The organism is Tatumella terrea, from assembly GCF_039523755.1.
GTDB lineage: Bacteria > Pseudomonadota > Gammaproteobacteria > Enterobacterales > Enterobacteriaceae > Tatumella > Tatumella terrea.
The window spans coordinates 1-57,671 of the sequence record NZ_BAAAFX010000015.1; the positions used below are offsets into that span (position 1 = coordinate 1).

49 protein-coding genes, 4 tRNA genes and 2 other RNA genes (1 of these 55 running past the window's edge) are annotated in these 57,671 nt (G+C 53.2%); 19 read left to right on the top strand and 36 right to left on the bottom strand.

Annotated features, from left to right (window positions below; genetic code table 11):
* A partial coding sequence (locus tag ABD035_RS11585; RefSeq protein WP_343870326.1) for an Ig-like domain-containing protein occupies positions 1-1,226 on the bottom strand: 1,226 nt, incomplete at its 3' end.
* A gap of 573 nt (positions 1,227-1,799) precedes the next feature.
* Here ABD035_RS11585 and ABD035_RS11590 point away from each other — a divergent pair.
* The 4 genes from ABD035_RS11590 (at position 1,800) to rluF (ending at position 5,819) form a co-directional block, all read left to right on the top strand.
* Positions 1,800-3,179, top strand: a complete 1,380-nt coding sequence (locus ABD035_RS11590) for a TolC family outer membrane protein (protein WP_343870328.1) — start codon at positions 1,800-1,802, stop codon at positions 3,177-3,179.
* A 122-nt stretch (positions 3,180-3,301) separates the two neighbouring features.
* Complete coding sequence (locus ABD035_RS11595; RefSeq protein WP_343870330.1) at positions 3,302-4,066, top strand: dienelactone hydrolase family protein; 765 nt, start codon at positions 3,302-3,304, stop codon at positions 4,064-4,066.
* Positions 4,067-4,207: 141 nt separating this feature from the next.
* Positions 4,208-4,759, top strand: coding sequence for a tetratricopeptide repeat protein (locus ABD035_RS11600; RefSeq protein ID WP_343870332.1), 552 nt, complete (start codon positions 4,208-4,210; stop codon positions 4,757-4,759).
* A 148-nt stretch (positions 4,760-4,907) separates the two neighbouring features.
* Positions 4,908-5,819, top strand: a complete 912-nt coding sequence (gene rluF / locus ABD035_RS11605; protein ID WP_343870334.1) for a 23S rRNA pseudouridine(2604) synthase RluF — start codon at positions 4,908-4,910, stop codon at positions 5,817-5,819.
* Between the two features lie 462 nt (positions 5,820-6,281).
* Here the strand turns inward: rluF and metE are convergent, their stop codons facing one another.
* Positions 6,282-8,552, bottom strand: coding sequence for a 5-methyltetrahydropteroyltriglutamate--homocysteine S-methyltransferase (gene metE, locus ABD035_RS11610; protein ID WP_343870336.1), 2,271 nt, complete (start codon positions 8,550-8,552; stop codon positions 6,282-6,284).
* Positions 8,553-8,763: 211 nt separating this feature from the next.
* Here metE and metR point away from each other — a divergent pair, with 211 nt between their 5' ends.
* A complete protein-coding gene (gene metR, locus ABD035_RS11615; protein ID WP_343870338.1) occupies positions 8,764-9,699 on the top strand; it encodes an HTH-type transcriptional regulator MetR in 936 nt (311 codons plus the stop codon).
* A gap of 337 nt (positions 9,700-10,036) precedes the next feature.
* Here the strand turns inward: metR and yigL are convergent, their stop codons facing one another.
* Both yigL and pldB read right to left on the bottom strand, forming a co-directional pair.
* A complete protein-coding gene (yigL, locus tag ABD035_RS11620; RefSeq protein WP_343870401.1) occupies positions 10,037-10,837 on the bottom strand; it encodes a sugar/pyridoxal phosphate phosphatase YigL in 801 nt (266 codons plus the stop codon).
* A gap of 20 nt (positions 10,838-10,857) precedes the next feature.
* Entirely contained in the window at positions 10,858-11,898 is a 1,041-nt protein-coding gene (gene pldB, locus ABD035_RS11625; protein WP_343870340.1) for a lysophospholipase L2, read from the bottom strand.
* Positions 11,899-12,009: 111 nt separating this feature from the next.
* Here pldB and rhtB point away from each other — a divergent pair, with 111 nt between their 5' ends.
* Positions 12,010-12,633, top strand: a complete 624-nt coding sequence (gene rhtB, locus ABD035_RS11630) for a homoserine/homoserine lactone efflux protein (RefSeq protein WP_343870342.1) — start codon at positions 12,010-12,012, stop codon at positions 12,631-12,633.
* Positions 12,634-12,673: 40 nt separating this feature from the next.
* On the opposite strand, the gene rhtC is transcribed toward rhtB, so the two are convergent.
* The 3 genes from rhtC to pldA are packed head-to-tail and all read right to left on the bottom strand — an operon-like array spanning position 12,674 to position 16,065.
* A complete protein-coding gene (gene rhtC, locus ABD035_RS11635) occupies positions 12,674-13,303 on the bottom strand; it encodes a threonine export protein RhtC (protein ID WP_343870344.1) in 630 nt (209 codons plus the stop codon).
* 39 nt (positions 13,304-13,342) lie between these two features.
* Positions 13,343-15,166, bottom strand: coding sequence for an ATP-dependent DNA helicase RecQ (recQ, locus tag ABD035_RS11640; protein ID WP_212715076.1), 1,824 nt, complete (start codon positions 15,164-15,166; stop codon positions 13,343-13,345).
* Positions 15,167-15,186: 20 nt separating this feature from the next.
* Complete coding sequence (pldA, locus tag ABD035_RS11645) at positions 15,187-16,065, bottom strand: phospholipase A (RefSeq protein ID WP_343870347.1); 879 nt, start codon at positions 16,063-16,065, stop codon at positions 15,187-15,189.
* A 159-nt stretch (positions 16,066-16,224) separates the two neighbouring features.
* Here pldA and ABD035_RS11650 point away from each other — a divergent pair, with 159 nt between their 5' ends.
* The 6 genes from ABD035_RS11650 (at position 16,225) to dsdA (ending at position 23,028) form a co-directional block, all read left to right on the top strand.
* Positions 16,225-16,695 carry a thioesterase family protein gene (locus ABD035_RS11650; protein ID WP_212715078.1) on the top strand — a complete coding sequence of 157 codons (471 nt, stop codon included), beginning with the start codon at positions 16,225-16,227 and terminating at the stop codon, positions 16,693-16,695.
* Between the two features lie 125 nt (positions 16,696-16,820).
* Positions 16,821-17,537 (top strand): acid phosphatase AphA, encoded by a 717-nt coding sequence (gene aphA, locus ABD035_RS11655; RefSeq protein ID WP_343870350.1) that lies wholly within the window; start codon positions 16,821-16,823, stop codon positions 17,535-17,537.
* Between the two features lie 274 nt (positions 17,538-17,811).
* A complete protein-coding gene (locus ABD035_RS11660; RefSeq protein WP_249213666.1) occupies positions 17,812-19,077 on the top strand; it encodes an MFS transporter in 1,266 nt (421 codons plus the stop codon).
* Positions 19,078-19,162: 85 nt separating this feature from the next.
* Entirely contained in the window at positions 19,163-20,077 is a 915-nt protein-coding gene (locus ABD035_RS11665; protein WP_343870353.1) for a LysR substrate-binding domain-containing protein, read from the top strand.
* Between the two features lie 78 nt (positions 20,078-20,155).
* The gene (locus ABD035_RS11670) at positions 20,156-21,688 is read left to right on the top strand and encodes an amidase (protein ID WP_212715081.1); all 1,533 of its coding nucleotides are present in this window, start codon (positions 20,156-20,158) and stop codon (positions 21,686-21,688) included.
* Positions 21,689-21,717: 29 nt separating this feature from the next.
* Positions 21,718-23,028, top strand: coding sequence for a D-serine ammonia-lyase (dsdA, locus tag ABD035_RS11675; RefSeq protein ID WP_343870357.1), 1,311 nt, complete (start codon positions 21,718-21,720; stop codon positions 23,026-23,028).
* Positions 23,029-23,079: 51 nt separating this feature from the next.
* Here the strand turns inward: dsdA and corA are convergent, their stop codons facing one another.
* The 7 genes from corA to lptM form a co-directional block, all read right to left on the bottom strand.
* A complete protein-coding gene (gene corA / locus ABD035_RS11680; RefSeq protein ID WP_212715083.1) occupies positions 23,080-24,033 on the bottom strand; it encodes a magnesium/cobalt transporter CorA in 954 nt (317 codons plus the stop codon).
* A 316-nt stretch (positions 24,034-24,349) separates the two neighbouring features.
* The gene (gene uvrD, locus ABD035_RS11685) at positions 24,350-26,512 is read right to left on the bottom strand and encodes a DNA helicase II (RefSeq protein ID WP_343870359.1); all 2,163 of its coding nucleotides are present in this window, start codon (positions 26,510-26,512) and stop codon (positions 24,350-24,352) included.
* 46 nt (positions 26,513-26,558) lie between these two features.
* Positions 26,559-27,275, bottom strand: coding sequence for a 5-amino-6-(5-phospho-D-ribitylamino)uracil phosphatase YigB (gene yigB, locus ABD035_RS11690; protein WP_343870361.1), 717 nt, complete (start codon positions 27,273-27,275; stop codon positions 26,559-26,561).
* Complete coding sequence (gene xerC, locus ABD035_RS11695; RefSeq protein ID WP_212715086.1) at positions 27,275-28,192, bottom strand: tyrosine recombinase XerC; 918 nt, start codon at positions 28,190-28,192, stop codon at positions 27,275-27,277. The genes yigB and xerC overlap by 1 nt, the downstream gene beginning before the upstream one ends.
* A complete protein-coding gene (locus ABD035_RS11700; protein WP_343870364.1) occupies positions 28,189-28,896 on the bottom strand; it encodes a DUF484 domain-containing protein in 708 nt (235 codons plus the stop codon). Before ABD035_RS11700 ends, xerC begins: the two co-directional genes overlap by 4 nt.
* Positions 28,893-29,717: a diaminopimelate epimerase gene (dapF, locus tag ABD035_RS11705; protein ID WP_212715088.1), complete on the bottom strand. Its 825-nt coding sequence runs from the start codon at positions 29,715-29,717 to the stop codon at positions 28,893-28,895. Before dapF ends, ABD035_RS11700 begins: the two co-directional genes overlap by 4 nt.
* A 27-nt stretch (positions 29,718-29,744) precedes the next feature.
* Entirely contained in the window at positions 29,745-29,918 is a 174-nt protein-coding gene (gene lptM, locus ABD035_RS17675; protein WP_212715089.1) for an LPS translocon maturation chaperone LptM, read from the bottom strand.
* A gap of 178 nt (positions 29,919-30,096) precedes the next feature.
* Here lptM and cyaY point away from each other — a divergent pair, with 178 nt between their 5' ends.
* Positions 30,097-30,414, top strand: coding sequence for an iron donor protein CyaY (gene cyaY / locus ABD035_RS11710; protein WP_212715090.1), 318 nt, complete (start codon positions 30,097-30,099; stop codon positions 30,412-30,414).
* Positions 30,415-30,454: 40 nt separating this feature from the next.
* Here cyaY and ABD035_RS11715 read toward each other — a convergent pair whose 3' ends face one another.
* Positions 30,455-33,013, bottom strand: coding sequence for a class I adenylate cyclase (locus tag ABD035_RS11715; RefSeq protein WP_343870367.1), 2,559 nt, complete (start codon positions 33,011-33,013; stop codon positions 30,455-30,457).
* 300 nt (positions 33,014-33,313) lie between these two features.
* Here ABD035_RS11715 and hemC point away from each other — a divergent pair, with 300 nt between their 5' ends.
* The 4 genes from hemC to hemY are packed head-to-tail and all read left to right on the top strand — an operon-like array spanning position 33,314 to position 37,348.
* Positions 33,314-34,258, top strand: a complete 945-nt coding sequence (gene hemC, locus ABD035_RS11720) for a hydroxymethylbilane synthase (protein ID WP_343870369.1) — start codon at positions 33,314-33,316, stop codon at positions 34,256-34,258.
* Complete coding sequence (gene hemD, locus ABD035_RS11725) at positions 34,255-34,995, top strand: uroporphyrinogen-III synthase (RefSeq protein ID WP_212715093.1); 741 nt, start codon at positions 34,255-34,257, stop codon at positions 34,993-34,995. Before hemC ends, hemD begins: the two co-directional genes overlap by 4 nt.
* Positions 34,996-35,021: 26 nt before the next feature.
* Positions 35,022-36,149, top strand: coding sequence for a uroporphyrinogen-III C-methyltransferase (gene hemX, locus ABD035_RS11730; protein WP_212715094.1), 1,128 nt, complete (start codon positions 35,022-35,024; stop codon positions 36,147-36,149).
* Positions 36,150-36,151: 2 nt separating this feature from the next.
* Complete coding sequence (gene hemY / locus ABD035_RS11735; protein ID WP_212715095.1) at positions 36,152-37,348, top strand: protoheme IX biogenesis protein HemY; 1,197 nt, start codon at positions 36,152-36,154, stop codon at positions 37,346-37,348.
* A gap of 1,042 nt (positions 37,349-38,390) precedes the next feature.
* Here hemY and ABD035_RS11740 read toward each other — a convergent pair.
* From ABD035_RS11740 to trxA, 20 genes are all read right to left on the bottom strand, one after another.
* Positions 38,391-38,645, bottom strand: a complete 255-nt coding sequence (locus tag ABD035_RS11740; protein ID WP_343870372.1) for a Txe/YoeB family addiction module toxin — start codon at positions 38,643-38,645, stop codon at positions 38,391-38,393.
* Positions 38,642-38,893 carry a YoeB-YefM toxin-antitoxin system antitoxin YefM gene (gene yefM, locus ABD035_RS11745; RefSeq protein WP_343870374.1) on the bottom strand — a complete coding sequence of 84 codons (252 nt, stop codon included), beginning with the start codon at positions 38,891-38,893 and terminating at the stop codon, positions 38,642-38,644. Before yefM ends, ABD035_RS11740 begins: the two co-directional genes overlap by 4 nt.
* Positions 38,894-39,435: 542 nt before the next feature.
* Positions 39,436-39,548, bottom strand: a non-coding RNA gene (locus tag ABD035_RS11750) — RtT sRNA.
* 30 nt (positions 39,549-39,578) lie between these two features.
* Positions 39,579-39,691, bottom strand: a non-coding RNA gene (locus ABD035_RS11755) — RtT sRNA.
* A gap of 30 nt (positions 39,692-39,721) precedes the next feature.
* Positions 39,722-39,798: transfer RNA gene (locus ABD035_RS11760), tRNA-Pro, on the bottom strand.
* A gap of 29 nt (positions 39,799-39,827) precedes the next feature.
* Positions 39,828-39,914: transfer RNA gene (locus tag ABD035_RS11765), tRNA-Leu, on the bottom strand.
* Positions 39,915-39,929: 15 nt separating this feature from the next.
* Positions 39,930-40,005, bottom strand: a tRNA-His gene (locus ABD035_RS11770).
* A gap of 83 nt (positions 40,006-40,088) precedes the next feature.
* Positions 40,089-40,165 (bottom strand) — tRNA-Arg (locus ABD035_RS11775).
* Positions 40,166-40,314: 149 nt separating this feature from the next.
* Positions 40,315-41,055 (bottom strand): lipopolysaccharide N-acetylmannosaminouronosyltransferase, encoded by a 741-nt coding sequence (gene wecG, locus ABD035_RS11780; protein ID WP_212714224.1) that lies wholly within the window; start codon positions 41,053-41,055, stop codon positions 40,315-40,317.
* 18 nt (positions 41,056-41,073) lie between these two features.
* Positions 41,074-42,432, bottom strand: coding sequence for an ECA oligosaccharide polymerase (gene wzyE, locus ABD035_RS11785; protein ID WP_343870377.1), 1,359 nt, complete (start codon positions 42,430-42,432; stop codon positions 41,074-41,076).
* Positions 42,429-43,511, bottom strand: coding sequence for a TDP-N-acetylfucosamine:lipid II N-acetylfucosaminyltransferase (gene wecF, locus ABD035_RS11790; protein ID WP_343870379.1), 1,083 nt, complete (start codon positions 43,509-43,511; stop codon positions 42,429-42,431). The genes wzyE and wecF overlap by 4 nt, the downstream gene beginning before the upstream one ends.
* Positions 43,508-44,755, bottom strand: a complete 1,248-nt coding sequence (wzxE, locus tag ABD035_RS11795) for a lipid III flippase WzxE (protein WP_343870381.1) — start codon at positions 44,753-44,755, stop codon at positions 43,508-43,510. The genes wecF and wzxE overlap by 4 nt, the downstream gene beginning before the upstream one ends.
* The gene (gene rffA / locus ABD035_RS11800) at positions 44,755-45,885 is read right to left on the bottom strand and encodes a dTDP-4-amino-4,6-dideoxygalactose transaminase (RefSeq protein ID WP_343870383.1); all 1,131 of its coding nucleotides are present in this window, start codon (positions 45,883-45,885) and stop codon (positions 44,755-44,757) included. Before rffA ends, wzxE begins: the two co-directional genes overlap by 1 nt.
* Complete coding sequence (rffC, locus tag ABD035_RS11805) at positions 45,872-46,579, bottom strand: dTDP-4-amino-4,6-dideoxy-D-galactose acyltransferase (protein WP_343870385.1); 708 nt, start codon at positions 46,577-46,579, stop codon at positions 45,872-45,874. Before rffC ends, rffA begins: the two co-directional genes overlap by 14 nt.
* Positions 46,580-46,608: 29 nt before the next feature.
* Positions 46,609-47,868 (bottom strand): UDP-N-acetyl-D-mannosamine dehydrogenase, encoded by a 1,260-nt coding sequence (gene wecC, locus ABD035_RS11810; RefSeq protein ID WP_343870387.1) that lies wholly within the window; start codon positions 47,866-47,868, stop codon positions 46,609-46,611.
* Positions 47,865-48,995: a non-hydrolyzing UDP-N-acetylglucosamine 2-epimerase gene (gene wecB, locus ABD035_RS11815; protein ID WP_343870403.1), complete on the bottom strand. Its 1,131-nt coding sequence runs from the start codon at positions 48,993-48,995 to the stop codon at positions 47,865-47,867. Before wecB ends, wecC begins: the two co-directional genes overlap by 4 nt.
* Positions 48,996-49,033: 38 nt before the next feature.
* Positions 49,034-49,873 (bottom strand): Wzz/FepE/Etk N-terminal domain-containing protein, encoded by an 840-nt coding sequence (locus ABD035_RS11820; protein WP_343870389.1) that lies wholly within the window; start codon positions 49,871-49,873, stop codon positions 49,034-49,036.
* 33 nt (positions 49,874-49,906) lie between these two features.
* On the bottom strand, positions 49,907-50,989 hold the full coding sequence (wecA, locus tag ABD035_RS11825) for a UDP-N-acetylglucosamine--undecaprenyl-phosphate N-acetylglucosaminephosphotransferase (RefSeq protein ID WP_343870391.1): 1,083 nt from the start codon (positions 50,987-50,989) through the stop codon (positions 49,907-49,909).
* 255 nt (positions 50,990-51,244) lie between these two features.
* On the bottom strand, positions 51,245-52,504 hold the full coding sequence (gene rho, locus ABD035_RS11830; protein WP_212714234.1) for a transcription termination factor Rho: 1,260 nt from the start codon (positions 52,502-52,504) through the stop codon (positions 51,245-51,247).
* Positions 52,505-52,851: 347 nt separating this feature from the next.
* Positions 52,852-53,184 carry a thioredoxin TrxA gene (trxA, locus tag ABD035_RS11835; protein WP_025904146.1) on the bottom strand — a complete coding sequence of 111 codons (333 nt, stop codon included), beginning with the start codon at positions 53,182-53,184 and terminating at the stop codon, positions 52,852-52,854.
* A 117-nt stretch (positions 53,185-53,301) separates the two neighbouring features.
* Between trxA and rhlB the strand changes: the two genes are divergently transcribed.
* Together rhlB and gppA are read left to right on the top strand one after the other, a co-directional pair.
* Entirely contained in the window at positions 53,302-54,591 is a 1,290-nt protein-coding gene (gene rhlB, locus ABD035_RS11840) for an ATP-dependent RNA helicase RhlB (protein ID WP_212714235.1), read from the top strand.
* 7 nt (positions 54,592-54,598) lie between these two features.
* Positions 54,599-56,083 (top strand): guanosine-5'-triphosphate,3'-diphosphate diphosphatase, encoded by a 1,485-nt coding sequence (gppA, locus tag ABD035_RS11845; protein ID WP_343870395.1) that lies wholly within the window; start codon positions 54,599-54,601, stop codon positions 56,081-56,083.
* Between the two features lie 32 nt (positions 56,084-56,115).
* On the opposite strand, the gene rep is transcribed toward gppA, so the two are convergent.
* On the bottom strand, positions 56,116-57,671 hold the 3' portion of the coding sequence (gene rep / locus ABD035_RS11850) for a DNA helicase Rep (protein WP_212714237.1). Its footprint extends 472 nt past the window's final position; the window shows 1,556 of its 2,028 coding nt (coding positions 473-2,028); its start codon lies off the right edge, out of view — the gene reads right to left on this strand; its stop codon occupies positions 56,116-56,118.

Consider the following 57,671-nt stretch of genomic DNA (forward strand, 5'->3'; position numbering starts at 1 on the left):
AAGGTGTACGCCCCGTCGCTGCCGATGGTCAGGGTACCGACACCGCTGATCGTGGCGGTCTGCCCCGCGGTCACCGTCTGCCCGTCGACCGTGAACTGCGTCACCGTGAGGGTGTCGCCGTCTTTATCGGTGTCGTTGGTCAGCACATTACCGCTGACCGGGGTATTTTCCTGCGCGGTTGCCGTGTCATTACTGGCCACCGGCGGGGTGTTGATGGCACTGAAACTCAGGGTGGCTGAAGAGGAAGTATGTCCGTCGGTAATGGTATAGGTCGCGGACGGTACCGCCCCGGTATAGCCGCTCACTGGGGTAAAAGTGTACGCCCCGTCACTGCCGATGGTCAGGGTGCCGACACCGCTGATCGTGGCGGTTTCACCGGCTTTCAGTGTCTGCCTGTCGACCGTGAACTGCGTTACCTTCACCGGATCACTTTCTTTATCCGTGTCATTACTCAGCACATTACCGCTCACCGGGGTGTTCTCTTTTACGACAGCCATATCATCAACGGCACCGACATTTACGGTAACCGGAATATTGACAGGGACGGTCGCACCATTAGCATCCCGGACTAAAACGGTAAAAGAGTCCTGCCCCGAGAAACCTGAAGCCGGTGTAAAGGTGTAGCTGCCATCGTTATGCAGTTCAACCGTGCCGTGAGAAGGCTTAATGTCCAGCGTATATCTAATCGCATCAGTGTCGGGATCCTGAACCGTAATTTTCCCTCCAACAGCGGTGCCTTTATTCGTTGATAGCGGTTGTGCAGTGGCAGTCAGGGGCGCTGAGGAATGCCCGCTCTCTGCCCCTCCGTGATCACTGTGTCCATGACCCCCTGCAAGCAATGCAGCAAGGCCCAGCAAACCTGCCCCGGCAAGACCAGCAAAAATAGGTAAGCCATCATGCCATTCAATTTCGGTGAAGGTAAAAGATGTCCAGGGCGAAGTGTATTGCCCCCACCAATAAACCCCTGCACCATCCTCAAGAATTAATTCATTACGGTGTGAATCATTCTCATGGACAAAAAAGTTTTTAATGACAATACGATGCCCGTCGTTAATTACAATTGTTAAATCATTTCCATGCCGTTCAAATGATCTAACAGTTGCAGGATCAATATGCAGTTTAACGACTGACGACCCTGACAGGACCAGATTATCAATGTTAACACTTTTTGATAATCCATCACTTTTGTTGATCACAACAGCTGTTGAAAGAGATAAGTTTTTCATATTTAGATAATTTTTTCACTGTTCAGGAAGGTAATGTCACCCAGGATAATACTATTGAGTGATTATTAAGATAAATTACATATAGAGTAGGCAAAGTCAGAATAATATACAACACGGGTAATATAAAATAGCAGGGCATCCTGATAGTTATTACCTATTGTTATTGATTTATTTTATAGGTATCACGCAGGTAATTTATAACTAAATGGGGTTTAATTAACACAAATAAAACAATAAAAAAACAATAGAAAAACATAAGTGAAAAAGGAAAAACAATCATCATCAGAACGAATACACTGGCCTTCAGTTAAAAGTGCATGTATTTTTTTTAAGTAAGAAGGTGCTATGCTGAACCCGGTAAAGGTTCTGATACAGGCTTGAAAATACAACATAGAGTGGTGATTTCTTTCGTACGCCATACTGTCTGCGTTAACAATGCGCAAATGTATCACGTCGTTAGAATTTATAGTTGCATAGATAATTTAAACAAAGTTGTGCTTAAGTAATAATAGGTATAAATCAATGAAATCAAGTAAGCACCTAATTTTAAGAGTATTATCTCCTCTTTTCCTGATGACAACAGTAACGATATTTAAGGCGCAGGCAGATACTGCAGCCACGGCCGGAGATATAAATACACAAGCCCTTGAAGACCAACAATCATTACCCGACCTCAGTGATACCATTACAAACACACTACCGCCTCCGGCCTCCGGCATCCCGGATATGAATTATGCCGTCCAGCAAGCGGAACAATGGCACCCGGCCATCGGCCAGGCTGTGGGTAAATTGTTCCAGCAAGCGGCTAAAGTGGATCAGGCAAAAGCCAAATACTATCCTCAGGTCAGCGCGGGTATGAATAATGGCTACTCAAACAGTTACGTCAACGCAGGCTATTCTCCTTCGCTGGTGCTGTCCGTTTCTCAGATGCTTTATGATTTTGGAAAGGTATCGAGTTCAGTCAGGGCCGCGAATGCTGGGTTAGCTCAGCAGCAAGCCAATGTGATGGTAAGTATCGACCAGGTGGCTCATGATACTGCCAGTGCAGTTGTTCAGGTTCAGGGCTATCAAAAGCTGGTCACTATTGCACAACAGCAACTCTCCGCGTTACAACATATCGGCACCCTGATTCAGCAACGCAATACTGCCGGGGCAAGTTCGTTATCTGATGTAGTACAAACCAATACCCGTATTGAAGGGGCCAGAGCCACCCTGATGCAATACCAGTCAGCTCTGCAGCGCTGGCGGGCAACACTCGCAACGGATATGGGAACCGGTCCTGTGAGCCAGGTTGCGGATACCCTCCCTTCTGCACTGACCGACGCCTGTAATGTCCGGCAAATTGATTACCGGGAAATCCCTTCGGTTCTGGCCGCTTTCGCGCAAAGAAATCAGGCTCAGGCTGACCTGGATAATGCTAATGCTCAGATGAGACCGACACTGTCTCTGGAACCTCAGGTGACACATTATCTGAATAATAACTACTCAGACAGCCGGGACCTGAATAAGACCCAATATTCAGCCTGGGTTAAACTTGAAATGCCGTTGTATCAGGGAGGCGGCCTTACTGCCAGTCGTGATGCGGCAATACAAACACTTGAGTCCGCGCGTGCAGCCATTCGCCTCGCACAGCTGGAAGCAGACCAGAAGCTAACAGAATCTCAGGAGCAGGCCCTGAACCTTTACCAGACATTAAGTGTTCAGGAAAGGCAGGAAACGTTAGGTGAAAAAACCCGCGACCTGTACGAGCAACAATATTTACAGCTAGGGACTCGTCCGCTTCTTGATTTGCTGAACGTAGAGCAGGAGATTTATCAGTCCAGGTTTACCCGGGAACAAACGCTGGCACAGCTGCACTCATTGCAACTGGACTGTCTCTACAGCACCGGAAAAATGCGTAATGCATTTGCACTGAACAATCGGAAAATACAAGGTGTTGTCATCCGGCCGTAATTACCCGTCATTCTGCTCTTAAGGACTTCCGCTGCGGGGAAGTCCGGGTCGCATTCCAACCTGAACGCTATACTTTGTCAAAAGAGATGAGTGCTCACCCCATCAATCCGTTGGAGGTTTTCATGACGACCCTTATCCGCCAGCTCACATTTGCCGGGCAAGACACCCCTTTACCGGCAGGCAGGCACTCCGGGAATAGCCTTGTTTCGACAGTACTGATGGCTAGCCCTGAACAGCACAGCGAACCGCTGCCCATTATCCTGGTCGTGTATGACCCTCTGGTCAATGAAGAGATGCTGCATGCAATATGTCGTCAGCTGGCGGAGGCCGGCTATCTGGCATTTGCTCCGGCGCTGTTCGCCGGCCAGCAGACAGAAACACCAGACGCCGGTACTCTGACAGATAACCAGATTTTTTCTGCTCTGGACTTTGTGGCTAACCAGGCCGTCGGCCATGGCGGGGATTTACGCCGGCTGGGCCTGACCGGTTTCGGGCAGGGAGGGCGTATCGGCTGGCTGTATGCGGCCCATAACCCGCAACTTCGGGCAGCCGTCGTCTGGAATGCACCACTGCGCCCGGCAATCAGTCTTCAGCAGCCGCTGACACCGCTGGATGCAGCCGGAAAGCTGACGGCGCCGGTACTGGGACTCTATGGCGCACAGGATACCGCTATCACTCACGAAGAAATTGCACTAATGCGCCAGGCGCTGAAGGCTGCCGGTCAGCCGGGAGAGCTGATTATCTGTCCGGAGACCGCCAGCGCATGGCCGGTTCCGGCAGCCGGCCAGTCCACCGGGCTACAGCAGCAGATGCTGGCCTGGTTTCAACGCTATCTGTCGCCAGCGGACCCGGCCCCCGGGGGCCGTGATCCCGCGACGCTTACCTGATATGCGTCATTGTCTGAAATTCAGACAGACGCTGATACATGCTGCCGGCAGAGAGGATAAACTGAGAAGGTATCGGGCATGGCTCCCTGCCCCTGTGAAAAACACAGGGTTTCTTTTTACGGGCACGGACAGGAATGTATTATGAAAAAAACCCTTACGCTCTGCATTGCAGTGATCACGCTTAATCTGACCGGCTGCAGTACTATGGGGCACTTTTTCGACGGGATCTGGCCCCGGGGGCATGAAAGTTTACAGGACCGTCAGTCTGAAAAAATCCTACAGTCACACATTCAGCAGTGTGATCAGGGCAAAGTGGCGGAAGACTGTATTTCGGCCGGCTCAATCTATGAGTTACGCGGCGGTGATAATTATACCCGTGCGATGGATTTCTATCAGAAAGCCCTGGCGCTGAATGCTCCCGAAGCCCCGCAGGCTATCGGTCATCTGTACGAAAATGGCTATGGCGTGACACAAAGTTATAGCGAAGCTCACCGCTGGTATGAAAAAGGCGCCCAGGCCGGAGATGGCAATGCCATGCTCTATCTGGCAAATATGTACCGTTTCGGCCGCGGCGTAGACAAGAATAGCCGCAAAGCATTGCAGTATGCACGTAAGGGATGTAAAAAAGGCAATATCCTGGCCTGCGCGACACAAAAAGAGCTGCAAAAACCGGCCAGAAAAAAACCGGCCTGAGACATGCAGTCACGCCGGAACCCTACACTTTTCAGGGACTGCCGGAAGCCTGTCGAAGTCTGACAGGCGATCGATCCATCATTTGTATGCGATCTCCTGTTTTAAGCACCGGCAGGCTGAGGTATAGTCCGCTTTTTTCGGAGAATTCATGCTGTCCAACTCATCCATTCGCCTGAATAAATATATCAGCGAGAGCGGTATCTGCTCACGCCGCGATGCCGACCGCTATATTGAACAGGGAAATGTTTTTATTAACGGTAAACGTGCCGCGGTGGGCGCGCAGGTGTACGCCGGAGATGTGGTCAGGGTGAATGGTCAGTTGATCGAACCCCGTGATGAAGAAGACCTGGTACTGATTGCGCTGAATAAGCCGGTAGGGATCATCAGTACAACGGAAGAAAACGAAAAAGACAATATCGTTGATTTCGTCAACCACAGTAAACGCGTCTTCCCGATAGGCCGGCTGGATAAAGATTCCCAGGGCCTGATTTTTCTGACCAACCACGGGGATCTGGTGAATAAGATCTTACGGGCCGGTAACGATCACGAAAAAGAGTATGTGGTCACGGTGAATAAACCGGTCACCGATGAATTTATTCGCGGGATGGCGGCCGGCGTGCCAATGCTGGGTACCGTAACGAAGAAGTGTAAGGTCTCGAGAGAAGCCCCGATGGTGTTTCGCATCACCCTGGTACAGGGGCTGAACCGCCAGATCCGCAGAATGTGTAAGCATTTCGGTTATGAAGTCACCAAACTCGAACGCACCCGGATTATGAACGTCAGCCTGAAAGGACTGCCGCAGGGGGAATGGCGTGATTTGACCGATGACGAGCTCATCGACTTATTCCGGCTGCTTGAGAACTCTTCCTCTCTGGCCCCCGCCGAACAGAAAAAAAGCGGGCAGTCGAAAGCCTCCCCTGCCAAAAAACCGGCGACCGCCGCACCAGGCGCCGTCAGACGGCCTGCGGTTGCTCCCCCGGGGGGTGGCGCGAAAACGGCCGGGAATACCTCGTCCCGTAAACGTTTTACGCAGCCGGGACGTAAAAAGAAAGGTCGCTGACAGAGTCTTTCTCACCCTCTGAGTTCTCACGACCTCCTGCTGGCTTTCATTGCCTGACGGGCACAGCTTCTGTGCCCGAACGTCACTTTACCCTGCTCTGCCTGCTGCGCCAGACCGGGTTGCCGTCCTCACTTCACCGGGCCCGGTCCGCGGTTAGCCACCGATATTGCAATGCGTTACGCGCCCGGAAGTGGCTACCGTTTGACCGCTCCCCGTCGTTGACCGGTACCCGTGAATTATTCTGTTATTCAATGCCTGGCAGAAGCCCCATCGATCTGCTCTTAATCCCGTGCCATTGCTGGACGACGTTATCCCCGGCCAGCACCGTGACGATACTCCCGTCTCCCGGGCCGGAGACGCCCCCCTGGATCCTGTCGCCCGGGGGGCACTATTTTACGGACAAAAAAAGGGGCACAGTGTATGTGCCCCAAAACGTTCAACACCAGATTATTACTTCATTACTCAGGCAGATTCGCCACGCAGATTTTTCGCTGCTTCAACCATGTTGGCCAGTGCCTGACGCGTTTCAGGCCAGCCGCGGGTTTTCAGGCCACAATCCGGGTTAACCCACAGACGTTCTACCGGAACACGTTGTGCCGCTTTGCGTAACAGGTTTTCCATGTACGCCACATCAGGGACGTTCGGTGAGTGAATATCGTAAACACCCGGACCGATTTCATTCGGATACTCGAACTCTTTGAAAGACTCCAGCAGTTCCATATCTGAACGTGACGTTTCAATCGTAATAACGTCCGCATCCAGGGCTGCAATCGAGTCCATGATGTCGTTGAACTCGCAGTAACACATGTGAGTATGGATCTGGGTATCATCCTGCGCGACCGCAGCATTCAGACGGAAGGCATCAACCGCCCACTCCAGATACGCCGCCCAGTCAGACTGATGCAGAGGCAGACCTTCACGCAGGGCCGGTTCATCAATCTGGATGATACCGATACCGGCTTTTTCCAGATCTTCCACTTCGTCACGTAAGGCTAATGCGATCTGCTTAGCAATCACTTCACGGCTCACATCTTCACGCGGGAATGACCAGCACAGGATAGTCACAGGACCTGTCAGCATGCCTTTTACTGGCTTGTCGGTCAGCGACTGTGCATATTTAGCCCATTCGACAGTGATCGCTTCCGGACGGCTGATATCACCGATGATGACCGGCGGTTTCACACAACGTGAACCGTAGCTCTGTACCCAGCCATTCTGGGTAAAGACGAAACCGTCCAGGTGCTCACCGAAATATTCCACCATGTCGTTACGTTCCGCTTCACCGTGAACCAGAACATCCAGACCCAGACGCTCCTGCTCAACAATCGCCTGTTTAATATGTTCGGCGATCCCGGTACGGTAATTGTTACCGTCCAGACGACCCTGTTTAAAGTCCAGACGCAGACCACGGATTTCAGTCGTCTGCGGGAATGAACCGATGGTGGTGGTAGGCCATGCCGGCAGATTGAAACGTTCACGCTGTGCTTTCGCACGGGTTTGATAGTCGTGCTGACGCAGACTGTCTTTTGCAGTGATCGCCTTCAGACGATTACCCACCGCGCTGTTGTGGACACGTGAAGATTTTTCACGGGCACGGATCGGCGCACTCCAGCTTTCCAGCGATGCCGGGTCGTTATTATTCAGTGCAGTGCTCAGCAGTGACAACTCACCACATTTTTGCAGTGCGAATGAGAACCAGCTTTTCACTTCCTCATCCAAACGGGTTTCGGTGCTCAGGTCAATCGGGCTGTGCAGCAGTGAACAGGATGTACCAATCCACAGATTTTTACGCTGTGACACCAGAGGCTGCAGACGTTCAAACCAGCGGCTCAGGTCAGCACGCCAGACGTTACGTCCGTTAATCACACCGACAGACAGTAACCACGCTTCCGGTAATTGTGCGTTAAGTGCCTGGATATCGTCGCGGCCATGTACCAGGTCAACATGCAGCCCCTGCACCGCCAGTTCGCGGATCACAGACAGGTTCTGACCGATGCTGTCAAAATAGGTGGTCAGCAGCAGTTTGGTTTGTCCCTGCAGCGCATCGTAAGCCGGTTTGAAGGCTGCCAGCCATTCTGCAGGCAGTTCCAGTGACAGTGCAGGTTCATCAATCTGTACCCACTCAACGCCACGTTTTGCAAGCTCTGCCAGCACCTGCTGGTAGACCGGCAGGATATCGTTCAGCAGAGATAAACGGTCAAACTGCTCACCTTTGACTTTACCCAGCCACAGATAGGTCACAGGACCCAGCAGTACGGGTTTCACTTTGTGACCCAGTGCCTGCGCTTCATCCACTTCGTCCAGCAGTTGCGTCCATGTCAGTTTGAATGACTGACCCTGGGTGAATTCCGGCACCATGTAGTGATAGTTGGTGTTAAACCATTTGGTCATTTCTGCAGCGGCTGCAGGTTCGCCGGTCGGTGCACGGCCACGACCGATACGGAATAAGGTATCCAGATCCACAGACCCGTCTGCGTTACGGTGACGTGCCGGCACGTTACCCAGCAGCAGGCTGGTGGTCAGTACATGGTCATACCATGCAAAGTCACCGACAGGAACAATATCAACACCGGCGTCTTTCTGCTGCTGCCAGTGGCGGGCACGCAGTTCACGGCCGGTTTCCAGTAAGTCCTGCTGGCTGGATTTACCCGCCCAGTAGCTTTCCTGCGCTTTTTTCAGTTCGCGCTGCAGTCCGACGCGTGGAAATCCGAGAGTGTGGTTCTGAATCGTCATGGCATTCAATTCCTGTCAGTTAAAGGCTTTTAGGGACATCTGTCTCAATCCTGGCGTTTCCGGCAAGGCAGAAAGTGTTGCCTGCCAGTACATTCGGAGCTCTGAGAATGTTTTTCAGATGTTTAGCCGTCCAGATGTTTACACATCTATAATCAGCAGGTACTGTAATATCCACAAGCGCAAATTATTCAACTTCACATGAAGGTCTCTCATGATCGAGATTAAGCACCTGAAAACATTGCAGGCTCTCAGGACGACTGGCTCACTGGCAGGTGCCGCAGCACAATTACATCAGACGCAGTCAGCACTGTCTCACCAGTTCAGTGACCTGGAACAACGTCTTGGCTTCCGGTTATTTGTCCGTAAAAGCCAGCCGCTACGCTTTACCCCGCAGGGAGAAATTCTGCTGCAACTGGCGGAGCAGGTACTGCCGCAAATCCAGCAGGCACTGCAGGCATGCCATGAACCGCACCAGACCACATTACGCATTGCTATTGAGTGCCACAGTTGTATCCAGTGGCTGACTCCGGCACTGGATAACTTTCGCAGCAGCTGGCCTCAGGTCGTCGTGGATTTTAAATCCGGCGTAACCTTTGACCCTCAGCCGGCGCTGCAACAGGGGGAACTGGATATCGTACTCACCTCAGATATTCTGCCCCGTAGCGGGTTACATTATTCCCCGTTATTCGATTTTGAAGTCAGGCTGGTGATGGCGCCGGACCACCCCCTGGCCGGCAAGGCAGTGATCACCCCGGAAGATCTGGCCGATGAGACGCTGTTAATTTACCCGGTACAACGTCAGCGTATGGATATCTGGCGTCATTTTCTGCAACCGGCGGGGGTCAGTCCGTCACTGAAAAGCGTGGATAATACCCTGCTGCTGATCCAGATGGTTGCCGCGAGGATGGGGATTGCCGCCCTGCCCCATTGGGTAGTTGAAAGTTTTGAACGTCAGCAATTGGTGGTCACCCGGACGCCAGGCGAGGGGATCTGGAGCCGTTTATATGCCGCCGTCCGTGACGGAGAGCAACGCCAGCCGGTGATTGATGCCTTTATCCGCTCATCCCGCCAGCATGCCTGCGAGCAACTGCCTTTTGTCCGGGATGCTTCCTTTCCGGCGCCGTTGAAGAACGGTGCGGACAACTAACTCCCGACGGATAGCGCCCGGTATCCGTCACCGGGCGCTGACTCCCGGATCACACTGCGGCAAAATCACCTATTTTGACATCAATGTTTGGCATTGAGTTATCCGGGCAGGTCTGTCGCTGCCAGTGCCATCGTCGGTTATACCGCCGACGTTGTTGACCGGGAACGGGGATTTATACTCATGATCGACGAAGATGGACTCACTGTAGTATTAATGAGACTGACGACAATCAGTGAGAAAAGACACAAACGGCGACTCAGCCATCGCTGACACCAGACATCAGGACCGCCAGTACCTCACCGGTCTTTCACTCGCCGGGGAGGCCTGCCGCTGCGATTTACACGCGATAGAGTGTCTGCAGATAATGCGGCACGGCATCGTCCGCATTACTACCGATAATTTCCAGCTCCGGCAATACATCCATCAGGCGCTGATGTGCATTACTCATGATGCAGCCTTTGCCTGCCATACTCAGCATCTCTTTATCGTTCATCCCGTCACCAAAAGCGATACAGTCCTGTAAGGTCTTGCCAAGACGCCGTGCAACCTCATCCAGCGCATGGCCTTTAGATACCCCTCCGGCCATGACCTCCAGACAGGTCGGTAGTGAGAAACTCACATTGACACGATCACCCCAGCGGGCTGCGATGGCCTGTTCAAGTACCGTCAGCGCCTCATGATCATCTCCACTGAAAAAGACCTTACTGATCCCTTCGGTGTCGAGCATCCCTGGCTGATAGAGCTGATACCGGAAACCGGATTCCCGCACATAGGCGCTCTCTTTTTCGCTGTCACGGCTGAGGTACCATTCATCATTACGGTAAAGCTGAGTCAGGATAGTGTCTGACGAGTATTGCAGCTCATACAGATCGCGGGCGATGTCCTGATCGAGATTATGAGCAAAGATCAGATTACCTGCGGTGTCGTGTACCCTGGCACCATTAGAGGTGATCATATATGCATCAATATCCAGCTTGTTTCGCATCCGTGCGACATCGATATAATGCCGCCCGGTCGCAAACACAAAGTTGATGCCCTGACGGGTCAGTTTCTGAAGAATTTCATGGGTGTAATCAGAAAGCGAATGATCGGGGGAAAGCAGCGTTCCGTCCAGGTCGGAGGCGACGATGTGATACATGAAAACCTCTTTTTTTAGCATCAGGCCGGAATATCCGGAGGTAATTGTGTCATAGCAGGGTGTTCAGCTGACCTGAAACGGTCAAAATAACTGACAATAAAATTCAGTGCCCGGGCGCGCATCTCGTCTTTTTCGAATAATATTTCATGACGGGCTCCCGGAATAATTTGCGGTGTTTCCCCTTCACACGGGAAACCGGCCTGCCGTCTTGCCGCACAGAAGTCATTCTGCGCCTGATTTTCTACCACCAGATCCTCCTCTGCTTGCAGTATAAGCATCGGCGTGGTGAGCTGTGCAGCATCGCGCAGTATTTCACGGCCGGCATTGATACTCTCTCTCACCCAGTGAGCCGTAGGGCCGCCCACCTGTAATGCCGGCAGATCCGCATAAAACCGGAGATTACGCTGATAGCGAACACGACTGTGCGTCAGGGTATTGACTGCAAACGGCGCGGCATGCCAGCGGCCGGTTCCCAGGGCAAAACCTTCCCGTAATCCTGTACGGGTCTCAGTCCAGTTAAGGATACGTTCTGCCATCCACTCCGGCATCGGCAGGACAATGCCAAACATCGGAGCCACTAAGGCGACGGCATCAAATAGCTCAGGTTGCCGCCGCAGTAACAATGTCAGAATGGCGCCGCCCATGGAATGTGCCAGCGCAAACTTTTGCAGATAATGGCTGCCGGCCAGCTCTCTTTCACAGAGGGTTTCCAAATCATCCACGTAATCTGAAAAATTCTCTACGTGGCCGGGATGAGAGTCTTCCAGCATCCTGTCGGAAAGGCCCTGCCCGCGGTGATCAATAATGAAAACATCATAGCCACACTGGAAGAGATCGTAGGCAACTTCAGGATATTTGATGTAACTTTCAATCCGGCCCGGGGCAATCAGCACAGCCCTGCGGTGGTTCGGTGACGTAAAACTGACATAACGTATCTTCAGTGCGTCCTTACCCTGAAAGGATTTTTCCTGACGACGGCGCCAGAAATGGAGTAAGGGACCGTTTATAAACGCCGAAAACTCTTTTTCACGGTGCAACCAGCGTTGCGTAAGCTGTTTCATGACTCTTCCTTCGGCGTTTTCACATCACTCTCAAACGATTCAATGACAGTATCGTCGCCGGAGATTATAACGTATTCTATCGCTTTTCTGCTGATGAATGGAGCGATATCAATGACCCTTGAATGGTGGATCACTTACCTGCTGACCACTACCCTGCTGAGCCTTTCCCCGGGGTCCGGTGCCATTAACACCATGAGTACCGGGATAAGCCACGGCTATAAAAAAACACAGATTGCAATCGCCGGGCTGCAGAGCGGGCTGGCTATTCACATTATTCTGGTCGGGATCGGGCTGGGGGCATTGTTTTCACACTCCACGCTGGCGTTTGAAATTCTGAAATGGGCCGGTGCGGCTTATCTTATCTGGCTTGGGATCCAGCAGTGGAGAACCAAAGGTGCTATTGACCTGAATGCGGTGGCGAAAGTCACGTCAAAAGGCAAAGTGTATAAACGTGCTCTGCTGGTAAATCTGACTAACCCTAAGAGTATCGTTTTCCTGGCCGCCCTGTTTCCGCAGTTTATTTTACCGCACCAGCCACTGATCCTTCAGTATCTGGTGCTGGGAGTGACCACCATCACGGTCGATATTCTGGTGATGCAAGGGTACGCCCTGCTGGCGACGCGGATTTCCCGCTGGATCAAAGGCCCCCGGCAGATGCAGCTGCTTAACCGGATCTTTGGCAGTGTTTTTATTGCCATCGGCGTCGTGCTGGCCTCCGCCCGGCGAGGGATCTGACGTGACTCCCGGGCCTGCAGATGACGCAGGCCCGGCACGATTAACGGGTCAGTATCAGATGCAGGCCGAACGCGGTGAACAGCACGCCCCCCACACCATCCAGCCATTTGCCCATCTGCTGATACTTCAGGCGCATCCAGGGTAACGCAAACACCGTTGCGACCAGTAAAAACCAGCCCAGCGTCTCCAGCAGGATCAGGGCATAAATCCCCCCGCGTTGTAATGCACTGGCATCCTCGCCGACAAACAGTGAAAAGACGCTGCCGAAATAGATAACCACTTTCGGGTTCGACAGATTGGTCAGTAACCCGCGCAGGAACGTTTTCCCCTGCTGTGCTGTGACCACAAGCTCAGCCGGAATCTCTGACGCCGGGTGCTTATGCTGGCGTCGTGCAGAGCGCAGGAGCTGCCAGCCCATCCAGATCAGGTATAACCCGCCACCGGCCATAATCAGTTTGTGCAGCCAGGCCATTTTTTCCAGCAGAAGGTTTAAGCCCAGTAAAGCCACCGCAGCCCAGATAGCCACGCCCATCGTCACGCCCAGCACCCCCATCAGGGCTTCCCGGGGAGAACGGGTCACCGCGGCCCGGGAAATAAAAAAGAAATCCGGACCCGGGCTCATCAGCGCAAGTAACTGCACCAGAGCCAGGGTTAGAAACGACATCAGCATGCCGGTCACTCCTGAAATAGTCGATAGATAAGAAAAAAGTTAATGATCGCTGAGATGCTGTTTAATCATCTGCATAAATGGCCGGCCAAAGCGTTCCAGTTTACGTTGCCCGATGCCATTCACACTCAGCATTTCTGAGGCTGTGACCGGGAGTAACTCCGTCATTTCAATCAGCGTCGCGTCGTTAAACACCACATACGGAGGAACGCTTTCTTCATCGGCGATGGTTTTGCGTAATTTTCTGAGTTTGGCAAACAATTTGCGATCGTAATTACCGCCCGGAACCCGGCTCATCCCGGGCCTCGGTTTAGCCACCATCATGCGCGGTACGGCCAGCATCAGCGAAGCCTCGCCCCGTAGGACCGGCCGGGCCGCCTCGGTCAGCTGCAGTGCCGAATGCTGGCTGATATTCTGGGTCACCAGACCCAGATGGATCAATTGCCGTAACACACTCACCCAGTGTTCATGGGAGTGTTCACGACCAATGCCATACACCGGCAGTTGGTCATGCCCCAGGTCTTTGATACGCTGACTGGCTGCCCCGCGGATCACCTCGACGATGTAGCCCATGCCGAAACGTTGCCCGGCACGGTAGATAGCCGATAGCGCTTTCTGCGCATCCACCAGCCCGTCATACTGGCGGGGAGGATCCAGACAGATATCGCAGTTATCGCAGGGCTGTTGCCGCCCCTCATCAAAATAATTAAGCAGCACCAGACGCCGGCAGGTCTGTGCTTCGGCGAATGCGCCCATGGCGTTGAGTTTATGCCTTTCGATATCCTGCATCGCACCCGGGGGTTTTTCATCCAGACAGCGCCGTAACCAGGCCATATCTGCCGGGTCATAGAGCATCATCGCTTCGGCGGGCAATCCGTCCCTGCCGGCACGCCCGGTTTCCTGATAATAGGATTCGATATTACGCGGGATATCAAAATGCACCACAAACCGGACATTCGGTTTATTGATCCCCATCCCGAAAGCCACCGTCGCGACCACGACCTGCAGGTCATCGCGCTGAAAGGCCTCCTGAATATGGGCCCGTTGCCCGGGCTCAAGCCCCGCATGATAAGCACCGGCACTGATCCCCCGGCTTTGCAAACGGGCGGCGGTATCTTCAACCTTCGCCCGGCTGTTGCAGTAGATGATGCCACTCTTTCCGCGTTGCTCCTGCACATAGCGCAGCAACTGCTCGGTGGGTTTATATTTTTCCAGCAGGGTATAGCGGATATTAGGGCGGTCGAAACTGCTGATCTGAACCAGAGGGTCATCAAGCTGCAATTGCCGCAGAATATCATGGCGGGTGGCGTTATCTGCCGTGGCCGTTAATGCCATGATCCGCAGGCCGGGAAAACGCTGACGCAGACCCCCGAGGGCGCCATACTCCGGACGGAAGTCATGACCCCACTGGGAAATACAATGCGCTTCATCGACCGCCAGCATCGCCGGTTGCCACTGTGACAGTGCATCGAGAAAGCTTTCCATCATCAGCCGTTCCGGCGCGACATAGAGCAGTTTTATCCGTCCCTGCCGGCAGTCAGCATAAATCTGCTGCTGTTCTTCCCGGGTCTGAGAGGAATTCAGGCTGGCCGCCATCACCCCGTTGGCCAGCAACTGATCGACCTGATCTTTCATCAGCGAGATCAGCGGCGAAACCACCAGTGTCAGCCCTTCGCTGACCAGCGCGGGGATCTGATAACAGAGGGATTTTCCGCCGCCGGTGGGCATGATCACCAGGCAATCCCGCCCGGCGAGAGCTGCATGGATTATCGCTTCCTGCCCCGGACGGAACTGCTGGTAACCAAAGATATCCTGCAGGACCTGCTTTGCCTGTTCCTGCGCCGGAATGACTGCCGTTGTTGTCACAAATGTCCTGTACTTATTAATCAGAATAAATCGTTTAACGTAAAGCCGATACCCACCCGGGTCTGACGGTGATTATAATCGATCAGAGATTCACCATAGCCACTGAATACCTGGGTATAGAAACGTACATGGTTGGTCAGCGGATAACTCCAACCGAGCAATGCACCGCCATAACCGCTATTCCAGTTATAGTTACCCTCAACACTGAAGATACTGTCGCCCAGCATATACCCCAGTTTTGCGCGGTAATAGCCCATATACTTAGTAATATCCGGATTGTCGTCACTGTTCGCACTTTCCGGGATACGGTACCAGGGCTTAATCTCGGCCAGCATATTACCATTTTTTGCCATCAAACGGGCATATACCCGGTTCCAGCTTCGGGACGTCGGGTCGCTGCGGCCATTAGACTGATGGTTGAAACCCGTCTCCACGTCGCGCAATGTCCAGTCACCTAACTGATAATCCGTCGCCCAGCCGACAAAGAGTTGTGGTTCATAGTTCGTTTCACGGAAAGGTGATGATGCCCGGGTATTAGAGATCTGCCACCAGGAACGTTGTGTATACGACATCGCCAGTACAGAGTTGTCGCCGGCAATCCCGCGCCAGATAGGAAACGCCAGGCTCAGCTGGAATTTTAATTCATCTTTTTTCGCTTTATCTGCCCAGCTATAGCTGGAGATCGCAGAAGTATTCATATTACTGGTATCGGTATAGATCACATAATTGCTCTCATACGGATACAGTAAAAATGCATTATCATGTTTTTCGAGCAAATTCGCGATGATACTGCCACGTACCGCCGAACTGTCATGAACATCACTGATGGTCGCCTCATCGGCCTGCACCAGTACAGGGAATAACAGAGCGACCACCGCCCATAAATAACATAAACGCATACACTTCACCCTAACGTCAAAAACAACAAACATGGCGCTATCACAGATAAAAACCCGCAAAAAAGGCCACAAATCTTCACCTGGAAAGGTGTACAGGAACAGCATAATATGTGAATTAATGCAAAACTGCTCAGATGAATTTCAAGCCGCAGGTAAAACATGTCTCTTCGCTATCTGACTCAACACCAGGCGCGTTTGCTGGTGAGTGAAATTTTCGTCAACAGCATGCCTTTTAATCAGGCGCTGGGACTGACACTACAGCACCTGGACGATCAGCAGGCGACCCTGATTTTGCCGAACAGACCGTCACTGACCGGTAATGCCCTGCAAAAAATAGTGCATGGCGGCGTCATTGCGTCGGTGCTGGATGTTGCCGCAGGCCTGGTGTGCGTCAACTACGCACTGACCCGGCAGGACATGATCAGCGAAGAAGAGCTCAGGCAACGTCTTTCAAGGATGGGGACAATCGATTTACGCGTCGATTACCTGCGTCCGGGCCGGGGCGACATCTTTACCGCGACCGCACAACTGCTGCGTGGCGGCAACAAAATAGCCGTCAGCCGGGTAGAGTTACATAATCAGGATCAGGAGTATATTGCCACTGCGACGGCCTCTTATCTGGTCGGTTAACACAGAAACATGGCTGAAGATCCCCGTCATAAAATCAGGAAAAAATATTTTACAGTCCGCCGGACAAAATGGTATCAGAGATATCCATCTCATTGATGAATTTAACAATATCAGGATCTCTGTTAATGAATACCGTTAAACGTTTGCTGGCACTGAGTGTTTTTTCACTGGTCATCACCGGCCCTTTTGCGCACGCCAAAGACGCTCCCCAGCCTCCACTGTATCAGGGCGTCAATGTCGCTCAACTCGCTCACCAGCAACCGGTTCACTGGGTGTCTGTCCCGCAAATTGAAAACAGTCTGCGCGGACAACCTCCGATTGCCGTCGGTTTTGATATTGATGATACCCTGCTCTATTCGACTCCCGGTTTTTATCGCGGGCAACAGATGTTTTCTCCGGGTAGCGATGCTTACCTGAATAATCCGCAGTTCTGGCAGAAAATGAATAATGGCTGGGATGACTTCAGTATTCCGAAACAGGTGGCCAGACAACTGATCGCCATGCACCTGAAGCGTGGCGATCATATTTATTTTATTACGGCCCGGACCCCGACCAAAACCGAGACCGTCAGCCGGACTATCCGGCAGGACTTCGGTATTCCCGACAATGCCATGAATAAGGTTATCTTCAGTGGCTTCCGTGCGGGACAAAACACCAAAGTGAGCTGGATTAAACAAAAAAACATCCGGATCTTCTACGGGGATGCCGACAGCGATATTACCGCTGCCCGTGACGCCGGGGCCAGGGGTATCCGCGTTTTACGTGCCGCCAACTCATCGTATCAGCCCCTGCCTGACGCCGGGGACCTGGGGGAAGAGGTGATTGTCGACTCTCAGTATTAATCTTTCCGCCGTCCGGGTCGCCGTCCGCCGGCAGCCCGGACGGCGGTGATTTCTGCATTTTCCCCTCCCCATAAGAAAAAACTCTGCTTTCGTCCCCGCGGCCCGCGACTCTCAGCCAGGCACCTGCGGTGCACCATGGGCGGTCATCACTAACGGTTCTTCTGGCCTGCAGACTGCCCTCTGAAGGCGCGTCCGCACAAGGCTGGTGCTATGATTTTCCGTCACCCCAGTTGTCAGTATTAATCACTTGTTGCTCTGCGGCAGGCAACAGAACATGCCTGAATCAACTGTGTTCACCACTGGGGAAATACTGATGAAGACCGGAAAAGTGCTCAATCACCCGACGTTTGCTTTTATCCTGCTTTACCTCGGCTTTATGATTTCCTATGTTGACCGCAGTGCAATATCCCTTTCACTGGTACATATCGGTAAAGACTTTCATATGGGGCCGGCGGAACTGGGGATTGTACTCAGCGTGTTTTACCTCGGGTACACCGTCATGCAGATCCCGGGCGGATGGCTGTCTGATAGGTTTGGCAGTAAGTTCGTCATTATTATTTCTATCGGCCTCTGGTCCCTGTTTACGGTACTCACCGGTTTTGCCTGGTCGCTGACATCACTGCTGGTGATCCGCTTTCTGTTTGGCCTCGGGGAAGGGGGATATCCGTCTTCCGCCATGAAAGGGATTGCCGAACTGTACCCACGGACCGCCCGTCCGAAAATGACCGGCCTGCTGATTTCATCCAACTATGTCGGCAGCTTTGTTGCTCCGCTGATCATTGCGCCATTAATTCTTGGGTTAGGCTGGCGTGACGCCTTTTTCAGTATCGGCATCGCCGGGATTATTTTCGCACTGTTCTACGGACTGTTTATCCCCCGTACCGGCGGCGACAGCACAGAAAAGCGGCAGAAGATCACCCGGCAAGGGATCGGCGAACTGATGCGTATGCCGTTTCTGTGGAAAATCATGCTGATCTGGTTCTGTCTGAGCATGGTCAATAAAGGGCTGGATGCCTGGATGCCCATCTACCTGATGAAAGCCCGTGGCCTGGATTTAAAAACCGTCGGTTTTTTACTGCCCCTGCCTTTTATCGCAGCCAGTGTCGCTTCAGCACTCGGTGGCTGGGTCATGACCCGCTGGTTTGAAGGGAAAGAGAAAGTGATGCTGATCCTGAGCTGTCTGCTGACCGGTGTCTTTGTCTACGGGATGTATCAGGCGCATACCACCACCGAAGTCATGGTGTATCAGACCATCGCCTATTTCTTCAAATCGTTTGTTTTCTCCGTGGCTTTTGCTCTGCCGGCAAAAATACTGGCACAGCGACTCGTCGGGACCGGTATCGGCATCATTAACTTTGGCGGACAAGCCGCCGGATTTGTCTCGCCGCTGGCTATCGGGTTGATTATTTCGGTGACCCACAGTTACCCGTCGGCGTTCCTGTTCCTGCTGGCCTCCATCGCGGTTGCGGTACTGGTCAGCCTGACGTTCAGCACGACCAAAAGCCGTGACCTGCCACTGGCACAAGCCCGTAAAGCCTGAGTGACGGAGAGCAGAACGATTATTTGCAGATCGGGATAAGAGTTCCGCTACACTGCTGTGACGTCAGCCAGGAGATGTTTCACTCATGAATGCCCGAATTCTTAGCGAAACCGCCGTTCTGTACTTTATGCAGGTGGTTAACTGCGGTTCTATCAGCGAAGCTGCCACACGAATGCATGTTGTTCCCTCTGCCGTCAGCCGGCAGATCAGGCGACTGGAAAACGCCCTGGAAACTGCATTATTTGAACGACAGGCACGGGGAGTCACTCTGACACCGGCCGGGGAATTACTGGCCGCTTATGCCCGCCGGACGTTGCTGGATGCGGTGCAGGTCACCAACGAGATCCAGTCACTCCGCCAGGTGTCGGCGTCGAGGATAAAAATTGCCTGCACGCACGGTTTTGCCTCACATTTTATGCCCGCGGGGATCGCCGGGTTCCGCAAGCGCCGGCCGGACTGTACATTTCAGCTGCAGGTCGCCCCGGCACGTGAAGTCACCCGCAGGGTGCGCGAAGGTGAAGTGGATATTGGCTTCAGTTTCAGTCTGGGAGCCACCCGGGACATCAAAGTCCTCTACAGTCAGCCTGCCCCACTGCTCGCGCTGGTCTCACCCGATCACCTATTGGCACAACGCCACGAAGTCTCATTACGCGATCTGGCAGAGGTCCCTCTGGCCCTGCCGGGGATCAATACCACCTTGCGTCAGCTGCTGGATATTTACTGCAGCCGTCAGGGGCTGAGTTACCACAGCGTGCTGGACTCCGATAACCTGGATACCCTGGCGCAGTTTGCTGTCACCGGATCCGCGGTCACGTTCGGAGGGGAAGTCTTTGTCCGCCATCACCTCAGCGCCGGCAGGCTCGTCGCCCTGAATGTGCCGGAACTGAAAGAAAATGACCGCTCTATCGAAATTCAGACACTGGCGAGCCACCACGTCTCTCCGGTCACAGAACAGTTTATTGATTTTATCAGTGAGGCCATTGTTCCCCCATTGAAATGACCTGACATTCCACACAGTTATCCCGTCTTATGCCGGAGCGATAGCTGACTGACATCCCTGACACAGGAGAACCCGGCCATGTCTTATCCTGACGAGTTAGCCGATTTAAGTGCAACAGAACTGAAGCAACTGATCGAAACGCGCGAAGTCTCTCCCTGCGAGGTTCTTGAGTCCTGCATTACCCGGATCGGGGAACTGAACCCGAAAATTAATGCTTTTTGCGCCACTTCCTTCGACCGGGCGAGAAAAGAAGCCCGCCTCGCCGAACAGGCAATCTTGCGGGGGGAGCCGGGCGGGATTTTACGCGGGTTACCCATCGGGATTAAGGACCTGGAAGAGACCGAAGGGTTACTGACCACCTATGGTTCACCATTATATCGGGCGAATGTTCCCGCCAGAGATAATGAACTGGTTCACCGTTTACGCCAGGCCGGCGCCATTGTGGTCGGGAAAACCAATGTCCCGGAAATGGGTGCCGGGGCGAATACCCGCAATGCGGTCTGGGGAGCGACCGGTAACCCCTTCAATCCTGAACTGAATGCCGGAGGCTCTTCCGGAGGATCCGCCGCCGCCCTGGCAGCCAGCATGGTGCCTCTGTGCAGTGGTTCAGATACCGGGGGCTCCTTACGTATTCCGGCGGCCAAATGCGGTATCGTGGGTCTGCGCCCGTCACCGGGCCTGGTCCCCAGTGAGCGTAAACTGCTGGGATGGACGCCGATCTCCGTGGTCGGTCCGATGGGCAGAAATGTGGCTGATACCTGGCTGCAGCTGGCAGCCACTGCCGGGCTGGCTGGCAACGATCCGCTCAGTTATCCGTTCACCATGCCGCAGAGTATCACCGATATGTCCCCCACGGCCCTGGCCGGACTGCGGGTAGGCTATACCGAGGACTTCGGGATCTGTGATGTTGATAACTCGATCCGTCAGGTCTTCCGTCAGAAAATCAGCCGCCTGAAAGGCCTGTTCGCCAGTTGCGAAGAAGCGGAGTTTCGCATGGAAAACGGGCATGCCTGTTTCGATGTCCTGCGTGCCGAAGCCTTCGTCGCCAGCCTGCAGTCCGCCTATGAAAAAGACCCTGACTCTCTGGGGCCGAACCCCCGGGCTAACTATGAACTGGGCGCGAAAATGTCATTAAAGGATTGCGTCCGGGGGAATGCGGAACAGACACGGATTTTCCGCCATTTTCAGACACAGTTTGAGAAATATGACCTGATCCTTTCTCCGGTCACTCCGGTGTCCGCTTTTCCCTGGCAGCAACCGTATCTGGACTCAGTGAACGGTGTCCCTCTGGATAATTACTACCGCTGGCTGGCACTGACCTATGTGGTCACCTTAGCGACGAATCCGGCGCTCTCGATGCCGATGGGAGTGGACCATAAAAACATGCCTTTCGGTATGCAGGTGATCGGTAAATTCCGGGGTGATCTGGAGCTGATGCTGGCGGCCCGGGCGCTGGAAGCGTATTGTGAAACCACAGAGGATCTGTGCCGTCCTCTGCCTGATCTGCAGGCGCTGAAATCAGGCCAGGTCGACCTGTGGACACCGGTCACCCATCCGCCGTTATCCGCCGCGGAGCATCGTACGGCCATGGAAGGGGCGTCAGCAGTCTGACGCCCGGTTTTCAGGAGATAAAAAGACAGATGATTGTTTATGGAAAAAGTATCGACACGTGGCAGCACGACTATCCGCTGATGTCATCCTTACTGGCTACCGTGCCGGTGTGCTGGCGTAACCCGGGGCTTGCACCGTTCAGCGAGGCCCTGGGCGATATCCGTCTGACCGCGGCCGATGTCAGTGAGGCCAGCGCACGTCTGCAGCGCTTTGCCCCCCTTCTGGCTGAACTTTTCCCTGAAGTCGCTGCCACCCGGGGGATCATTGAGTCAGAATTACAGGAAGTCCCGGCATTTTCTGCCGCATTAACCGGGCGTTATACCTTACCCTGGCAACCGCGTTTATGGCTGAAGAAAGACAGCCATTTACCGATCTCCGGGTCCGTGAAAGCCAGAGGCGGAATTTATGAAGTGTTGTTCCATGCCGAGCAACTGGCTCTCCGCCACGGTGCAGTATCACTGACCGATGATTACCGCATCCTCGCCAGCGACTCCTGCCGGGACCTGTTCCGTCGCCACCGGATCGCCGTCGGCAGTACCGGTAATCTGGGCTTATCTATCGGTATTGCCGCGTCGGGGCTGGGCTTCGACACCACCGTGCACATGTCCGCCGATGCGCGGCAATGGAAGAAAGATAAACTGCGCAGCCACGGCGTTAACGTCGTGGAGTATGCGGGGGATTATGGTCAGGCGGTTGAACAGGGGCGTCAGCAGGCAGAGCAAGATGAGCATTGCTACTTCATCGATGATGAAAACTCCAGGAACCTGTTCCTGGGCTATGCCGTGGCCGGTGAAAGACTCAAAGCCCAACTGGCGGAGAAGAATATCCCGGTCGATGCTGAGCATCCGCTATGCGTCTATCTGCCCTGCGGAGTTGGCGGTGGGCCGGGCGGGATCGCTTTCGGTCTGAAACTGGCCTTCGGTGATCATGTCCATTGCTTCTTTGCCGAGCCGACGGAGTCCCCCTGTATGCTGATGGGGTTATATACCGGGCTGCATGACGCATTATCGGTAGCCGACTTTGGGATCAGTAATCGTACGGCGGCAGACGGACTGGCGGTTGGTCGTCCTTCAGGTTTTGTGGGGCGTTCCATGGCAAGGATGATCGACGGGTGCTATACGGTGCCGGATAAAGAACTGTTCGAATTATTACAGTTACTGGATGCCACGGAAGACCTGCAACTGGAGCCTTCCGCGCTGGCGGGGGCGCCGGGCGTTGCGCGGATCATCGAAACGTTTGCCGATCTCCCGTTACAGAATGCGACACATCTCATCTGGGGAACCGGCGGCGGAATGGTACCCGCAGAAGAAATGCAGCATTACCTGACCCATCGTGGTTAAACTGCTGAAAAGTAAACAGGCAGCCCCGGGCTGCCTGTTTCGCCGGCTGACTTACAGCCAGTTACGACGTTTGAAGTAAAGGTAAGGGGCCAGTGCCGCCAGGATCATCAGTAAAACGGCACCCGGATACCCGAATGTCCATTTCAGTTCCGGCATAAACTCAAAGTTCATCCCATAGCTTGATGCAACCAGTGTCGGAGGCAGGAACACTACCGAAACGACCGAGAAGATCTTGATGATACGGTTCTGTTCGATACTGATGAAACCCATCGCGGCCTGCATCAGAAAGTTTACTTTCTGGAACAGCGATTCATTATGAGGTAACAGTGAATCGATATCGCGCAGAATTTCACGGGCCTGTTCCAGCTGATTTGCCGGCAGACGGGCTTTACGCACCAGGAAGTTCAGCGCCCGCTGTGTATCCATCAGACATAAGCGGACCTTCCAGCCAATATCTTCCAGTTCAGCCAGTCGTGAAAGTGCCTCGTCGTACTCTTCACCCTGCTGGCCTTCCATAATCACGCGGCTTAACTTTTCCAGCGCGGTGTAGATATTCTCGATTTCATCCGCCAGTTGCTCGATTTTGGTCTCGAACAGATCCAGCAGCAGTTCAAACGCATTACCATCGATCAGAGTCTGGTTGCGCGCACGCATACGATAGAGACGGAATGCCGGTAACTCACGCTCACGCAGAGTAAAAAGACGGTCATCACGGATAGTAAAGGCCACTGTCGCATTACCCGCATGATCATCGGCATCTTCAAAAAAGAAGAAGGAGTGGATATGCAGGCCATCTTCGTCTTCAAAAAAACGCGCTGAGGCTTCGATGTCTTCCAGCTCAGGACGGGTCGCCAGACTCTGTCCCAGCTCTTCCTGAACGTAATCACGTTCCTGTTCATCAGGTTCAATCAGATCGATCCAGACCGACGGTGCAAGAGACGTATTCCCGCTCTCCATTTCCATACGGCTCAGACGATTTTCTTCCAGTTTAAATGCACTCAGCATAGCAGTACGTACTCCCCATTTCTGACAGGATGAGACAAGGCTGTAGACCGCAGATAACCGATGATCGGCACAGCTGGTGCCCGAACACAGAAACCACAAATGTGATAAATCAATGCTGGCGCAAATGACGGTGAGTTACAGAGGGTCACCGGTAACCGCTACGGCTACCGGTATGAGGTTGCCTTAGCGGGGTAGCCTGTTATTCAGGTCTGTTTGCCAGCAGCGACTGGGCGTGTCCAAGGCATTGTCCTCTTAATAATAATAGTGCGCGCATGTTACGACGGGATGAAAAAATCGTCAAGGTTAGTCCCGTCGATCAGACACTTTCCAGTCTGGCATACGCGGCCACCAGCCATTTCACGCCTTGTCCCTGAAAAGCGATTTGCAGCCGGCAATGATCACCGCTGCCTTCCAGATTAATAATAGTTCCTTCACCAAATTTGGCATGTTTTACCCGCTGACCCAGGCTATAACCGCTGTCATTGCTGGTGACCGGGGCACCCATCCGCTGATGACTGACCGGACGGCTGACACTGGCCCGTAACCGCACCTCTTCGACACATTCTTCCGGGATCTCCCTGATAAAGCGTGAAGGACGATGTGAGACCTCTTTACCGTATAACCGGCGGCTTTCCGCATAGGTCAGGGTCAGTTTCTGCATCGCACGCGTCACCCCGACATAGGCCAGGCGGCGTTCTTCTTCAAGCCGGTCACCTTCTTCCAGCGACATCTGGCTCGGAAACATGCCTTCTTCCATACCGACAATAAACACCTGGCTGAACTCGAGACCTTTTGCGGCATGCATGGTCATCAGTTGAACCGCATCCTGCCATTTGTCGGCTTGTCCTTCACCCGCTTCCAGCGCCGCATGCGACAGAAAGGCCTGCAGCGGCATCAGATCCTGGTCTTCATCCTGATAGCTGAACTGGCGAGTCGCCGTCACCAGTTCTTCAAGGTTTTCTATCCGGGCCTGTCCTTTCTCCCCTTTTTCCTGCTCATACATCATCCACAGGCCGGAGTCTTTAATGACGCGATCGGTCTGTACATGCAAGGGCAGTTCGCAGGTTTCATGAGACAGGGAATCGATCAGTTCAATAAAACGTTGCAGCGCCGAGGCCGCCCGGCCGGCCAGGACTTTCTCTGTCAGCAACTCACGGGAGGATTGCCATAACGTCAGCTGGCGATCGCGGGCTGCCTGACGTACCACATCAAGCGTCCGGTCACCGATGCCGCGGGTCGGAGTATTGACCACCCGCTCAAACGCCGCATCGTCATTACGGTTAGAGATCAGACGCAGATACGCCAGGGAATCCTTGATCTCCTGTCGTTCGAAGAAGCGCATGCCACCATAGATCCGGTAAGGCAGACTGCTTTGTAGCAGGGCTTCTTCCAGCACACGGGATTGGGCGTTACTGCGATAGAGGATGGCGCAATCGGCCAGTGCCCCGCCCTGCTCATGCCAGTGCCGGATCCGCCCGACCACAAAGCGCGATTCATCCAGCTCGTTGAACGCGCAATACAGCGAAATCGGTTCCCCGTCGCTGTCTTCTGTCCAGAGTTCTTTCCCCAGACGCCCTTCATTATTGGCGATCAGCGTATTGGCGGCTTTAAGAATGTTACGGGTAGAACGGTAATTCTGTTCCAGACGGATGGTATGTGCGCCCGGGAAGTCGTTCAGGAAACGCTGAATATTTTCGACCTGTGCGCCACGCCAGCCGTAAATCGACTGGTCATCATCACCGACGATCATGACTCGTCCCGTATCACCTGCCAGCATCCGTATCCAGGCATACTGGATATTATTGGTATCCTGGAATTCGTCCACCAGCAGATTGGTAAAACGCTCACGGTAGTGGTTAAGGATATGCGGCTTATTGAGCCATAACTCATGGGCGCGGAGCAGCAGTTCTGCAAAATCGACCAGCCCGGCGCGGTCACAGGCTTCCTGATAGGCCTGATAAATTTTCAGCCAGGTCTGCTCAACCGGATTGCCGTAACTTTCGATATGCTTTGGCCGCAGGCCTTCGTCTTTTTTACCGTTGATGTACCACATGGCCTGCCGGGCAGGCCACTGCTTATCATCCAGATTCAGCGCTTTGATCAGGCGTTTCAGTAACCGTAACTGATCTTCGCTGTCCAGGATCTGGAAATCGGCAGGTAACCCCGCATCCAGCGGATGGGCGCGTAATAACCGATGGGCCAGGCCATGGAACGTCCCAATCCACATACCTCCCTGACTGGTCCCCAGCACCTGTTCAATCCGGTGGCGCATCTCTGCCGCCGCTTTGTTGGTGAAGGTCACCGCCATAATGGAGTAGGGAGAACAGTTCTCAACGGTCAGCAACCAGGCGATCCGGTGTACCAGCACGCGGGTTTTACCACTACCGGCACCCGCCAGCACCAGCAAATTGCTGCGCGGTGCCGCCACGGCTTCACGCTGGTTATCATTTAAACTGTTGAGCAGATCAGAAACGTCCATAAGCACCGCAATTGAGGAGAAATTTAACTGTATATTTTTACAGCCATTATACCAGCGTCATCAGCGAATCCAACCGCGAAATTTCCAGATGGGGCAACAGACGGGCATCCGGGGCTGTCATCAGGTCACGGTCACCGGGATTTATCCAGCAGGACTGAAAGCCATTGGCAATGGCCCCGGCAACATCGGTCGTCAGATCATCGCCGATATGCAGTATTTCTGTCGCCGGTAATTGCAGGCGTTCTGCCGCCAGCCGATACATATCCTGCGCCGGTTTTGCCCGGCCATCCGGTCCGGCACGCAGAATAAAGCGAAAATACCCAGCAATGCCCATTTTTTCCGGTTCCGCATTCCCGTTGGTGATCGCTACCAGCGGTATGCGTTCCGCCAGATAACCCAGAGTGCGGTGGGTAGCGTCCGGCATCTCCACGTCGCTGCGCCAGCGGGCAAACACAGACATCACCTCTGATACCCCCTGATGGCAGGTCTCATGCGGCAGCCCGGCCTTCAGCATCACACGGAAGAGCGCCTTTTCCCGCCACAGCGTGACGTCGTGGACGGCCTCCGGTTCCTCACGTTTGACCCGATCACGGGCGGCTTCATAGTCACTGACCGTCACCCCGGCTAACGCCGGGTGCCACTGCTGTAACGCCTGATGTGTTTTTCTGACCGTCGTCAGGATCACATCGCCGTTATCGTACAGCGTGTCATCCAGATCAAAGGTCATGGCGCGGATCTTTCCCGGAGGTCGGTAAAAGTGCATTATTTTTTTCCTCGTTTCGCCCGCGGATGGGCAGCATCATACACCGAAGCCAGATGCTGAAAGTCCAGATGAGTATAGATCTGGGTGGTCGACAGGTTCGCATGGCCCAGCAGCTCCTGGACAGCACGTAAATCGCCGCTGGACTCCAGCATATGGGTGGCAAACGAATGACGCAATTTATGCGGATGGATATGGCTGCTGAGTCCCTGTTTCACCCCCCAGCCGGCAAAACGCTTCTGAACATTACGCGCGGAGATACGGTTGCCCTGCTGAGAAAGAAAGACCGCATCCTCCTGCGGACCAAATAACTCCCGCATTTGCAGCCAGCGTAACATCCATTCACAGGCCGTGCGCCCTATCGGTAATCGCCGTTCTTTACTGCCTTTCCCCGTGACCAGGATTTCCCCGGACTCCGCATCGAAATGGCGGCAATCCAGGTTGACCAGCTCTGCTAAACGTAATCCGGCGCCGTACATCACCTCCAGCATGGTCCGGTCACGCACCGATAACGGGTCATTGAGGTCGATGTCCAGCAACTGCCCCATTTCATCGACATCTATATTTTTTGGCAGATGACGGGACGTTTTCGGCGTGGCAATCCCCTTCGCCGGGTTAGCCGGTAATGCCCCCTGGTCGACCTGCCAGTCAAGAAAGCTGCGTAAGGCGGACAACCGTAATGCCAGACTGGTCGTCTGTAACCCGTTACGGCGACTTTTCGCTGCCAGCGCACGGACATGGGCAGGCTCCAGTTGCGCCCACTGCTGCAGACCGGCCTCCTTCATCAGCAGGATCAACGCCGTTAACTGCCGCTGATAACTGGTCAGCGTTAGCGGACTCAACTGGCGCTCGACCTTCAGGTAACGCAGAAAACGGTCGACAGGTGCCTGCAGGCTATCGGCGAGGTCGGCGGCACTCATTGGCGGGAAACCCATCGGGTCAGAAGTTCGGGCAGCATTCCGGCCAGATATTGCAGTAATTCGGTGCCCATTCCCGGCTGGTAATGATGTTTATCACGACTGCTGAAGATAAGCACACCGAGGTCCTCATCTTCGCCCATCAGCGACATAGCCACCGAGCCTATCGCCTTCGCTTCCGGCAATAACAGGAGTAATTCCGGCCCGTTCAGCGGGCCAAGATAATGCTGGCGGCGGCCAAAGCGCTGGATCCGCAATGAATCAAACGCCTGCCGGGACAGCCCGAGGCCGGTAAACCCCGACGGTGCACCCAGCAACCATTTTTCACTGAACAGACGGACGGTAGCCCCTGCCAGCCCGAGACCTCTGGCCCAGCGGTGTAACCGTTCAAGCATATCCTGCAGACTGCCCGCTGCCGCGAGGTGTGACTGTAACGCTAATAACTGCCCGAAAAGCTGCTGATTCGCCGTGGCTTGCTCCATCAGCAAGGTGATTTCTTCTTCCAGTTGCTGAATGTGATTACGCTGGCGCGCCATGTGCCATTCCACCAGCGAAACACTCCCCCTCACCGGATGAGGTACCTGCATCTGTTCGACCTGGCGGGCATTACGGATAAAGAAATCAGGATTACGACACAAATAGTCACTGACAGATTGCTCATCAGGTGCCATATCTTTCAGTAATTCCGGTTCTTCATCGGGTTTCATAAATGGATAAATCCGTCGTAAACATGTGTTGCCGGGCCCGTCATATACAGCGGGGTACCCGGCCCGTCCCAGGTGATCGTTAAACTGCCGCCCGGTAAATCGACCCGGACATTCGCCGCCAGCAATCCCTGAAGTATACCACTGGCAACTGCCGCGCAGGCTCCGCTACCACAGGCCTGCGTTTCTCCGGCTCCCCGCTCATAGACCCTTAAACGGATATGAGCACGGGAAACCACTTCCATAAAACCGACATTGACCCGTTCAGGAAAGCGCTCATGGCTTTCCATCTGCGGGCCGAGCACCTCAACAGCCGCGGTTTTAATATTGTCCACCTGAATAACACAATGCGGATTGCCCATGGAAACGGCACCGAACATCAGGGTCTGCTCAGCTAACCGCAGCAGATAAAGGTTTTCGGCTTTGTTGGCGCGAAAAGGAATATTCGCCGGTTCAAAATCCGGCTCGCCCATATTCACCCGCACGGTTTCATCACTGTTGACGGTCAGAACCATCCTGCCGGTGTGGGTGCTGACCCGGATATCTTTTTTGTTGGTCAGCCCTTTCAGCCGGACAAAACGGGCAAAACAGCGGGCGCCGTTACCGCATTGTGCGACTTCACTGCCATCGGCGTTGAAGATGCGATAATGAAAATCCAGTTCCGGGTCATAAGGCGGCTCAACGATCAGTAACTGATCAAACCCTACGCCCAGATGGCGGTCGGACAGCCGGCGAATCAGTTCCGGCGAGAAAAAAACATTCTGAGTGACTGCGTCAACGACCATAAAATCATTGCCGAGACCGTGCATTTTTGAAAACTGCATTGTTTGCTCCGCCGGTTACACTGCGATTTATGGTGCTACAGTTCCTGCAGGTACTGAAGTGTCAGTATCCTGTGGCACGACTGTTGTGGTTTTATGATGACGGGCCTGATCTTTCGGAAAATAGAGTGGTCCCTTCAGTCCGCATCCTGTTAATACTGCGGGGATCACTATGACTAACAGCCAACCGAACATTTTTTTCATTTTGCTTACACTCAATCTGTGCTTAATCTCATTCACTTATCATCGCAGTTGAACAAGGAAAAGCAACAGAAAATCCCTGAATTCCGCTCTCAGATGCAGAAGCCTTTCCCCGGGAACCCGACAAGGATTGGCAAACAATATCAGCGCGCTATACTTTGCAAAAAACAGGGGAGCAATAATGAACGACAGTGAATTTCATCAACTGGCAGACCAGTTACTTCTGAGCGTCGAAGAGCGCCTGGATGAGCATGACGGCGATGCCGATATCGATTACGAAACCCACGGCAGTGTGATGACGCTGAGCTTTGAAAATGGCAGTAAAATTGTCATTAACCGTCAGGAACCACTGCATCAGGTCTGGCTGGCGACAAAAGCCGGGGGATATCACTTCAGCTACCAGTCGTCACACTGGATTTGTGACCGCAGCGGGACCGAATTCTGGGCCTTGCTGGAGCAGGCGTGTACCGCCCAGTCCGGCGAAAAATTCAGTTTCTGAGTCTGCAAGCCGGCAGGATGTCTGTGCCGGCTGACTCCGTTCAGAACAAATTTTTTGACCGCGGTAAGATATTCTGGCTCAGTTGCGGGGAAACATGTTCAGCCACTTCATCGTGAGAGGCTGACCGGAAAGGTAACACCCGGGTTTTTCCGCTTTCTGCCACCAGCTGATAAAACTGGGGCAGGTTAAAATTGATAAAGCCGGAGCCATAGGTAAAGCGGTCGTGCGAGGACGAATAGAACCGGCTGACATCGCGCACCAGTTCTTCCTTACTGCCTTCACAATGGCGATAGACCTCGACCCTGTTCTGCTCATCCAGAATATAAATATTAAAATCGGCGGAAGACGGGCTGTCTTCAAAAAAGAACTGAATGATCCCTTCACTGGCATAGCCATTCACGACCGCCGGCAATTCCGCTTGCTGCGATTCCACCTTAATCGATAAGCCATGCAATTTATTGTTGGAAATGGCACCGTAAAACTCTACCGCGTTTTCCAGTTTCTGGACCGACACACTCATCCGCTCGAAGAAAATCCCCCAGGTATCTCCTGCCAGCCGCAGAGCCTTAAAGCGTCCCGGTTCCTGACGGGTGCTGGAGAGACGGATATCAATGCATTCCGAGACCAGTTGCTGAACCCGCGTACGGATGAGCCCGCGCAGGTGCTGGCTGTAACAAAAGACCTCAACGCTGTCCGGGGGCAGCGCATCCTGATGCATCTTACCGAGGATGGTTTTGAGCGCATCAATCATCGACTGCTCTCCGTGAAAATGCAGGGTACGCACTTCATTCCAGGAGTTGCGGTACAGCAGGTCAATACTCCCGATCAGGCAGCGTTGCTGCTGTCCGAAGCTGAAAACATCCAGCTTACGGAAATCAAAATGGATGACCTGATCCCTGAACGCCGCGGTAGGGTCATATTCCAGATTCACCATAATGGCCAGATGACGAATTTCACACGGGCTGTATAACGCTTTCGGGGTCGGAGCCGGTACACGCAGCGGGAAATGATGGGAGACATCCGCCACCAGACCCTGCAGTTTTTCGGCATCACATCCGCCGCTGCCTTTAATATGCAGCCGGGTTTTGTCGGTCAGCAGACCATTAAACCAGCTCCATGCCACCAGTTTGATCAGGTAGCGGTTATATTCCAGCGGCTGATGACTGATGATGGAATTCATCTGCGGCGCATAATTATACAGATACCAGCCAGGGCGATTGGCACGCCCTTCCGGGACGTGGATAAACGTCAGATTCTCTTCACTCAGATCCGGTGAAATCTGCGGGTTGACCAGGATCACTTTGCCGGGCAGCACTTCAAACGCTGCGTACAATTTACGGGTCAGCACCCCGATATCCTGCGGGCTGGCACTCACACTTAAATTATTACGGCGCGCAAAACGGATCAGGTTACGATAGCTCTGCATCATCGCATCCAGTAATTCGTTATGCGCTTCGCGTACCTGGTCGATCTTCCAGCTGTCACGGCTGTCGAGCATCTGCAGCCGTTGCTGATCCCAGCCCCATTCTTTTACCAGCTGACTTAATATTTCCCGCCGCCATTGTGAACGTCCCTGCGGCTGTTCCACCGACAGCTTTTCACAGGCTTTCAGGTAGAAACACCGGCGTACCAGGTCCAGCCGGGCCGGATCATCAATCGCCTGTAAATAGTCCGTGGCCTTTTCCAGCATCATGCAATACGGGTCAAGGCCAAAACTGACTATTTCACCGTCATGCAGTCGTTGTTTGATATCCATCGCCAGCAGGCGGGTATCCGGATATTCGCGGGTATAGGCTTCCAGCAGTAAGGTTTTCAGGACGGCTTTATAAGGGGAGTCGATACTTTTATACAGCTGCCAGAGGCTGGCACCGAAATACTCTTCGGCCGAAAGCGTACTCAGGCCCCCCAGGTCCAGCCATTCATTGGGGGTCAGCGCGCCACCGGCATACAAAGACATGACATAATCATCGTAGCGCCCCTCTTCTGAGACCGGCACCATATTCCAGAGGATACGTTTGCCCGCCATCCGGACAGCGGAACGGTAAAATTCATCCAGCAGCAGAATATGCTGTGTGCTGCCGCAGTCCTCGGAGCCCAGATTACCGCTTTCGTTATGCCGGAAACGGTTTTCATCGATCAGGAAAAAGCTGACTTCGATGCCGAGCGACTGGCACCATTGAGTCAGCAGGCGGCATTTATTCTGTAATTTATGTCTTTCGTCACTGTCCAGCCAGGACTGATGGCAGACCCAGATATCCAGATCGGAATGATTATTCTGCCCCACCGAGGACGTACTGCCCATGGAATACACCCCGGTGATCGGCGCTTCTCCCTGCGGGTGGATATGCTGCAGGAAGGGTTCGTCAGAAAAACGTTTCAGGAGGTTCAGCTGATGTGCAGCAGGCGTAAAAAAACTGATACCGTGCGGTACGTTGCCCAGCTGATATCCCGGCAGCGCAGAATGATGATAGTGCAGTAAAGCAGGCAGCAAGCTATATACCTGCCGGAAAGCGGGTCCCATCGCTGCCATTGCCCGATCGACCCTGAGCTGGTTAATGGCATCCAGTCTCTGTTTCAGAGTTTCAATATAAAGGTACAAGACGTTTTGCCTGCAATTTCCGGTAATTACGCACTTTTATACTCCGATAAAACAAGATACTCGTGACGCAGGGACAGTACGAAATGAAAAAAAAACATTTCCACTCCCGGACCCGCCCACGGTCACTGCAATGATTATTTTATCACCTTTCACCACGGAATCTTAATATTAGATGCCACTGAACCCTGGTTGCGACGGGCCATATACCATTACTGACCGTCCGGATTTCATCGCCGAAGCCTGCCACATTTATCGTTTAAATGATAGGATGATTAGCAAACGACAAAAACGGTTAACGACATGTCTGACAAAACAATTCGTATCGCGACAAGGCAAAGCCCGCTGGCTCTCTGGCAGGCGCATTATGTGCAGGAACAGTTGATGGCCGCCCATCCGGGCTTACAGGTTGAACTGGTCCCGATGGTCACTAAAGGTGATGTCCTGCTGGATACCCCGTTATCGAAAGTGGGTGGTAAAGGGCTGTTTGTCAAAGAGCTGGAACTGGCCATGATGGAAAATCGTGCCGATCTGGCGGTGCATTCCATGAAAGATGTCCCTGTCGCATTTCCGGATGGTCTCGGCCTGGTCACGATTTGTCCCCGCGAAGACCCGCATGATGCCTTTGTGTCTGAAAAATATCAGACCATTGATGAACTTCCTGCCGGCGCCATCGTGGGCACATCCAGCCTGCGCCGTCAGTGTCAGCTAAGTGCACGCCGCCCGGATTTAGTGATCCGCTCTTTACGTGGCAATGTCGGTACCCGTCTTTCCAAACTTGATGCCGGGGAATACGATGCGATTATTCTGGCTGCGGCTGGTCTGAAGCGACTGGGGCTGGAGACACGGATCCGCAGTACGCTGCCGGCAGAAGTATCTCTGCCTGCGGTCGGTCAGGGAGCGGTCGGTATTGAATGCCGTCTGGATGATGCTGAACTGATTTCACTGCTGCAGGCACTTAACCACCACGATACTGAAACCTGTGTCCGTGCAGAACGGGCGATGAATACCCGGCTGGAAGGCGGTTGCCAGGTACCGATTGGCAGCTATGCTATTCTTCAGGAGAACGACGAACTCTGGTTACGGGGGCTGGTGGGAACACCGGACGGCAGCCGGATTATACACGGCGAACGTCGTGGCCCCCGTTCTCAGGCTCAACAGTTGGGAATTTCGCTGGCGGAAGAACTGCTGGAACGGGGTGCCGGGGACATTTTACGGGATGTCTATCAGGGGCATCCGCCGGTATGACCATCCTGGTCACCCGGCCAGAGCCTTCAGCCTCCGCGCTGGTGGCCCGATTACGGCAGGCAGGCAAACATGCCTGGAGCCTGCCGTTAATTGAATATGCTGCCGGCCGGGGCCTGCCTGAATTACCACAAAAGCTGTCTGCACTGACGCGGGATGACCTGCTGTTTGCCGTATCACACCAGGCGCTCCGTTTTGCGGCCCCGGTAATTATGCAAAGCAATACTGCATGGCCCGCTAGTGTCGACTATTATGCTATAGGTCGGCGTAGCGCATTGGCATTACATCAGGCCTGTTTGCAGAACGTGAATTACCCGCAGGATACCGGTACCAGTGAAACGCTGCTGAATCTGCCTTCGCTGCAGGATCTCACCGGTAAACGGGCACTGATCCTTCGGGGAAATGGCGGCCGGGAGCTGCTGGCAGAAACGCTCACAGAGCGTGGCGCTGTCGTTGAACTCAGCGAATGCTATCAGCGGGTCCCCTGTCAGTATCATGGCGCAGAAGAAGCGGTGCGCTGGCGAAGGCAAGGTATTACCACGCTGGTCGTGACCAGTGGTGAAATGCTGCAACTTTTATATCAGCTGTTTCCTGCCATCGATCGCAGAGAATGGTTATTACACTGCCGGCTGATTGTCGTCAGTGAACGTTTAGCTACCCTCGCCGGAGAAGCTGGCTGGCAGTCTGTAACGGTAGCTGATGGCGCGGATAACGACGCGTTATTTCGCGCGTTATACTGAACTAAAAAACAATGGGATGAGCCAAAATGACGGAACAAAAAGACCCCTCCGCCATGCCTGAAGTCACACCACCGGAAGAGAATCTTTCTCCGGCAGCAGAAAAGACTTCACCGGCAAAAAACAGCGGAACAACTTTAGCCATTGTGGCCATTATCATTGCTCTGGCTGCCGGTGGCGGAAGTTACTGGTACAGCACACAGCAGCAAGGTGCAGCGACCCGTTCTCTGCAGTCACTGGAAAAGCAACTGAATGATCTGACACAGCAAAGCCAGACCAGCCAGCAGCAGCTGTCACAGCAGCTTAGCTCAGCGACACAGGCACTTCAGGATGCCAGGTTGCAGCAGGGAGCCACCGATAAAGAACTGAGTACACTACGTGATAAAGTCGCCTCACTGACCGGCAATGACAGTAACAGCTGGCTGATTGCTCAGGCCGACTATCTGGTGAAGCTGGCAGGGAGAAAACTCTGGAGTGACCAGGATGTTACCACCGCGGCAGCGTTATTAAAGAGTGCTGATGGCAGCCTGGCGCAGATGGATGACCCGAGTGTACTGAATATACGCCGCGCGCTGACCAATGATATCAGTACCCTTTCTGCCATCAATCAGGTGGATTATGACGGTATCATTCTGCAACTGAATCAGTTGTCGAACGGGGTCGATAATCTGCGACTGGCCGATGATGAAGACAGTAGCAATCCGATGGATGCCGACAGCAAAGAACTCTCCGGTTCTCTGACTCAATGGCGTGAAAATCTGGAGAAAAGCTGGCACAACTTTATGGATAATTTTATTACTATCCGCCGTCGCGATAATACCGCCCAGCCGCTGCTGGCCCCGAATCAGGATATTTATCTGCGTGAAAATATCCGTTCGAAATTACTAATTGCTGCGCAGGCGGTGCCGCGCCACCAGAACGAAATTTATAAACAATCTCTGGAATCTGTGTCTTCCTGGGTACGCGCCTGGTATGACACCAGCGACCCGGCCACCAGGGCATTTCTGTCACAGATTGATGCGCTGGAACAGCAGAACATTGCGATGGATGTGCCGGATGCACTTTCCAGCCAGCCATTGCTGGATAAACTGATGCAAACCCGGGTTCGCGGATTGCTAAGTCAGCCTTCAGCACCCTCTGTACAACAGGGGAATTAAGCATGCTAAAAATCCTGATTCTGTTTTTATTGCTACTGGCAGGGATTGTGCTGGGCCCTCTGCTGGCGGGTCACCAGGGATATGTACTGATCCAGACCGATCACTGGAATATTGAAACCAGTGTGACCGGACTGGTGATCATCCTGATCGTTGCGTTGATGGTGATCCTGGCCATCGAGTGGTTGCTGCGTCGACTGCTGCGTACCGGAAAGCGTACCCGTGGCTGGTTCACCGGCCGCAAACGTCGCCGTGCACAGCAACATACGCGTGATGCGCTGATCAAACTGGCGGAGGGCGACCATAAGCAGGTTGAGAAACTGCTGTCCCGCGATGCCGATCATGCGGCTGATCCTTTAGCCAACTATCTGCTGGCGGCAGAAGCCGCACAACAGCGAGGGGACGAAATCCGGGCGAATCAGCACCTGGAGCGTGCCGCTGAAGTCAGCAGCGACAACCAGATCCCGGTGGAAATTACCCGTGCCCGTATTCTGCTGGCCCGTAAAGAGGATCATGCGGCCCGTCACTGCATTGATCGTTTGCTGGAAGTGGCACCACGCCACCCTGAAGTGCTCCGCCTGGCAGAGCAGGCTTATCTGAATACCGGTGCCTGGCGGGCTCTGCTCGATATTCTGCCTTCCATGGAGAAGTCACAGGTGATCAATGACGATCAGTTACAGGATCTCCGGCAACGTGCCTGGCTGGGTATGATGAATCAGGCCATGGCGGAACAAGGCAGCGAAGGGCTTAAGCAGTGGTGGGGAAATCAGAGCCGTAAAACCCGTCAGGACACCGCCCTGCAGGTCGCGATGGCAAATCACCTGATTGAGTGCAATGACCCGGCAACGGCGCAGGAAATTGTACTGAGCGGACTGAAGCGTCAGTATGACGAGCGTCTGATCCTGCTTCTGCCACGCATTAACAGTACGTCGCCTGAACAGCTGGAAAAAGCCTTGCGCCAGCAGATTAAGCAGCACGGTGCTACCCCGCTACTGAACAGTACACTGGGGCAGATGCTGATGCGTCAGGGCGAATGGCAACAGGCGTCTGAAGCCTTCCGTCAGGCGCTGGAACAGCGTACAGATGCGTTTGATTACGCCTGGCTGGCGGATTGCTATGACAAGATGCGCCGTCCGGAAGAAGCTGCGCGGATGCGACGTGAAGGGTTGTTACTGACTCTGAAACAAAACCCGGAGCAGTAGCAGAACAAATCGTCATATACAAAGGTGCCTTTAACAGGCACCTTTTTTATTTCAGCCCCTGCCTGTCCGGTTCGCTCTATTGCCACGCATACTGCCTTTGCCCCGCCGCGGGCGACCGGGATGCGGGACCGGGGAAAACCGGGGGATTTTTTTTCTCAGGTCTGTGGGTAAGGAATCTGGTTGTTATTTTTTATCTCAGACAGGGAATATTCAGTTCGTGGTTTATTAGTTTTAGCACAGTGAATATTCCGTTCGCTTTATCATCGGGCATGCTGTCCGGGCCCCGCCGCGGGCGACCAGGCAAAGGGCGCAGGGCCGCGCCCTCTGCACTCCCAGCCTTGCGACAAGCCTGCCCGCCGCTGCGCGGTTCCTTCGCTCACTCATTTGTCCTTGACGGACCGGTCATGATTCGCTCCTGCTCAGCATGACCTCTCGCCGCGTCCCTGCGGCTCGTCCTGGACATATTCATTCGCTCAGCGGTGCGATGTCGCGGTAAGTCACCCGTGTTGGTGGCCCGGAGAAAACCGGGGCGATTTTTGTCTCAGGTCTGTGGGTAAGGAATCTGGTTGTTATTTTTTATCTCAGATTTGGAATATGCCGTTCGTCTGTGGGTTTCTATGGTCAGGACAGTGAGTATTCCGTTCGTTTTATTGTCAGGCATACCTGGCAATAGTGGACACCCGAATAAGTGAGTACACTCTTAATCAGAGGTGACCCAATGATAAAATCCGTATCAGCCACCAAAAAACCGGAAACAGCCTACGCCGGAATTCCGCCGAAACGTGAATGCCACTGATACAAACTGACGTTGCACATGCCATATTCGCGCCACAATCCAGGCACTGGCGTTCCTGCCCTGACGTGTTTTAGAGTGGCCGTAATCCGGCTATCAGTAAACGTCATTTTTCATAGAAATCTCCCCGGGCCAGACGACGAGAAAATTCTACATATGAACACAGCGGTCTTTCGGGGAGATTACCGTAGCGCGGCAGGTATTTGGACACCTTATGAAAAAATACCGCACGAAGGATTAAGTGGGTAGTCAGTAATGATAACGGCAAGATGCTATTAATAGAGAATCATCGCTTACAGCATAAACAAATCGATGTTCTGCCGTTATCCTTCGGGACCAAAACCCCGTAAGATTATATTTGAGTGGCTCTGGTTTACCCTTCCCCTCAAACGGAGTTCTGCTGGCATCCTGGATAAGTTCATTGATCTTCCTGACTGTCTTTTTATCCGTATTTTGCCAGTAAAGATAATCTTCCCACGCTTCTTCAGACCAAATCAGTTTCACTCAATAACATTCCTTTCTACACCATTACCATTTTTCAGGCTCTCGACTGAATCCATGAGTCGGCGGGCATTTTTAGGAGAGCGCAATAAATAAGCGGTTTCTTCAAGTGAATTGAATTCCTCAAGAGACATCAACACACATGATTCACCGTTCTGCCGGGTGATCAGGATAGGGGCTCTATCTTCAACAGTCTGAATCATTGTTGCAGAGAGATTTTGACGCGCTTCACTGTAACTGACAGCTTTCATTTACACACTTCCATCGACAACATTGTACATTTCAATGTACAAATAAAATAACCGCTTGTAAACCGGTATTTATCTTAACACCCGGTACGTGAACTACCTTAGATGTCCTGAAACCATATTTACGGGGTCAGTATGAAATCCCTTGCCTTACGGCTGATAGCCGTTTTTTGGCCTGAACGTGGCCGCCGCCAGACGGCAGATATAACAGGCGGAACCGGCTCCCCGGAAAACCGGATAGTTTGTTCGTGTCAGCAGGGTGAATATTCTGCTCACCTTATGGTCAGGCAGGCAGTCGTTGCCCCGCCATGGGCGACAGGGCAACGGTGCGGAATCTGGGATTAAGCGAATCATGGTTTTGATCTGAAATACAGTGCTGGTGACCCGATGGACGATTTCTGAGTGCTATATGCAGCGTAGAATGACAGGCCGAAGTGATAAGTGAGAGGATAGCGAGGATCTGTGTCTGACGGGGAGTGTTAATGCCCGGGTCTTAAACTTTCTACAGGCGTAAAAAAACCCGCCGGAGCGGGTTTCTTCAAATATGGTCGGCGAGAGAGGATGATTCCCCTTCGGGCCGTTGCTACGCAACGTTGTCTCGCTCCGCCCGGCTCAAACCTCCTTCGGAGGTTTTCATCCTGTTAACTACAGACGTAAAAAAACCCGCCGGAGCGGGTTTCTTCGAAGATGGTCGGCGAGAGAGGATGATTCCCCTTCGGGCCGTTGCTACGCAACGTTGTCTCGCTCCGCCCGGCTCAAACCTCCTTCGGAGGTTCTCATCCTGTTAACTCCAGACGTAAAAAAACCCGCCGGAGCGGGTTTCTTCAAATATGGTCGGCGAGAGAGGATTCGAACCTCCGACCCACTGGTCCCAAACCAGTTGCGCTACCAAGCTGCGCTACTCGCCGAAATACTGCTTTCTCTCTTATTTTTTGCCTGGTGCGAAGAGAGGGACTTGAACCCTCACGTCCGTTAAGACACTAACACCTGAAGCTAGCGCGTCTACCAATTCCGCCACCTTCGCATAACCAGCAAAAAATGGGGTGGCTAATGGGACTCGAACCCACGACAACTGGAATCACAATCCAGGGCTCTACCAACTGAGCTATAGCCACCATATCTTTCTTACTACAACGATGCCAAAAACATCTTTACTACTCTCGCGGTAAACCACCGCAGCTCTTGCGCATAAACCAAATGGCGCGCCCGACAGGATTCGAACCTGAGACCTCTGCCTCCGGAGGGCAGCGCTCTATCCAGCTGAGCTACGGGCGCTTAGCGCCGTTGCGGATGCGGATATTACGGGTTTGAGGTGATCCTGTCTAGTGCTTTTTAAATAAAAAAATTCATTTGCTTACTGAATGCACAGTTTGAGCGAAGATTCAGCATAACGGGTAATAATTCACCGCGATACTGCTGCTGAATCACAATTTCCCCAGCCAGTGATACTTTTGATAACGGAGCAGCCTGAGCTGTCTTCGCCAGCGGGAGGGCTGCTTAATCAGCCGGTATAGCCACTCCAGACCCATTTTCTGCCATATCAGGGGGGCACGCTTAACCCGACCGCTGAAAACATCATACGTCCCGCCTACGCCCATATAGAGCGCATCAGGATAAATTTCACGGCAACGGCGAATAAAAAGTTCCTGACGGGGGGAACCCATCGCCACGGTCACTATCTTTGCGCCGCTGTCGGCTATCGCACGGATCACACCCTCTGTTTGCTGTTCCGTAAAATAGCCATCCTGTGTACCGGCCACCGGGACTGCCCACTGTTGCCGCAGTTTATCACCGGTATACTGCAGTACCTCTGCCTGCCCACCGACCAGAAAAACAGGAATACATTTCTGACCCGCGGACTGCATCAACGCATACCAGAGATCGACACCGGCAATGCGGGTCACTTTACTGCCCGGATATTTTTTTCGTATCGAACGGACAATACTGATGCCGTCTGCATAGTTGAATTCCGCCGCCGATAAAATCTGCTGCACCTGCGGATTTTGTTCTGCCGTCAGGATTTTTTCTGCATTAATCGCCACCAGCATCCCGCACCGGGGATGCTGCGGTGGTAACAGAAAATCAGTGAACTCACTGAGAGAACTGAAACCATACAGAGGTACCCCCCGTATATTGTAGGGGGGCTTCACGGAAGAATTACTCATGCACTCATTGTCCTGCCATTACTGATTTTTAATAGTTAACGCGGCATCGGTTGTCCGGACAATCCGGTCACGGATAACGCCTGCGCTTTTCAGAAACCAGAAAACTGTTTTAGCTACCAGTAACGAAAAAAGAAAAATAACACTAAAGAAAACTATCCGCGAACCGAAGGCATCCAGCCCCTCACGTGCCAGCACTATCATGTTAAAAATGGCACCAAAGCAAAAGCTGTTCAGTACCGCCGCGGTATAGCGGTTCTTCTCCTGCTGCGCCTGCCGGTAAATCGCATCAAAGCCTTTGATAATCAGCCCGACCACTACCGCACCGGGTGCCAGCAACCAGGCCCCGCCCATGACCACCAGCGAGCCTATCAGGGTCGGGGAAATTGCCAGGCCTGAATGATTGTGCAGCACATCCCAGGTAAAGTAATTAGCACTATTCAGAACCGTCGCCGGTCGGTCATGCCATAACCAGCCAGGAATAAAGACATAGAAATCACGCCACATCGGGGCCAGCCCCTGAAATTCGATCCGGTGGTAATGACTCAGTAATAAGCCCAGATTTTCCCACGGCGAGAAGGTATCCCGGGTCAGATAGAGGAAGGTATAGAACGCTTCATCGCCCGACACCTGCAGGTTATAACGTCGTAACGCCAGCCAGAACATCGCGACCACCGATAACACGCCAGCGGACGCCAGCATTGCCAGATTAATCCAGCCACGGGTAATACCGATAAACAGGAACAGAGCAAAAGCAATAATGATATTGGCCCGCGTACCGCCGACAATCAGGTACGTCAGCACCCCGAAGCCCACGGTATACACCAGAAAGATCATCCAGTTTTTCCGTGTCGGCTTCAGAAAATAAACGATAAGCATCGCCGGGATAAAGAAATAGAAAAACCGTTTCAGTGCAACCCCGGAAACCTTACTGGAAAAGATCTGGCTGTAGGAACTGAGCCTGAACAGTAAAAACCCATTATGCATAAAGAAAACAGCCACGGTGCCAATGGCAATGAATGCCAGTAAGCCACAGAGGATAAGTGTCTCCACCCGGTTCATTCTCAGTAATGCCGGAACCTCCGATGGCCCTCCCCGGCGCAATTTCACTTTATATGTCAGATAGTAGAGACCATAGAACCCGGTGGCAGAGAGTATCGCCTGTAACAGATATTCCGGGGGCACCACCGGGGCATGAAAGCAAAATACCAGCAAGCTGGTCAGCGGAAACCCGAAATAAAATGTCAGTAAAAACAGCAGCGAAAAAAACAGATGAAAATTAAACCGCACCCGCCGGAACTCTTTCCAGGTCAGTGTCAGCACAAAGGTCAGGCAGCAAAGATAAACGGTAGCGAGACCGGAGAACTGCAACAGACTCATGCTTCCTCCCCGGAGTCCAGCGAATGTAACAGCTCATACCAGCCCTGGAGATATCCCGGAGAAAGGAAAGCAATCGCGGATTTATCACAGCTTTCCAGCTGCCGGCGGGCTTCATCAATCACAGGCAAAGTCAGTGTATCCCCCTGGAAAAGGACGGGCAGTTTCTGTTCTGTCAGATCACGCCAGAACGGATTTTCCCGGCTGACAACGAACGGAATATTTTTTTCGATTAATAAACACAAAGTACCAATGCCCTGTTGACGTTGAAAAATAAAGTAACCCAGCTGACAACGATCCAGCATGCTCTGATACGCCGCGAAATCCATCGTTTCCGTTAATATACTGACCTGCCCGTCCGGGAAGTATTTCTCAGCGACCGCCTCTACAGACGAGATATAAGGCTGATTACCGGCCGGATATCCCATTGGCACCATCACCCGCACATTGGCGCCAAACTGGTGATGGATCTCTGCCAGTGCCTGTGCGTGACGATTGGTCGGGTCTCCTGAATTACCCAGTAAAATCGTCAGCGGTGGTATGTTATCGTCAGGGACGTCACTGTTTACGTTCACCGGCATTCTGGCCGGAAAATAGAGCAGTGATGCAGGTACCGAGGGCACCCGTTGCTGAAAATAGCAGATATCTCCCCGTGTCGCCCAAACCCCGGCGACCCGCTTCCTGGCCCTGCGGCGCAGAAGATAAAACAGCCGGAAACGAAGCTGACGGGAATCTTCATAGAGATCGGCCCCCCAGATATGCCAGTACAGTTGATGGCGGGTAATTTTCCCACTGAGTAACGCCAGCCATAGCCAGGGATTAAACTGTCCGTGACAGAAAAAGCGGTAGCGGCGATCAGCGGCCAGCTTCACCACTGCCTGTGCGAGGCTTTTTTTATCAGAAAAAACCTGTAGTTCCAGTGAAGTAAACTCAGCCAGTGACTCCGGGGCAGAAGAGACCACCATAAATTTCCGTGCCTGTGCCACCGGGACCTGCGTGGCCAGCTGATCATTAAAGAAACGGAGCAATGTCAGGTTATGATGGGGGATATCTGCACCGAGCAGATGGATCAATGTCGTCATTTTCTATACCAACACAAAAATACCGCCCCGCACAGGGCAAAATAAATCATATAACACAGTGCATAAGCCTGTACGGCGCCGATCACCCCATGGGCCGGGATCAGCCAGCAGGCACTGGCCATCAACAGGATAAACTGGCTGACCTCGGTAAGAAGATAAAAACGCAGGGAAGCCCTGGCAATCACCAGGTAACCGAAGACGTAAGCACCGACCTTGAAGAAATCACCGATCAGTTGCCAGACGAACAGATCGCGCATTGCACTGAACTTCGGTGAAAACAGGAGCCAAATCGCCACATCACGCAGCAGCCAGACCATGATGGCTATAGCCGCGACGACCGGTAATACAAAGCGTAATGCCCGGCCTATTTCCCTGGCAACATCCTGTTTACGGCTCAGTCGGGCCAGTGTCGGTAATAGCCAGACACTGAAAGTTGCCGTAATAAACTGCAGCCAGGCATCTGAAATACTGCTCACGCCCTGCCATAACCCCACGTCCTGCCATCCTGCATGCGCCGCCAGCAGGTTACGCATCATAATCCAGGCCACCGGTAACGTCAGTGCCGTCATCATGGCCATTAAGGTATAGCGAAATAATTGCGCAGCCATCTGCGGATGCCAGCGCGGAATAAACCAGTGCCACTGCACAGGCGTTCTGCCCTTCAGTAAGACGCCTGCCGGGAGTAGGGTTACCGCCGGCACCAGAGCCAGCCCGATCAGCACCCCGGAATACCCTCCCGCCAGCCAGCTCAGCAGATACCCCACTACGCCCAGCAGGCTGCCGCCGGCAACCACCAGCGCATTGCCCCTGGCATCACGGAAGCCTTTCAGTTGCGCCTGCAGCAGGTTTGCCCAGGCGATGCCGGCCTGCAGAAAGGCGACAACCCGGATCACCTGGCTGTACTGGTCATTTCCGAAAAGCGTGTCACTAATCGGGGCCGCCGCCAGTAAAAGGACAACAGCCAGTAAAAAAACTGCCCCCGACACAATCGCCGAAGAGGTGGCCGTCAGTGCACGCAGTTTCTCCGGTTGCTGCTGATACTCTGCAGTGAATCGGGTGACGCCATTAAATATGCCGGCACCGGCCATCACTCCCAGAACGGTGATCAGTTGCCGGAAGTTTCCTGCCAGCCCAATCCCTGACGGGCCATAACTGACCGCCAGTAATTTTATGACCAGCAGTCCGCACAGGATCTTGGTCAGTGTTGATAACGACGTCCAGAGAGAGGCTTTAGCCAGTGACATCAGCGAAAGAAACTCATCAGTGAGCCGATAACCGTCTTCTGGTTGTTATCCGTCAGATTGTAGAACAGTGGCAACCGCAGCAATCGCTCACTCTGTGAAGTGGTATAACGATCTTCCCCGTAGAAACGCCCAAATTGCTCCCCTGCCGGAGAACTGTGCAACGGAATATAGTGAAATACCGCCAGAATATCGGCTTCTTTCATCCAGGCAATCAGTCTTTCCCGGGTGTCATTATCTTCAAGCCGGATAGCGAACATATGGGCATTGTGGGTACAGCCTTCCGGCACCACCGGTAATGTCAGACGTCCCTGGCTGACCAGAGGTTGCAGGGCAGAGTAATAATTATTCCACAACGCCAGACGCCGCTGATTAATCTGCTCAGCAGATTCCAGCTGAGCCCACAAATAGGCGGCCTGTAAATCCGACATCAGGTAGCTGGACCCCAGATCCCGCCAGGTATATTTATCTGTCTGCCCGCGGAAAAACTGACTCCGGTTGGTCCCTTTTTCCCGGATAATTTCGGCACGCGCGATCAGTTCAGGATCATTAATCAGCGTCGCCCCCCCTTCTCCACCGGCCGTATAATTTTTGGTTTCATGAAAACTGAAACACCCGATATGGCCGATAGATCCTAGCGGCCGGCCTTTATAGGCAGACATGACTCCCTGAGCGGCATCCTCAATCAGGTAGAGTTGATGTTTTTCGGTCAGCCGGACAATGGGGTCCATCTCACAGGGGACCCCGGCATAATGCACTACCACTACCGCCCGGGTTTTGTCGGTGATTGCCGCTTCAATCAGCGTTTCGTCAATATTAAGAGTATCCGGGCGAATATCGACAAAGACGATGCGTGCGCCGCGCAGGACAAACGCATTCGCAGTTGAAACGAAGGTATAACTTGGCATGATAACTTCGTCGCCAGGCACAATATTAATCAGCAGTGCCGCCATTTCCAGCGAAGCCGTACAGGAAGGGGTCAGCAGAACCTTATGGCTCCCGAACTGCTGTTCCATCCATTGCTGGCAGCGTCGGGTAAACCCGCCGTCGCCGCTCAGTTTTCCGCTCTCCATCGCCGAGCGCATATAGTCAAGTTCACTGCCTGTTACCGGAGGAGAATTAAAGGGGATCATCTGTTTTCCTGTATAACCAATATGCCGTATTTTCCAGCCGCGCACCGCTACGGAGATAGAGCCGCATTGCTGCCAGGTTACTAAGCTGCGTCGTAATATGGAGCTGTGTGACACCCCTTACCCGTCCCCAGTCGGCCGCGGCCAGTAATAACCGCTGGCCCACACCTTTCCCCCGGGCATCAGGTAAAACAGCGAGCAGGCCAATACGCGCCTGCTCTCCGGTTTCACGGACTGAAACGAATCCTTCGGGCTTGCCCTGCGCATTACAGGCAACCAGACACTGATCATCGAACGTCCCGTTCACAGCATTTTCGATCCATTGGGCGTAAAATCGCCGGCAGTCATCCTCGTTAAACCACGGGGCCCGAAAACGGCTTTGCTGAAAGGCGCTGGCTGCCGCCTGGCGTAATTCCGGGATCTGTCCCGCCCGTGCGATACGCACACCGGTCTGGCGTGCGGTCTGCCTGAGCGTCATGACCAGAGAGGCTTCACCCTCTGCCAGCCGGAAACCAAGACGGTTAAGCGTTCCGAGACTTTCGTAATCCTCTGCGCTGACTCTGGCCTGTAACAGGTGATATTGCTGCATCACCTCCACCGGCAGCGTCTGATCGCCACCGGGTGTAAACCGGCCTATCCGGCTGCCAAAAAATTCAGATTCCCATTCGAGAAAAGAAATACTGCCATTGATTTGCATCTGCACTCCCTGTCTGTCTGCGTTGAGGTTTATCCCCAGATGCCCCGGGTATCGACTCTGCGTCGATCCGCGAGCAACGCGGGATCAATGTGCAGGAACTGTTGATGATCCACCAGCATGACCAGGATATCGGCGTGCTGCAGGGCATTCGTGCTGTCAGTCAGCGTCACTTTACCCGCTAACGCCGCCGGAACCGTATCAATGTGCGGTTCCACCACCAGCACTTCTCCCTGATGCCAGTCACTGATCATCCCGACAACATCTAATGCCGGGCTTTCACGTAAATCATCGATATTAGCTTTGAAGGCCAGCCCGAAGCAGGCAATGCGGATGTCCGCAGCACGCTTACCGGTAGCATTCAGGCAATCAGCCAGTTGCTGTTTTACCTGATTCAGCACCCATTGTGGCTTACTGTCATTGACTTCCCGGGCCGTACGGATAAGACGGGCCTGTTGCGGGTTTTGTGCCACAATAAACCACGGGTCAACGGCGATGCAGTGGCCGCCCACCCCGGGCCCCGGTTGCAGAATATTGACCCGGGGATGACGGTTAGCCAAAGCTATCAGTTGCCAGACATTGATCTGCTGCTCATCACAAATCATTGAGAGCTCGTTAGCAAAGGCAATATTAACATCGCGGAAACTGTTTTCAGTCAGCTTGCACATTTCTGCGGTACGGTCGTCGGTCGTGACACATTCCCCCTTCAGAAACAGACGATATAGCTCACAGGCGCGTTCGGCACAGCGTTCCGTCATTCCCCCCACGACCCGGTCATTATTAACCAGTTCAGTCATGATTTTTCCGGGCAACACCCGCTCGGGACAATAGGCAACATGAATATCCGGCGATCTACTTTGCGACGGAAAGACCAGGTCAGGCCGTAGCGCAGCGAGCCATCCGGCAAGCTGACCCGTGGTACCGACCGGCGAGGTGGATTCCAGGATCACCAGATCGCCTTTCTTCAGCACACCGGCAATAGACTCTGCCGCCGCACGGACATAACGTAAATCCGGCTGATGACCCTCAGCAAAAGGCGTCGGCACGGCGATAAGAAAGGCATCGGCCGGCTCCGGGGTCAGTGCTGCCCGTAAATAGCCTTCACGCACCGCCCGGGCCACCACCTGATCAAGATCCGGTTCGATAATATGGATATGGCCGCGGTTGATGATATCAACGGTACGCGGGTTCACATCAACCCCAATCACTTTTTGTTTCTCAGAGGCAAAAACTGCCGCCGTAGGCAGGCCGATATAGCCGAGGCCGACAACAGAAATCGTTCCAAAACTCATAACGTTACTCTGTGCTGTTTTAGTATTTTTATAATTTGCTGGCAGGCGGTACCGTCGCCATACGGATTATGCGCCCCGCACATGGCCTGGCGGTGATCAGCATCCTGTAATAATAAGGAGGCCTGCTCCACAATCTTCGTAATATCCGTACCGACCAGTCGTACAGTGCCTGCCGCAACCGCTTCAGGACGTTCCGTTGTCTCACGCATCACCAGTACCGGGATGCCCAGTGCGGGAGCTTCTTCCTGTATCCCGCCGGAATCTGTCAGGATCAACCGTGCACGGTTCATCAGCCAGACAAAAGGTAAGTAATCCTGCGGCTCTATCAGGAAAATATTGGTGATCCCCTGCAGGATACGTCTGACCGGCGCACTGACATTCGGATTAAGGTGCACCGGATAGACTATCTGAGCCTCCGGATGCCGGACAGCCAGTTCGGCCAGCGCACTGCAAATCCGCTCAAACCCCTCACCAAAGCTCTCTCTGCGATGGCCGGTGACCAGTATCATCGGTTGTTCCGGGTTTAGAAAGGGGTATCGTGCCGCCAGTTGTTGCTCCAGCGTGCTGTCCCCGAGAATTTTTGCTCTCACCGACAACAACGCATCGATGACCGTATTCCCGGTCACAAAGATCCGCTCAGCAGGAATATTTTCCCGCAACAGGTTCTCACGCGAACAGTCGGTCGGCGCAAAATGAAAGCGGGCCAGATGCCCGGCAATTTTGCGGTTACCCTCTTCGGGCCAGGGAGAAAAGAGGTCCCCGGTACGCAATCCGGCCTCAATATGGCCGACCGGAATACGCTGATAATACGCAGCCAGACTGGCGGCCATCGTGGTGGTCGTGTCTCCATGTACCAGCACAATATCCGGACGAAATTCTGCCAGTACCTGTTGCAGGCTTTGCAGAATACGGCAGGTGATGGCGGTCAGATCCTGGCCGGGTCGCATGATATCAAGATCGTAATCCGGCGCCAGCCGGAATAAACGTAAAACCTGGTCGAGCATTTCACGATGTTGTGCCGTCACGCATAAGCGTGATTCAATCTGCGCATCCCCTGCCAGCGCAGTGACCAGGGGGGCCATTTTTATGGCTTCCGGACGCGTGCCGAAAACAGTCAGTACTTTCACAACGGCTCCTTTCGGATCGAGCGGTTTATCTGCCACCATCAGGTCACCTGACGGCGGCTAATCGCAATGATCGCTCCCGCGATCGCACCGGTCACGCCCCACATCACCATCAGCAGCACCAGACGCGGGCTTTCCCGGCTGACGGGTGGCTCAGGGGAACGTAAATAGCGCCATGTCCGGATATCGTCCGATAGCCGTGGCTCAGCCCCTATCGGTGTCGATGGTGATACCGACGAGGCCGGAGCCGCTATCGGTCCTGCGTCTGCCGGTGATTTCATGGCCCGGACCTGGTTCGCCCGCCACTGACTTTGCCATTCTTCCCGTAAGTTGCTGTTCAGCACAGCGACCGCCCGCTGGCTGGCAAAACTGACATAGTCGCTCAGTAAATGGCTGGAGGCTGCCGCATTATCAGCCAGCAGTATCACCGTATCATGGGTTCCACGGGCTGCATCCGCAGGCTGAAAGCGGATGTCGCTTATCAGCCGGTCAAGAATCATGGCCTGCCGGTTCGGATGCGCCTTCACTTTGTCGCGGAAGTAATCCGAACGACGCCAGAAATCCCGGCGACTGTCCCAGGAGGAAAGCTGTAACAGAAACTCCTGATACACCTCATCACAGACCGCTGAAGCATTCAGTGCCGATGAGGTGTCCCCTTCCAGCAGTGTCAGCAGTTGCCGTTGATCGTAATAAACGGCCAACTGACTCAGTTGCGGCCGGTCAACGATCGCCGTTGAACTCCAGACCTGTCTTGCCCAGTGTGCATAACCCGCGGCCAGCAACACGCCGGCCAGGGCAACACCGGCAATCAGTGTCTTACCCCGCCACAACCGCCTGAATAACAACGCAATATCCAGTTCATTTTCAACAGAAGAAGCCATACAGGTCAGTCCTTATTACCGGGGAAATCCGGGTTAATCCCGGTCGTTACGATCATTATGCAGGTTGTGCCAGCGGCGTTTCAGCCGCCGGATCAGTCTGGCGACCCGCCAGGCATGCCGCAGGCAATAGCCATAGCCTGAAAACGCCACCAGGAATAACACCATCATTACCCATTCGGGGATAGGCAGATATTCACCGATAACCCCGATAGCTGCGAGTATGGCAGCAGACAGGGTGATCAGTAAAAATGCCTGACGGGAACTGAAGCCGGCACGCATGATAAGGTGATGGATATGCTGGCGATCTGCAGAAAACGGACTCATCCCTTTATGCAAACGGCGATACATAATGGCAACCATATCCATTAACGGGATGGCGATGATCCAGAGGGCGGTGACCGGCCGGATATCATGGGTCGAGCCCTGGGTCGCTTCGAGCAGGATCCAGATGATAGTGAAACCAATCATCGTACTGCCGGCATCGCCCATAAATACTTTATAGCGCCGGCCGAGTAGCCCGAGGTTGAGTAAGGTATAAGGCAGAGTGGCGGCAATCATCGCAAAGCACCAGAATGCCATGCTGAGTTGCCCTTTCAGAAAAAGAATAATCCCTAATGCACCAAAGCTGACGCACGACAGTCCGCCCAGCAGTCCGTCGATTCCATCGACCATATTGAAGGCATTGATCGCCGCCCAGACGGCAAAGAGTGTCAGCAGATAACCGAACGGCCCGACGCTTAATTCGATGGGACCAATGACAAAGCCAAAACTTATCAGATAGTGGTCGGCACCGGCCATCATCATAATTGCGATGGCTGCCTGTACCAGCGCACGCAGTTTGACACTGATATCGAACCGGTCATCCAGCGCCCCCACCAGCACCAGTACGCCTGCACAGCAGAGGTAGAGTGTGGCATGTGGCTGATAGCTGTTCGTCAGCAACAGGGCAAAACAAATGCCCGCAAACACCGAGATACCGCCGACCAGAGGAATCGCTCCCTGATGGCGTTTACGGTAATCGGGCCTATCCACCAGTCCCACTTTTTTCGCCAGCTTGCGGGCGAAAAATAAAAATCCCAGCGAGAAAAGAAAAGTCAGACAGAGTTCAGAACTCATCTCGAGTAAATTCACATTAAACGCTCTCAGTTAGAATTCTCACTACGATAAAAAACTCCTGACGTTTTTACCTTGATTCAGAGAGTGAGTTCTGTGCTGCCGGCGACATTCTTCGCAGATGTGGTCCCCATGTGTAGCTCCGTCACAAATTTCCCTGTCCCTGATAATGCTATAACCTGTTCAATAAAAACGCCACGTAAAGACGTGGCGTTTCACTACTTTCAACAAATTCCTACGACCGGAAAAAACGATCGATTAAGAACGCTTCATCATATCGAAGAATTCTTCGTTTGTTTTGGTCATCGCGAGTTTGTTGATCAGGAATTCCATTGCATCAATCTCACCCATCGGGTGGATGATTTTACGCAGGATCCACATTTTCTGCAGCTCTTCAGGCGTGGTCAGTAATTCTTCTTTACGGGTTCCCGAGCGGTTGTAATCAATGGCCGGGAACACACGTTTTTCAGCAATTTTACGCGACAGATGCAGTTCCATATTACCGGTCCCTTTAAACTCTTCATAGATGACTTCATCCATTTTAGAGCCGGTATCCACCAGTGCGGTGGCAATAATGGTCAGGCTTCCGCCCTCTTCCACATTACGGGCAGCACCAAAGAAACGTTTCGGACGGTGTAATGCATTCGCATCCACACCCCCGGTCAGGACTTTACCGGACGCCGGGACCACGGTGTTATAGGCACGGGCCAGACGGGTAATGGAGTCCAGCAGGATGATGACATCTTTCTTGTGCTCAACCAGGCGCTTGGCTTTCTCGATAACCATTTCTGCGACCTGAACGTGACGGGAAGCTGGCTCATCGAACGTCGACGCAACGACTTCACCTTTCACCAGACGCTGCATCTCGGTCACTTCTTCCGGACGTTCATCGATAAGCAGGACCATCAGCTCACAATCAGGATAGTTGTAGGCGATGCTCTGCGCGATGTTCTGCAGTAACATGGTTTTACCTGCTTTCGGTGGCGCGACGATCAGACCACGCTGTCCGCGACCAATGGGCGATGCCAGGTCCAGCACACGGGCAGTGATATCTTCGGTCGACCCATTACCACGTTCCATACGCAGACGATTGTTGGCATGCAGCGGGGTAAGGTTTTCGAACAGGATTTTATTGCGGGCGTTTTCAGGTTTGTCGTAGTTAACTTCGTTGACTTTCAGCAGGGCAAAGTAACGCTCACCTTCTTTCGGCGGGCGTATTTTCCCGGCGATGGTGTCACCCGTACGCAGGTTGAAGCGACGGATCTGGCTCGGCGATACATAAATATCATCCGGACCGGCAAGGTAAGAGCTGTCCGCTGAACGCAGGAAACCAAAGCCATCCTGCAGGATTTCCAGAACACCATCACCAAAGATGTCTTCACCACTTTTCGCATGCTGCTTAAGAATGGCAAAAATAATGTCCTGTTTGCGCATACGCGCGAGGTTTTCCAACCCCATATTTTCGCCGAGAGTAATCAGCTCAGAAACCGGCGTATTTTTTAATTCGGTAAGATTCATAGTGATGGGTTCTTGACTCGGGGTATTACTCGAAATGTTAGTCATGAGTGGTATGGCAGGAAATCCGGCCTGTAACCTGTAAATAGAAATATGTTAACCAGGTGTCCGACAATGAAGTCATCAATATACAGAGACAATCTATGACGAGACAGCCTTAATGCGACGTGGTGGTAACCCACCGGATTGCTAACCCACTCTGACGGATACACAGACCGGCTTAACAAAAGGAAATCTTAGATTCTGACTACTGGTAAGAGCGTAATGCAGTAGGATTAACTTAGCACGACAAAAAGCAGACGTCTAGTGACAGCACAAAAATAAACCACCACCGACGTCTGTATTTGATCTTAACCCAGATTAGCGTTCAGGAATTCTTTCAGCTGACCTTTGGATAATGCCCCGACCTTGGTCGCAGCAACTTCACCGTTTTTAAATAACAGTAACGTCGGGATACCACGAATACCGTATTTAGGCGCTGTGCCCGGGTTATCATCGATATTCAGCTTAGCAACCGTCAGTTTGCCCTGATATTCTTCAGCGACTTCATCAAGGATTGGCGCGATCATTTTGCAAGGACCACACCATTCAGCCCAGAAGTCTACCAGTGTCACACCTTCCGCTTTCAGGACGTCGGTTTCGAAACTGTCATCGGTCAAGTGAACAATTTTATCGCTGCTCATGTTTTGCTCCACAAAATTATGCCTGGTGAATTGGCGTAAAATGTATCAACGTAAGTTGACTTTATTTCATTGGATACGCTTTCGTAAAGCGACATTAAGCTGATATTCTACCACACTATGAGCAAAACACACTTAACAGAAAAGAAGTTTTCCGACTTCGCGCTGCACTCTCAGGTAGTGAAAGCCCTTGATAGTAAAGGATTTCAGTACTGTACACCGATTCAGGCACTCGCACTGCCTTACACCCTTTCTGGGCGTGATATCGCGGGTCAGGCGCAAACCGGTACGGGGAAAACGATGGCGTTTCTGACGTCAACGTTCCATTATTTACTCTCTCACCCGGCCGCAGAAGGCCGAAAAGTGAATCAGCCACGGGCATTAATCATGGCTCCGACCCGCGAACTCGCGGTGCAGATCCATGCCGATGCAGAACCCCTGGCACAGAGCACCGGATTACGCCTGGGGCTTGCCTATGGCGGTGATGGTTACGATAAGCAGCTGAAAGTTCTGGAACAGGGTGTTGATATCCTGATTGGTACCACCGGCCGACTGATTGATTATGCCAAACAGAACTACATCGACCTGAGCGCTATCCAGGTTGTGGTGCTCGATGAAGCCGATCGGATGTTTGATCTGGGCTTTATCAAAGATATTCGCTGGTTATTCCGCCGGATGCCTGCGGCTTCTCAGCGACTGAATATGCTGTTTTCCGCGACCCTGTCATGGCGTGTGCGTGAACTGGCATTTGAACACATGAACAATGCAGAATATGTCGAAGTTGAACCTGATCAGAAAACAGGTCACCGCATAAAAGAAGAGCTTTTCTACCCGTCTAACGACGAGAAAATGCGCTTACTGCAATCACTGGTCGAAGAAGAGTGGCCTGATCGCGCCATTATTTTTGCCAATACCAAACATCGCTGTGAGGATGTCTGGGGGCACCTGGCGGCAGATGGCCACCGTGTCGGACTGTTAACCGGTGATGTCCCACAGAAAAAACGCCTGCGTATTCTGGAAGACTTTACTAAAGGGAATCTGGATATTCTGGTGGCAACCGATGTTGCTGCGCGTGGATTACATATTCCGGAAGTGACACATGTGTTTAACTACGACCTGCCGGATGACCGTGAAGATTACGTTCACCGTATAGGCCGGACCGGGCGTGCAGGTGCCAGCGGACATTCTATCAGCCTCGCGTGTGAAGAATATGCGCTTAATCTGCCGGCCATCGAAGAATACATTGGCCACAATATCCCGGTCAGTAAGTATAACAGTGAAGCTTTATTGACAGATTTACCTGCCCCTAAACGGCTGGCACGCCGTCCGGCAAATAACAGCCGCAGGAGCAGTAATAACAATCGTCGAAACGGGCCTCCACGCAACAATAACCGTAAACGTTCAGGTTAAGTCAGCCATGCAGAGCGCATCATCACTTTATGCTGCTATTGATTTAGGTTCTAACAGTTTTCATATGCTGGTGGTGCGCGGTATTTCCGGCAGCATCCAGACCGTTGCCAGGATCAAACGTAAGGTGCGCCTGGCGACCGGCCTGAGTCAGGAAAATCATCTTTCTGACGAAGCGATGGCCCGGGGCTGGCAATGTTTGCGCTTATTTGCAGAACAACTGCAGGATATTCCCGTCAGCCAGATCCGTGTGGTCGCGACCGCTACCCTGCGTCTGGCAACGAATGCACAGCAGTTTCTGTCGGTGGCAGAGGATATTCTGGGGTGCCCTGTCGAGGTCATCAGCGGCGAAGAAGAAGCCCGCCTTATCTATCAGGGAGTCGCCCATACCACCGGGGGGCCGGACCAGCGCCTGGTCGTCGATATCGGGGGCGGCAGTACCGAACTGGTCACCGGTTCAGGGGCCGAGGCGACAGCATTGTTCAGCCTGTCCATGGGCTGTGTCACCTGGCTTGAGCGTTACTTTACCGATCGCTGCCTGACCAAAGCCAATTTTGAGCGTGCAGAGCTCGCGGCACAGGAAAAAGTCCGCGAAGTGGCCGCCACATTACGCGGGCATGGCTGGAAAATCTGCGTAGGCGCTTCAGGAACGGTTCAGGCACTGCAGGAAATCATGGTCGCTCAGGGGATGGATGAACAGATCACCCTGAACAAACTGTTGCAGTTGAAACAGCGGGCTATTCAGTGCGGTAAACTTGAAGAGCTGGAAATTGAAGGACTGACACTGGAACGTGCGCTGGTTTTCCCCAGCGGTTTGTCTATCCTGATTGCCATTTTCCGTGAACTGCAGATAGACAGCATGACCCTGGCCGGAGGCGCACTGCGTGAAGGGCTGGTCTACGGTATGCTGAACCTGCCTATCGACAAAGATATCCGTACCCGGACCTTACACAATATCCAGAACCGTTTTTCCATCGATGCCGAACAGGCCACGCGTGTGGAACAACTGGCAGAGGTTTTTTTCCGTCAGGTAAGCCAGAGCTGGAAGCTGGATGCCCGCTGTCGGGAGTTATTGCAGAGTGCCTGTGCTATTCATGAAATAGGCCTCAGTGTTGACCACCGCCAGGCACCGCGTCATTCGGCGTATCTGGTCCGCTCGCTCGATCTTCCTGGCTTTACGCCGGCACAGAAAAACCTGTTGTCTTCGTTACTGGAAAACCAGCAGGGAAGTATTGATCTGGCGCTGCTGGCCCGGCAGAACGCTTTACCCCCCCGGCTGGCAGAACGAATTTGCCGGTTACTGAGACTGGCGATCATTTTTTCCAGCCGGCGCCGTGACAATACGTTACCTGCTGTCAGGTTACAGGCCGATGACGAAGAGATGCACCTGACGCTGCCCGCAGGCTGGCTGGAAGCCCATCCGCTGCGTGCTGAGTTTCTGGAACAGGAATGTCACTATCAGAGTTATGTCCACTGGACACTGACCCTGAGCTAAGCGGCAATACCGGCCCTTCCGGGCCGGTAAACTTAGCCGTTTTGCTTTTTAGACTGCTCAAGCATTGCGCGTAAGCCTGCCACCCGGCTCTGGCTGTTGACCATGCGCTCTTCGCTGCTCATTTTTTTACGTTCCCCCTCCCATACTAAATCATCCTGCGGTAACTCAAGCAGGAAGCGACTGGGCTCCGGACGCATCTGTTCTCCATACTGACGACGTTCACGACACAGAGTGAAGGTAAGCTCTTTCTGTGCGCGGGTAATTCCCACGTACGCCAGACGACGTTCTTCTTCGATATTCTGCTCGTCGATGCTGCTCTGATGTGGCAGTAACCCTTCTTCCATCCCGACCAGATACACATAAGGAAATTCCAGACCTTTTGACGCATGCAGGGTCATCAGTTGCACCTGGTCCTGATCATCATCGCTCTCTCCCCGCTCCATCATATCGCGCAGGGTAAAACGGGTGACCACCTGTGTCAGCGTCATCGGCTCATCGAGATCCGTGCCTTCCAGCATTTCTGTCATCCAGCGGAACAGAGTATTCACGTTTTTCATCCGCATTTCGGCGGCCTTCGGGCTGGCAGAGCTTTCATACAGCCAGCTTTCGTAATCAATACCGTGGATCAGGTCACGCACGGCGGCCACGGGTTCCCGTTCACTGAGCGTTACCAGCGAATTCAGCCAATGGGTAAAACGCTGCAAATGTTCCAGGCTGCGGGCCGGTAAGCGTTCGCCCAGACCGAGGTCAAAACTGGCATGAAACAGGCTTTTATTCCGGATGCCGGCCCACTCGCCCAGTTTCTGCAGCGTTGCCGGGCCGATTTCACGTCGCGGCGTATTCACAATCCGCAGAAAGGCACTGTCATCTTCCGGATTCGTTAATACCCGCAGGTAGGCCAGAATATCTTTGATCTCGGGACGGGAGAAGAAAGATGTCCCGCCGGAAATCCGGTAGGGAATACGGTTTTGCATCAGTAGTTTTTCAAACACCCGTGACTGATGGTTTCCCCGGTACAGAATGGCATAATCGCGGTAATGGGTTTTGTTAATGAAGTGATGAGCAATCAACTCCCCGGTCACTCTTTCCGCTTCATGATCTTCATTGTTGGCGGTGATAACTTTCAGCAGGCTCCCTTCCCCGAGCTCAGAGAACAGTTTCTTTTCAAACACATGTGGATTATTAGCAATCAGGATATTGGCAGAACGCAGTATCCGCTGCGAAGAGCGGTAATTCTGTTCCAGTTTGATCACTTCCAGGGCCGGAAAATCCTGTTTCAGCAGCACCAGGTTCTGCGGCCTGGCACCTCGCCAGGAATAAATCGACTGATCATCGTCTCCCACCACCGTGAAACGGGCCCGGGAACCGACCAGTAATTTGACCAGCTGATACTGGCTGGTATTGGTATCCTGATACTCATCGACCAGCAGATAGCGGATACGCTGCTGCCAGCGTTCCCTGACCTGCTCATTACGCTGCAGCAATAGCGTCGGCAACAGGATCAGGTCATCAAAGTCCAGCACGTTGCAGGCGCGTAAATGCTGATCATACAACTGGTAACAGTGCGCAAAAATGGCCTCCTGCCCGG

Coding starts and splice junctions, on each gene's coding strand:
- metE (WP_343870336.1), bottom strand. CDS start 8,552: ATGACGATTCAGAACCACACTCTCGGATTTCCACGCGTCGGACTGCAG.
- ABD035_RS11820 (WP_343870389.1), bottom strand. CDS start 49,873: ATGGCTTCTTCTGTTGAAAATGAACTGGATATTGCGTTGTTATTCAGG.
- pldA (WP_343870347.1), bottom strand. CDS start 16,065: ATGCGTTTATGTTATTTATGGGCGGTGGTCGCTCTGTTATTCCCTGTA.
- ABD035_RS11665 (WP_343870353.1), top strand. CDS start 19,163: ATGAATGCCCGAATTCTTAGCGAAACCGCCGTTCTGTACTTTATGCAG.
- ABD035_RS11670 (WP_212715081.1), top strand. CDS start 20,156: ATGTCTTATCCTGACGAGTTAGCCGATTTAAGTGCAACAGAACTGAAG.
- hemY (WP_212715095.1), top strand. CDS start 36,152: ATGCTAAAAATCCTGATTCTGTTTTTATTGCTACTGGCAGGGATTGTG.
- ABD035_RS11650 (WP_212715078.1), top strand. CDS start 16,225: ATGTCTCTTCGCTATCTGACTCAACACCAGGCGCGTTTGCTGGTGAGT.
- wecA (WP_343870391.1), bottom strand. CDS start 50,989: ATGAGTTCTGAACTCTGTCTGACTTTTCTTTTCTCGCTGGGATTTTTA.
- hemX (WP_212715094.1), top strand. CDS start 35,022: ATGACGGAACAAAAAGACCCCTCCGCCATGCCTGAAGTCACACCACCG.
- rhtB (WP_343870342.1), top strand. CDS start 12,010: ATGACCCTTGAATGGTGGATCACTTACCTGCTGACCACTACCCTGCTG.
- aphA (WP_343870350.1), top strand. CDS start 16,821: ATGAATACCGTTAAACGTTTGCTGGCACTGAGTGTTTTTTCACTGGTC.
- hemD (WP_212715093.1), top strand. CDS start 34,255: ATGACCATCCTGGTCACCCGGCCAGAGCCTTCAGCCTCCGCGCTGGTG.
- dapF (WP_212715088.1), bottom strand. CDS start 29,717: ATGCAGTTTTCAAAAATGCACGGTCTCGGCAATGATTTTATGGTCGTT.
- yigB (WP_343870361.1), bottom strand. CDS start 27,275: ATGCACTTTTACCGACCTCCGGGAAAGATCCGCGCCATGACCTTTGAT.
- ABD035_RS11660 (WP_249213666.1), top strand. CDS start 17,812: ATGCCTGAATCAACTGTGTTCACCACTGGGGAAATACTGATGAAGACC.
- gppA (WP_343870395.1), top strand. CDS start 54,599: ATGCAGAGCGCATCATCACTTTATGCTGCTATTGATTTAGGTTCTAAC.
- cyaY (WP_212715090.1), top strand. CDS start 30,097: ATGAACGACAGTGAATTTCATCAACTGGCAGACCAGTTACTTCTGAGC.
- trxA (WP_025904146.1), bottom strand. CDS start 53,184: ATGAGCAGCGATAAAATTGTTCACTTGACCGATGACAGTTTCGAAACC.
- ABD035_RS11700 (WP_343870364.1), bottom strand. CDS start 28,896: ATGAAACCCGATGAAGAACCGGAATTACTGAAAGATATGGCACCTGAT.
- ABD035_RS11600 (WP_343870332.1), top strand. CDS start 4,208: ATGAAAAAAACCCTTACGCTCTGCATTGCAGTGATCACGCTTAATCTG.
- yefM (WP_343870374.1), bottom strand. CDS start 38,893: ATGAAAGCTGTCAGTTACAGTGAAGCGCGTCAAAATCTCTCTGCAACA.
- wecF (WP_343870379.1), bottom strand. CDS start 43,511: ATGACGACATTGATCCATCTGCTCGGTGCAGATATCCCCCATCATAAC.
- wecC (WP_343870387.1), bottom strand. CDS start 47,868: ATGAGTTTTGGAACGATTTCTGTTGTCGGCCTCGGCTATATCGGCCTG.
- corA (WP_212715083.1), bottom strand. CDS start 24,033: ATGCTGAGTGCATTTAAACTGGAAGAAAATCGTCTGAGCCGTATGGAA.
- wzyE (WP_343870377.1), bottom strand. CDS start 42,432: ATGAGTCTGTTGCAGTTCTCCGGTCTCGCTACCGTTTATCTTTGCTGC.
- rluF (WP_343870334.1), top strand. CDS start 4,908: ATGCTGTCCAACTCATCCATTCGCCTGAATAAATATATCAGCGAGAGC.
- pldB (WP_343870340.1), bottom strand. CDS start 11,898: ATGAAACAGCTTACGCAACGCTGGTTGCACCGTGAAAAAGAGTTTTCG.
- rhtC (WP_343870344.1), bottom strand. CDS start 13,303: ATGCTGATGTCGTTTCTAACCCTGGCTCTGGTGCAGTTACTTGCGCTG.
- ABD035_RS11595 (WP_343870330.1), top strand. CDS start 3,302: ATGACGACCCTTATCCGCCAGCTCACATTTGCCGGGCAAGACACCCCT.
- yigL (WP_343870401.1), bottom strand. CDS start 10,837: ATGTATCACATCGTCGCCTCCGACCTGGACGGAACGCTGCTTTCCCCC.
- metR (WP_343870338.1), top strand. CDS start 8,764: ATGATCGAGATTAAGCACCTGAAAACATTGCAGGCTCTCAGGACGACT.
- hemC (WP_343870369.1), top strand. CDS start 33,314: ATGTCTGACAAAACAATTCGTATCGCGACAAGGCAAAGCCCGCTGGCT.
- rffC (WP_343870385.1), bottom strand. CDS start 46,579: ATGCAAATCAATGGCAGTATTTCTTTTCTCGAATGGGAATCTGAATTT.
- rffA (WP_343870383.1), bottom strand. CDS start 45,885: ATGATCCCCTTTAATTCTCCTCCGGTAACAGGCAGTGAACTTGACTAT.
- uvrD (WP_343870359.1), bottom strand. CDS start 26,512: ATGGACGTTTCTGATCTGCTCAACAGTTTAAATGATAACCAGCGTGAA.
- rhlB (WP_212714235.1), top strand. CDS start 53,302: ATGAGCAAAACACACTTAACAGAAAAGAAGTTTTCCGACTTCGCGCTG.
- rho (WP_212714234.1), bottom strand. CDS start 52,504: ATGAATCTTACCGAATTAAAAAATACGCCGGTTTCTGAGCTGATTACT.
- xerC (WP_212715086.1), bottom strand. CDS start 28,192: ATGAGTGCCGCCGACCTCGCCGATAGCCTGCAGGCACCTGTCGACCGT.
- dsdA (WP_343870357.1), top strand. CDS start 21,718: ATGATTGTTTATGGAAAAAGTATCGACACGTGGCAGCACGACTATCCG.
- lptM (WP_212715089.1), bottom strand. CDS start 29,918: ATGAAAAAAATGTTCGGTTGGCTGTTAGTCATAGTGATCCCCGCAGTA.
- ABD035_RS11590 (WP_343870328.1), top strand. CDS start 1,800: ATGACAACAGTAACGATATTTAAGGCGCAGGCAGATACTGCAGCCACG.
- wecG (WP_212714224.1), bottom strand. CDS start 41,055: ATGAGTAATTCTTCCGTGAAGCCCCCCTACAATATACGGGGGGTACCT.
- wzxE (WP_343870381.1), bottom strand. CDS start 44,755: ATGTCACTGGCTAAAGCCTCTCTCTGGACGTCGTTATCAACACTGACC.